This window comes from Metabacillus sediminilitoris, from assembly GCF_009720625.1.
Lineage (GTDB): Bacteria > Bacillota > Bacilli > Bacillales > Bacillaceae > Metabacillus > Metabacillus sediminilitoris.
In genome coordinates this window covers 2,412,988-2,470,658 of sequence record NZ_CP046266.1, presented here as the reverse complement: position 1 = coordinate 2,470,658, position 57,671 = coordinate 2,412,988, and the positions used below count along the sequence as shown (strand labels likewise).

Annotated in this window: 58 protein-coding genes and 4 pseudogenes (1 of these 62 running past the window's edge); 17 read left to right on the top strand and 45 right to left on the bottom strand. The window is 35.2% G+C overall.

Annotated features, from left to right (window positions below):
* From GMB29_RS11750 to GMB29_RS11710, 9 genes are all read right to left on the bottom strand, one after another.
* Positions 1-822, bottom strand: the 5' portion of a protein-coding gene (locus GMB29_RS11750; RefSeq protein ID WP_136358694.1) for a helix-turn-helix transcriptional regulator. The gene continues 651 nt to the left of window position 1, outside the view; 822 of the gene's 1,473 nt are visible here — the first part of the coding sequence; the start codon lies at positions 820-822; the stop codon falls past the left edge of the window.
* A 198-nt stretch (positions 823-1,020) separates the two neighbouring features.
* On the bottom strand, positions 1,021-1,464 hold the full coding sequence (gene hutP, locus GMB29_RS11745; protein WP_136358692.1) for a histidine utilization transcription antiterminator HutP: 444 nt from the start codon (positions 1,462-1,464) through the stop codon (positions 1,021-1,023).
* Positions 1,465-1,698: 234 nt separating this feature from the next.
* A complete protein-coding gene (locus GMB29_RS11740) occupies positions 1,699-3,012 on the bottom strand; it encodes a four-carbon acid sugar kinase family protein (RefSeq protein WP_136358690.1) in 1,314 nt (437 codons plus the stop codon).
* Positions 3,013-3,211: 199 nt separating this feature from the next.
* Positions 3,212-3,871: a class II aldolase/adducin family protein gene (locus GMB29_RS11735; RefSeq protein ID WP_136358688.1), complete on the bottom strand. Its 660-nt coding sequence runs from the start codon at positions 3,869-3,871 to the stop codon at positions 3,212-3,214.
* 134 nt (positions 3,872-4,005) lie between these two features.
* Positions 4,006-5,322, bottom strand: a complete 1,317-nt coding sequence (locus GMB29_RS11730; protein ID WP_136358686.1) for a CitMHS family transporter — start codon at positions 5,320-5,322, stop codon at positions 4,006-4,008.
* Between the two features lie 574 nt (positions 5,323-5,896).
* Positions 5,897-6,661, bottom strand: coding sequence for an SDR family NAD(P)-dependent oxidoreductase (locus tag GMB29_RS11725; protein ID WP_136358684.1), 765 nt, complete (start codon positions 6,659-6,661; stop codon positions 5,897-5,899).
* A 54-nt stretch (positions 6,662-6,715) separates the two neighbouring features.
* A complete protein-coding gene (locus tag GMB29_RS11720) occupies positions 6,716-7,903 on the bottom strand; it encodes an iron-containing alcohol dehydrogenase (RefSeq protein ID WP_136358682.1) in 1,188 nt (395 codons plus the stop codon).
* 13 nt (positions 7,904-7,916) lie between these two features.
* Complete coding sequence (locus GMB29_RS11715; RefSeq protein WP_136358680.1) at positions 7,917-9,365, bottom strand: aldehyde dehydrogenase family protein; 1,449 nt, start codon at positions 9,363-9,365, stop codon at positions 7,917-7,919.
* Positions 9,362-10,042 (bottom strand): aspartate/glutamate racemase family protein, encoded by a 681-nt coding sequence (locus GMB29_RS11710; protein WP_136358678.1) that lies wholly within the window; start codon positions 10,040-10,042, stop codon positions 9,362-9,364. Before GMB29_RS11710 ends, GMB29_RS11715 begins: the two co-directional genes overlap by 4 nt.
* Before the next feature lie 196 nt (positions 10,043-10,238).
* Here GMB29_RS11710 and GMB29_RS11705 point away from each other — a divergent pair, with 196 nt between their 5' ends.
* Positions 10,239-11,126, top strand: coding sequence for a LysR family transcriptional regulator (locus GMB29_RS11705; RefSeq protein WP_136358676.1), 888 nt, complete (start codon positions 10,239-10,241; stop codon positions 11,124-11,126).
* 554 nt (positions 11,127-11,680) lie between these two features.
* Positions 11,681-12,760, top strand: a complete 1,080-nt coding sequence (locus GMB29_RS11700) for an isocitrate/isopropylmalate dehydrogenase family protein (RefSeq protein ID WP_136358674.1) — start codon at positions 11,681-11,683, stop codon at positions 12,758-12,760.
* 419 nt (positions 12,761-13,179) lie between these two features.
* Here GMB29_RS11700 and GMB29_RS11695 read toward each other — a convergent pair whose 3' ends face one another.
* The 9 genes from GMB29_RS11695 to GMB29_RS11655 all read right to left on the bottom strand — a co-directional run bounded on the left by GMB29_RS11695 (position 13,180) and on the right by GMB29_RS11655 (position 22,175).
* A complete protein-coding gene (locus GMB29_RS11695; RefSeq protein ID WP_136358672.1) occupies positions 13,180-14,412 on the bottom strand; it encodes a Bcr/CflA family efflux MFS transporter in 1,233 nt (410 codons plus the stop codon).
* A 617-nt stretch (positions 14,413-15,029) separates the two neighbouring features.
* Entirely contained in the window at positions 15,030-15,968 is a 939-nt protein-coding gene (gene glaH / locus GMB29_RS11690) for a glutarate dioxygenase GlaH (protein WP_136358670.1), read from the bottom strand.
* A 319-nt stretch (positions 15,969-16,287) separates the two neighbouring features.
* Positions 16,288-16,629, bottom strand: coding sequence for a DUF3870 domain-containing protein (locus GMB29_RS11685; RefSeq protein ID WP_136358668.1), 342 nt, complete (start codon positions 16,627-16,629; stop codon positions 16,288-16,290).
* A gap of 25 nt (positions 16,630-16,654) precedes the next feature.
* The gene (lhgO, locus tag GMB29_RS11680; protein ID WP_136358666.1) at positions 16,655-17,869 is read right to left on the bottom strand and encodes an L-2-hydroxyglutarate oxidase; all 1,215 of its coding nucleotides are present in this window, start codon (positions 17,867-17,869) and stop codon (positions 16,655-16,657) included.
* Positions 17,870-17,897: 28 nt separating this feature from the next.
* Positions 17,898-18,548, bottom strand: coding sequence for a GntR family transcriptional regulator (locus tag GMB29_RS11675; RefSeq protein ID WP_136358664.1), 651 nt, complete (start codon positions 18,546-18,548; stop codon positions 17,898-17,900).
* A 268-nt stretch (positions 18,549-18,816) separates the two neighbouring features.
* The gene (locus tag GMB29_RS11670; RefSeq protein WP_136358662.1) at positions 18,817-19,080 is read right to left on the bottom strand and encodes a biotin/lipoyl attachment domain-containing protein; all 264 of its coding nucleotides are present in this window, start codon (positions 19,078-19,080) and stop codon (positions 18,817-18,819) included.
* 445 nt (positions 19,081-19,525) lie between these two features.
* On the bottom strand, positions 19,526-19,828 hold the full coding sequence (locus GMB29_RS11665) for an HPr family phosphocarrier protein (protein ID WP_136358660.1): 303 nt from the start codon (positions 19,826-19,828) through the stop codon (positions 19,526-19,528).
* Between the two features lie 511 nt (positions 19,829-20,339).
* Entirely contained in the window at positions 20,340-20,654 is a 315-nt protein-coding gene (gene ppnP / locus GMB29_RS11660) for a pyrimidine/purine nucleoside phosphorylase (protein ID WP_136358658.1), read from the bottom strand.
* A 261-nt stretch (positions 20,655-20,915) separates the two neighbouring features.
* Positions 20,916-22,175, bottom strand: coding sequence for an MFS transporter (locus tag GMB29_RS11655; RefSeq protein ID WP_406600327.1), 1,260 nt, complete (start codon positions 22,173-22,175; stop codon positions 20,916-20,918).
* A gap of 796 nt (positions 22,176-22,971) precedes the next feature.
* Here GMB29_RS11655 and GMB29_RS11650 point away from each other — a divergent pair.
* Positions 22,972-23,262, top strand: coding sequence for a hypothetical protein (locus GMB29_RS11650; protein WP_136358656.1), 291 nt, complete (start codon positions 22,972-22,974; stop codon positions 23,260-23,262).
* Positions 23,263-24,037: 775 nt separating this feature from the next.
* On the opposite strand, the gene GMB29_RS11640 is transcribed toward GMB29_RS11650, so the two are convergent.
* On the bottom strand, positions 24,038-24,301 hold the full coding sequence (locus GMB29_RS11640) for a hypothetical protein (RefSeq protein WP_136358652.1): 264 nt from the start codon (positions 24,299-24,301) through the stop codon (positions 24,038-24,040).
* Positions 24,302-24,571: 270 nt separating this feature from the next.
* Here GMB29_RS11640 and GMB29_RS11635 point away from each other — a divergent pair.
* Positions 24,572-25,000: pseudogene (locus tag GMB29_RS11635) on the top strand (IS110 family transposase); the annotation flags it as partial.
* 25 nt (positions 25,001-25,025) lie between these two features.
* Here the strand turns inward: GMB29_RS11635 and GMB29_RS11630 are convergent.
* Both GMB29_RS11630 and GMB29_RS11625 read right to left on the bottom strand, forming a co-directional pair.
* Positions 25,026-25,397: a DUF2750 domain-containing protein gene (locus tag GMB29_RS11630; RefSeq protein ID WP_168733979.1), complete on the bottom strand. Its 372-nt coding sequence runs from the start codon at positions 25,395-25,397 to the stop codon at positions 25,026-25,028.
* A gap of 176 nt (positions 25,398-25,573) precedes the next feature.
* The gene (locus GMB29_RS11625; RefSeq protein ID WP_136358647.1) at positions 25,574-26,191 is read right to left on the bottom strand and encodes a hypothetical protein; all 618 of its coding nucleotides are present in this window, start codon (positions 26,189-26,191) and stop codon (positions 25,574-25,576) included.
* A 404-nt stretch (positions 26,192-26,595) separates the two neighbouring features.
* On the opposite strand from GMB29_RS11625, the gene GMB29_RS27005 reads away from it, so the two are divergent.
* Positions 26,596-26,763 carry a hypothetical protein gene (locus tag GMB29_RS27005; protein ID WP_168733978.1) on the top strand — a complete coding sequence of 56 codons (168 nt, stop codon included), beginning with the start codon at positions 26,596-26,598 and terminating at the stop codon, positions 26,761-26,763.
* A gap of 214 nt (positions 26,764-26,977) precedes the next feature.
* Entirely contained in the window at positions 26,978-27,244 is a 267-nt protein-coding gene (locus GMB29_RS11620) for an MFS transporter (RefSeq protein WP_136358645.1), read from the top strand.
* A 759-nt stretch (positions 27,245-28,003) separates the two neighbouring features.
* Here the strand turns inward: GMB29_RS11620 and GMB29_RS11615 are convergent.
* The gene (locus tag GMB29_RS11615) at positions 28,004-28,309 is read right to left on the bottom strand and encodes a DUF5634 family protein (protein WP_136358643.1); all 306 of its coding nucleotides are present in this window, start codon (positions 28,307-28,309) and stop codon (positions 28,004-28,006) included.
* Between the two features lie 406 nt (positions 28,310-28,715).
* Between GMB29_RS11615 and GMB29_RS11610 the strand changes: the two genes are divergently transcribed.
* Entirely contained in the window at positions 28,716-28,856 is a 141-nt protein-coding gene (locus GMB29_RS11610; RefSeq protein WP_155443887.1) for a hypothetical protein, read from the top strand.
* A 186-nt stretch (positions 28,857-29,042) separates the two neighbouring features.
* On the opposite strand, the gene GMB29_RS11605 is transcribed toward GMB29_RS11610, so the two are convergent.
* The gene (locus tag GMB29_RS11605) at positions 29,043-29,192 is read right to left on the bottom strand and encodes a hypothetical protein (RefSeq protein ID WP_155443886.1); all 150 of its coding nucleotides are present in this window, start codon (positions 29,190-29,192) and stop codon (positions 29,043-29,045) included.
* Positions 29,193-29,457: 265 nt separating this feature from the next.
* Between GMB29_RS11605 and GMB29_RS11600 the strand changes: the two genes are divergently transcribed.
* Entirely contained in the window at positions 29,458-29,697 is a 240-nt protein-coding gene (locus GMB29_RS11600; protein WP_196305244.1) for a hypothetical protein, read from the top strand.
* A 259-nt stretch (positions 29,698-29,956) separates the two neighbouring features.
* Here the strand turns inward: GMB29_RS11600 and GMB29_RS11595 are convergent, their stop codons facing one another.
* Positions 29,957-30,967 carry a ketoacyl-ACP synthase III gene (locus tag GMB29_RS11595; RefSeq protein ID WP_136358641.1) on the bottom strand — a complete coding sequence of 337 codons (1,011 nt, stop codon included), beginning with the start codon at positions 30,965-30,967 and terminating at the stop codon, positions 29,957-29,959.
* Between the two features lie 138 nt (positions 30,968-31,105).
* On the opposite strand from GMB29_RS11595, the gene fabZ reads away from it, so the two are divergent.
* Positions 31,106-31,543 carry a 3-hydroxyacyl-ACP dehydratase FabZ gene (gene fabZ, locus GMB29_RS11590; RefSeq protein WP_136358639.1) on the top strand — a complete coding sequence of 146 codons (438 nt, stop codon included), beginning with the start codon at positions 31,106-31,108 and terminating at the stop codon, positions 31,541-31,543.
* Between the two features lie 616 nt (positions 31,544-32,159).
* Here fabZ and GMB29_RS11585 read toward each other — a convergent pair.
* From GMB29_RS11585 to GMB29_RS11555, 7 genes are all read right to left on the bottom strand, one after another.
* The gene (locus GMB29_RS11585) at positions 32,160-32,429 is read right to left on the bottom strand and encodes a dihydrofolate reductase family protein (RefSeq protein ID WP_328591454.1); all 270 of its coding nucleotides are present in this window, start codon (positions 32,427-32,429) and stop codon (positions 32,160-32,162) included.
* Positions 32,430-32,448: 19 nt separating this feature from the next.
* A complete protein-coding gene (locus tag GMB29_RS11580; protein ID WP_136358635.1) occupies positions 32,449-32,751 on the bottom strand; it encodes a hypothetical protein in 303 nt (100 codons plus the stop codon).
* Between the two features lie 274 nt (positions 32,752-33,025).
* On the bottom strand, positions 33,026-33,397 hold the full coding sequence (locus GMB29_RS11575) for a DapH/DapD/GlmU-related protein (protein WP_136358633.1): 372 nt from the start codon (positions 33,395-33,397) through the stop codon (positions 33,026-33,028).
* A gap of 277 nt (positions 33,398-33,674) precedes the next feature.
* Positions 33,675-34,442 (bottom strand): ABC transporter permease, encoded by a 768-nt coding sequence (locus GMB29_RS11570; protein WP_136358631.1) that lies wholly within the window; start codon positions 34,440-34,442, stop codon positions 33,675-33,677.
* Positions 34,442-35,365 carry an ABC transporter ATP-binding protein gene (locus GMB29_RS11565; RefSeq protein WP_136358629.1) on the bottom strand — a complete coding sequence of 308 codons (924 nt, stop codon included), beginning with the start codon at positions 35,363-35,365 and terminating at the stop codon, positions 34,442-34,444. The genes GMB29_RS11570 and GMB29_RS11565 overlap by 1 nt, the downstream gene beginning before the upstream one ends.
* 15 nt (positions 35,366-35,380) lie before the next feature.
* Complete coding sequence (locus tag GMB29_RS11560) at positions 35,381-35,695, bottom strand: DUF1048 domain-containing protein (RefSeq protein WP_136358627.1); 315 nt, start codon at positions 35,693-35,695, stop codon at positions 35,381-35,383.
* The gene (locus tag GMB29_RS11555) at positions 35,688-36,017 is read right to left on the bottom strand and encodes a PadR family transcriptional regulator (protein WP_136358625.1); all 330 of its coding nucleotides are present in this window, start codon (positions 36,015-36,017) and stop codon (positions 35,688-35,690) included. The genes GMB29_RS11560 and GMB29_RS11555 overlap by 8 nt, the downstream gene beginning before the upstream one ends.
* Before the next feature lie 1,582 nt (positions 36,018-37,599).
* Between GMB29_RS11555 and GMB29_RS11550 the strand changes: the two genes are divergently transcribed.
* A complete protein-coding gene (locus GMB29_RS11550) occupies positions 37,600-38,850 on the top strand; it encodes a sensor histidine kinase (protein ID WP_136358623.1) in 1,251 nt (416 codons plus the stop codon).
* Positions 38,851-39,771: 921 nt separating this feature from the next.
* Here GMB29_RS11550 and GMB29_RS11545 read toward each other — a convergent pair.
* Entirely contained in the window at positions 39,772-40,020 is a 249-nt protein-coding gene (locus tag GMB29_RS11545) for a hypothetical protein (RefSeq protein WP_136358621.1), read from the bottom strand.
* A gap of 315 nt (positions 40,021-40,335) precedes the next feature.
* Between GMB29_RS11545 and GMB29_RS11540 the strand changes: the two genes are divergently transcribed.
* Positions 40,336-41,571 (top strand): IS110 family RNA-guided transposase, encoded by a 1,236-nt coding sequence (locus GMB29_RS11540; RefSeq protein ID WP_155443885.1) that lies wholly within the window; start codon positions 40,336-40,338, stop codon positions 41,569-41,571.
* 402 nt (positions 41,572-41,973) lie between these two features.
* Here the strand turns inward: GMB29_RS11540 and GMB29_RS11535 are convergent, their stop codons facing one another.
* Positions 41,974-42,438 (bottom strand): DUF3291 domain-containing protein, encoded by a 465-nt coding sequence (locus tag GMB29_RS11535; protein WP_136359340.1) that lies wholly within the window; start codon positions 42,436-42,438, stop codon positions 41,974-41,976.
* Positions 42,439-42,879: 441 nt separating this feature from the next.
* Here GMB29_RS11535 and GMB29_RS11530 point away from each other — a divergent pair, with 441 nt between their 5' ends.
* The gene (locus tag GMB29_RS11530; protein WP_155443882.1) at positions 42,880-44,097 is read left to right on the top strand and encodes an IS110 family RNA-guided transposase; all 1,218 of its coding nucleotides are present in this window, start codon (positions 42,880-42,882) and stop codon (positions 44,095-44,097) included.
* 139 nt (positions 44,098-44,236) lie between these two features.
* Here the strand turns inward: GMB29_RS11530 and GMB29_RS11525 are convergent, their stop codons facing one another.
* Both GMB29_RS11525 and GMB29_RS11520 read right to left on the bottom strand, forming a co-directional pair.
* Complete coding sequence (locus GMB29_RS11525) at positions 44,237-44,797, bottom strand: hypothetical protein (RefSeq protein ID WP_136359308.1); 561 nt, start codon at positions 44,795-44,797, stop codon at positions 44,237-44,239.
* 208 nt (positions 44,798-45,005) lie between these two features.
* Positions 45,006-45,434, bottom strand: coding sequence for a DUF4395 domain-containing protein (locus GMB29_RS11520; RefSeq protein WP_136359310.1), 429 nt, complete (start codon positions 45,432-45,434; stop codon positions 45,006-45,008).
* 412 nt (positions 45,435-45,846) lie between these two features.
* Here GMB29_RS11520 and GMB29_RS11515 point away from each other — a divergent pair, with 412 nt between their 5' ends.
* Complete coding sequence (locus tag GMB29_RS11515; RefSeq protein WP_136359312.1) at positions 45,847-46,080, top strand: hypothetical protein; 234 nt, start codon at positions 45,847-45,849, stop codon at positions 46,078-46,080.
* 233 nt (positions 46,081-46,313) lie between these two features.
* On the opposite strand, the gene GMB29_RS11510 is transcribed toward GMB29_RS11515, so the two are convergent.
* The 5 genes and pseudogenes from GMB29_RS11510 to GMB29_RS11490 form a co-directional block, all read right to left on the bottom strand.
* A complete protein-coding gene (locus tag GMB29_RS11510) occupies positions 46,314-47,516 on the bottom strand; it encodes an IS110 family RNA-guided transposase (protein ID WP_155443884.1) in 1,203 nt (400 codons plus the stop codon).
* Positions 47,517-47,791: 275 nt separating this feature from the next.
* A complete protein-coding gene (locus GMB29_RS11505) occupies positions 47,792-48,289 on the bottom strand; it encodes a GNAT family N-acetyltransferase (RefSeq protein ID WP_136359264.1) in 498 nt (165 codons plus the stop codon).
* Between the two features lie 88 nt (positions 48,290-48,377).
* The gene (locus tag GMB29_RS11500) at positions 48,378-49,163 is read right to left on the bottom strand and encodes a PhzF family phenazine biosynthesis protein (RefSeq protein WP_136359265.1); all 786 of its coding nucleotides are present in this window, start codon (positions 49,161-49,163) and stop codon (positions 48,378-48,380) included.
* 167 nt (positions 49,164-49,330) lie between these two features.
* Positions 49,331-49,525 (bottom strand): annotated as a pseudogene (locus tag GMB29_RS11495) (hypothetical protein); the annotation flags it as partial.
* A 134-nt stretch (positions 49,526-49,659) separates the two neighbouring features.
* Complete coding sequence (locus GMB29_RS11490; RefSeq protein ID WP_136359271.1) at positions 49,660-50,139, bottom strand: carboxymuconolactone decarboxylase family protein; 480 nt, start codon at positions 50,137-50,139, stop codon at positions 49,660-49,662.
* A gap of 633 nt (positions 50,140-50,772) precedes the next feature.
* Between GMB29_RS11490 and GMB29_RS27850 the strand changes: the two genes are divergently transcribed.
* Positions 50,773-51,168 carry a sigma factor gene (locus tag GMB29_RS27850; RefSeq protein ID WP_319941502.1) on the top strand — a complete coding sequence of 132 codons (396 nt, stop codon included), beginning with the start codon at positions 50,773-50,775 and terminating at the stop codon, positions 51,166-51,168.
* A complete protein-coding gene (locus tag GMB29_RS11485) occupies positions 51,069-51,635 on the top strand; it encodes a sigma factor-like helix-turn-helix DNA-binding protein (RefSeq protein ID WP_319941501.1) in 567 nt (188 codons plus the stop codon). Before GMB29_RS27850 ends, GMB29_RS11485 begins: the two co-directional genes overlap by 100 nt.
* A 400-nt stretch (positions 51,636-52,035) precedes the next feature.
* Here the strand turns inward: GMB29_RS11485 and GMB29_RS27845 are convergent.
* Positions 52,036-52,176, bottom strand: a pseudogene (locus GMB29_RS27845) (cyclase); the annotation flags it as partial.
* 23 nt (positions 52,177-52,199) lie between these two features.
* On the opposite strand from GMB29_RS27845, the gene GMB29_RS11475 reads away from it, so the two are divergent.
* Complete coding sequence (locus tag GMB29_RS11475; protein ID WP_155443883.1) at positions 52,200-52,463, top strand: hypothetical protein; 264 nt, start codon at positions 52,200-52,202, stop codon at positions 52,461-52,463.
* A 33-nt stretch (positions 52,464-52,496) separates the two neighbouring features.
* Here the strand turns inward: GMB29_RS11475 and GMB29_RS27000 are convergent, their stop codons facing one another.
* Both GMB29_RS27000 and GMB29_RS11470 read right to left on the bottom strand, forming a co-directional pair.
* Complete coding sequence (locus GMB29_RS27000; RefSeq protein ID WP_091007346.1) at positions 52,497-52,646, bottom strand: hypothetical protein; 150 nt, start codon at positions 52,644-52,646, stop codon at positions 52,497-52,499.
* Positions 52,647-53,603: 957 nt separating this feature from the next.
* Positions 53,604-54,889: pseudogene (locus GMB29_RS11470) on the bottom strand (IS110 family transposase).
* A 443-nt stretch (positions 54,890-55,332) separates the two neighbouring features.
* Here GMB29_RS11470 and GMB29_RS11465 point away from each other — a divergent pair.
* Entirely contained in the window at positions 55,333-56,550 is a 1,218-nt protein-coding gene (locus GMB29_RS11465) for an IS110 family RNA-guided transposase (RefSeq protein WP_155443882.1), read from the top strand.
* Between the two features lie 107 nt (positions 56,551-56,657).
* Here GMB29_RS11465 and GMB29_RS11460 read toward each other — a convergent pair whose 3' ends face one another.
* The gene (locus GMB29_RS11460) at positions 56,658-57,074 is read right to left on the bottom strand and encodes a hypothetical protein (RefSeq protein ID WP_136359120.1); all 417 of its coding nucleotides are present in this window, start codon (positions 57,072-57,074) and stop codon (positions 56,658-56,660) included.
* A 99-nt stretch (positions 57,075-57,173) separates the two neighbouring features.
* A complete protein-coding gene (locus GMB29_RS11455; protein WP_227551669.1) occupies positions 57,174-57,425 on the bottom strand; it encodes a DUF4279 domain-containing protein in 252 nt (83 codons plus the stop codon).
* Between the last annotated feature and the right edge of the window lie 246 nt (positions 57,426-57,671).

Genomic DNA, 57,671 nt, shown 5'->3' with positions numbered 1-57,671 from the left:
GGGATCCATATCCAACCAGCCTGACCATTCATTTTCTGCCAAAATAATATCATATCCTTCGAAAAAGACTTGTTCAGTTAGCTGCTTTGTATGTTGATAAACATCTTTTATCGTACCTTTTTCAGTTGATGTATTGATAACAAGGGCAAGCGGCTCCTCCATCTGATCCTTCCAGTGTGTCAGAAAAGTACGGTATTCTTCCATAAGCAGGATCGATTCTTCCGTTTCATGGATCCCGAATATGAACTCAGATACGGCAAAAAATCGATGCTTTCCCGTAAAGTGATAGCCTTGTAACGTATCATGGACAAGGGGCAGTGTGTGTCCATGCGGCGTCAAAAAGGCCGACATAATGACAGGTTTTGGATGAGTGTGTTCCGCTAAGAAAAAATCAACGTAATCAATGCCAACAACACTTTCTGGTTTTTCCATTTTACGATTTGGTGATTGCTGCTGCTCGTTTCTGATTTGAAACCGTAATTGCTGAATTTGTTTGATTAAATCTGTCGGAGAAAACGGGCGAAACAAAATATCCTCTGCATGTAAGCGAAGTCCGCGATAGGCAACTTGAAAAACCCTCTCAGATGAAATACCGAGCCAGCGGATTTTGTTCGTTTGTAACGTATCCTTTAGCGTCTCATCATCCAAAGACCATTTATCCATATCTAAAATAAGAAAATCCGGCTTATCACGTCCAAGCGCCTTGGAAAGCTCTATTAGATCATCCCATATCGTCAATTGAATGCCTGTTAAATGTGATTGAACAATCCAGCGTATTCCCTGTGCTTCAAGTGAATCCTTTGCCACCATATAAATTTTCATTGGCAATCACCTCGTATTTATTAAAAATCAACATTATGTGATTTGAACAAAATCAGTTTTACTAGTTTAGTAGTAAGATAACATGATCCATTTCCCCATCTTTAAGTAAAGGCACAAAGAAAAGGGGACTATATCCATGTCATCACTAAAAAATGATTTCACGATATCCCCCCTTTTACTTCAAATCCTTTGGATAAATTATATGTGATTTATTCCTAAACCAATCGTTTCATGTTCAGAGCCTTTAACAGGTGCACCTATTGTGCCATATAAGGAAACAGCAATCCAATCTCCCTCTTGCTCATTATCATATGGGTTTCCCCGTAAAATCGCAAAAGATAAACCAACTGTTCTTAGTACAGTACCTAATTGCACTTGACCCCTTGTTACGCCATGCAGTGCTTCAATAATCGCATGGTATAATGCATGTGATTCACGATACACGTCCGACTGGATAATCCCATTTTTCTTAGCAGCTGTTTCAATTGCTGCTACTACTTTATGCGCATCCATCGAACCAACTTTTCCTGTACATCCCTTCCAATTCGACTGCTCGAGCTTTGCGAGTTGTTCAGTTGAATCCTCAGAGAGTAAAAGAAGTGTCGCATGTCGACCTATACGACGATCTTTATGTAATGCCATATAAACAACTCTTTCTTTTTTTAAATTATATTGACATATTAAATAACTAGATTCATTGTAAGCGCTTCACAAAAAGGTGTCAACATAAGTTTATAAATTTAACAAAATAACAAAATGGAAAACTAGTTCGTTTACCTTTAAATATAGTTTGCTGCTTAAGAAATTCACTCAAAATTTCCCCTATGGATATTTAATTCTTTTTCCATTTGCAGCAACTCGTTCTATCATGGTAACTTATATTTTCTCCACAAATGTTCCTTTTTTAATGGAAAGCTCCTTCAAATGGGCAATAGCACGAACTAGAAAATCGGGTTTACCAAAACTTCCGGATTTTAAGACGATTAACATGTGACGTCCCACAGCCAATCCAGATGGTAAACCAGTCTCAATCTCGCTAAGTACATAGTTCCCTTTTATTCCTAATTTTCGGCTGACAGTTCCGGAAGTATCTCCACCCGCTACTATCAATCTCTTTAAACCAGTGGCATTTGCAATCTGTCCTGTAACATCAGCCAACATTGCCGATACCATTTTACTTATTGTTAAAGGATCGATCTTTCGTTTCAAACCCATTTCCTTTGTTTCCAAAACGACTTCTTCTCGATTATTTGCCATAATTAATATGTCTTTACCTTGTCTTAAAAGTAGCTGAGCTTCCTCAAAAACACGTCTTACTTCTTTCTCACAATCTGCAGGACTAAAAACGTTGCGAGAATCTAGTACAACACAAGGAACCCCACTAGAGATAAGAGTGTTGGTCTGTGCTTTCGTCTGAGGGGTTAAACTACCAGAGACTACTAAAACGCCAAGGTCATCCGTTATATCTAGATTCGTTAAGGAATGATTTATCGGCTGAACTTGCATGAACTTAGGCAGCTCCTCAGCAATGGCAGAGCTTCCAGCAAGAACTTTATAATCATGAACGGCTTCTGCAACAATTGTTAAATCTGCCTGTGATTCGCTATCAATAATACAGTAGTTGAAATCCTTCCGTTTCTCCTCAATGGCTTTTCGTAAAACTGTTGCTCCTTGTCTGACTGTCTCAAGATCTACAAACGTTACTTTTCGATTCGTTTGACCTTGCAATATATTGACCAGATTCGACTGATTCATTGGGTGTACTGGATCGTGATAAAATTCTGAGTTTTCCAAAAGTTTTCCATACACTGTATGGATCGCATTTTTTGTTTGTCTTCCGTTTTTAGGAAATGCAAGACTGATAACAGCAAATTCCTCACCAAGAGCATCTAGCATGGCATCAAATTCTTTTCCTATATTTCCACGAAAGACGGAACATGTCTTGTTAAAGTATAAAGAACAATCCATCTTCTGCAATGCTTTTGTAGCTTTATATACTTTTTCATAACTAAGGTCCGGGGAATCTAAACGACTGTCCGTATCAATAATCATGACATTCGAATCCACTTCAAAGTTGTTAACTTCATCATAAGATGCAATTTTTACAGAATATTGATTTTTTCGAAACATTACCCCTATATCATTTGCACCAGTCGTATCATCTGCAACAACACCTATTGTTTTTATCACATCTATTCCTCTTTTCTATCAAAAAGATATTTTATGCTCTAGTATAGACAATAAAATTAGGGTACTTGTATGCACTGGATTCAGTCATTCTTGCTCCCACTAAATGCTGGTCGTTAATGCTAATACATCACAATGATTTTATTGCCCCTGTTATGCTCAGGCTATATACACCACGCCTAGAAGCATCATCCAATGTTTCTCAATTAGTAGTCTTGCCGACTAATCTTTTTCTCGGCTTGTAATGGGAATCTTCCAGAAAACCTTGGACAGTTTTTTCCGGAATTCTCCTCAACTGAACTCCTGACTCTTTTGCTTTTAAAATCATCCGGCAGGTCATTTCTAATGTTTCTAGTCTCATCCGCGCTTCAGAAATACTATCATCAAATACGACAACCCCATGATTTCGCATCATAATAATATTTGCTTCTGGAGCTTTTTCACTTACTTCATCTGCTAGCTCTTGTGACCCCGGATGATAATAATCCACATAAGCGATGTTTTCGAGATAATACATCGTTTCTATAAACAATTCAGAAAGAATTGGTTCGTTGCTGCATGCAAACAAGGTTGTATAAAATGGCGAAGAATGCAAAATGGCATTTACATCTTTACGTTCACGGTAAATTCCAAGATGCATCGGTGTTTCTTTTGAAGCTTTTCTTGCACCTATTTTTTCACCTGTATCAATTCGGCACTCTACAAAGTCCTCCATGCATAAATCTTCCATAAATGTTCCAGATGCTGTAATGACCATTCGATTTTCATCAACACGAGCACTAATATTCCCTGATGTTCCCCAGGCTAAGTGATTGGACATCAGGTAATGACCGGTCGTAATTAGTTGTTGTTTTTCATCCATCATAATTTCTCCGCTTCTATTCTATTAAGGACCTTTCTTTTCAGAAGGACCTTAGTATTTTGTCTTTTCCTTATAAGTAACACATTCTTTTATTCTCATTCACTCCTAAATGAGAGGAGCTAAAATCTATTAAATTACCATGCGATTGAAATAGCCCCTGTAATCAAGGCAAACACGATGAACATAAGTGATAGAATTGTAACCGGAATAAGAGCATAGCGTTGAAATTGCCCTAAATCCCTTCTAACAAGCTCTAATAAGACCCATAATGGGGCTGAAGTAGGTCCCATAGAGTGCAATGGCTGCCCAATTACTGCCGCTCTCGCTATTTCTATTGAATCAATCCCATATTGTGAAGCTGATTGTGCTAGAACAGGCAAAGCACCAAAAAAGAAAGCGTCATTTGACATTAGGAAACTTAACGGTAAGCTGATCAAAGCAACGATAAGTGTAAAGAAAGGTCCAAATGAATCAGGAACAATTGTCAGAAGATCCGATGCCATTGAATCGACCATTTTTGTCTCAGATAAAATACCTGTAAAAATCCCTGCACCTAACACCAGCATAACGACAGGTACAGCATGACTGGCATGTTCTTTAATAACGGGCTTTTGTTTAGCAAGATTAGGATGATTGACTGAAAGAGCAATAACAAAACCTATGATAAATAAAACAGGTAGTGGTGCTAATCCTAGTACAAGGGCTACCATAAGTGTAAGCGTTAACAGAAAATTGAACCAAACGAACTTAAAATTCTTACCTTGTTCTTCCTCAACAGCTGCTGCTAGTTCATGATTCGTTTCAAATTCTTTATTAAATTTCTCGATTTGGATAATACCGATTCTTTTTCTCTCCATCCTTCCCATTATATATGCAGTCAGAATAATCCAGGCTGATCCGCATAAAATGGCAGGAATGAGTGGTGAAAAGTATTCTGTAGCATCAAGTCCTAATACACTAATCCCTCTTGTCGCTGCTCCACCCCACGGTGTCATACCTGAAATCGTTCCTAAAGACATTACTGCTATTGTAGCTAGTATTAATGGATTGATACCTATTCTTTTATAAATTGGTAACATGGCAGAACAAATAATCATGTAACTAGTGGTTCCATCTCCATCCAAGGCCACTAGTAAAGCTAGAATGGCTGTTCCTATGATAATTTTTACAGGATCACCTTTAGCCACTTGTAAAATCTTCCTGGAAACTGGGTCAAATAAACCTGCATTCATCATAATTCCAAAATATAATACAGCGAACAAAAGAAGCACAGCAGTAGGTGCTACAAGCTTGATTCCTTCTAACATCATGGGGCCTAAATCCTTGCCAAATCCGCCTATTATCGCAAATATAGTGGGAGATACAACAATAGCAACAAACGCCGACATACGATTGGTCATAACCAAAAACATGAAAAGTATAATAGTTGCAAATCCTAATATAGATAACATATTTGACCTCACTTTTAATGTATTTGTTTTCGAATCACATTTAACTAGTAGTCTTTTTTTAAGGCTGTTTACGTAAACTTTGTTACTTTTAACTAGGATTACGTGTGGTTGATTTCTGCTCCAGGCTGCTCGCTTTCCGCGGGGCGTGCGGTGAGCCTCGTACCTTCCGCTCTAAAAACCTATCAATGTTTACCTACACAAAAACTATTTATTATACTAAAATCTATTAGAGAAAAGTCTTTTTTAATAAAATAAAACCAACCTCAAAGATTCTTTTTAGATGATCGATTTCTACCTGTTCTCAATTGGAATCATTTAATTACGATTACTTTCAGTGTGAACCCAATGTAAGCGCGACCATAAATTACCTACAACAAATCTATTGAACAATCCCCTATCACTTAAAATGATTGACTATATTCTTACATGATTAAGCGTCTAATTTATATACATAGCTTCCAGATTAAAATACTCTCTATTCTATTAAGGTGGGAACACACCTCCTTAAAAAATGTTTTTAAGGAGGTGATTCCAACATATCCTCAAGGATATCTCAAGTAAGGTTTTTTCAATTTTATATAGCTGTCCATCCACCATCTACACGAATCGTTTCCCCTGTAATAAAATTAGCCATATCCGAAGCCAAAAATAGTACCGCACCCGTTACATCATCCGGTTTAGCCAATGTTCCCAACGGAATACGACTTAATACATCCTGATAAAAGCCTTGATCATCAAACATTTTTTTCGTAAAATCCGTTTCAATAAAAGTTGGCGCAACCGCATTTACCTTTATTTGGTGTTCAGCCCATTCGATTGCCAGTGCCTTTGTCATCTGTACTGCCCCGCCTTTACTTGAACAATAGGCAGCACGTTTGATATAGCCTACAAAAGCCATCTGCGAAACAATATTAATGATCTTACCTGCCGTACGTTGTTCAGTCATATACTTCCCCGCCCGTTGTGAGCAGAAAAAGGTGCCTTTTAAATTCGTATCCAACACACGATCCCAATCTTCTTCGGTTACTTCTAATACAGGTTTAGGAATGTTAATGCCAGCATTATTGATCAGTACATCAATCTGACCCAGACGATCATTTGCAGAATCAATCATGTTGTAAATTTCGTGAACGTTTTGTATATCAGCTGTTAGGTAAAAACAGTTTGGATTAAACTCCTTTAGTTCCTCTGTTGTTATACGGAGATCTTCTTTGTTCCTACCCGTAATGACAACATCGGATCCCAATTTAGCAAAAGCAAGAGCAATATCTTTGCCAATTCCTTTGCTTCCTCCAACAACAATCACTTTCTTCCCTTCTAGTTCAGAAAAATAAGTCATTTCTTTTCCTCCCGCATACCTATTAAAAAGATGGAGTTCAGATAAAGAGTAAGATTAAATGGTGACAAAAGATGGTGTCTCCACTGAACCGTACGCTTCTTCATAAATTTTTTGAATTTCTTTTACTGTCAACCACCTTGGATTATTATTAAGCAAACGATCTACTTTGCTTGCTTCTTCAGCAAGTCCAGGGATATCTGCTGGAGTAACACCTACATCCTTCAGACTTGCAGGAATGCCTACATCTTTTGATAATTTCGCTAACGCATGAACAGCACGATCTGCAGCTTCCCGTAGTGATAACCCTTCCACATTTTCTCCCATCGCGCCAGCTACTTCTGCAAATTTCTCTAAATCAGCGACTGCATTATATTTCATGACAAATGATAATAAGAGAGAATTAGCGACTCCATGTGGAACTTTAAATTTCCCACCTAGAGGGTAAGCAAGTGCATGCACCGCTCCAACTCCTGCATTTCCAAGAGAAATACCTGCAAGTAAGCTTCCCATTGCCATGTCTTCACGTGCTTTTACATCCTTTCCGTTATAAACAGCTTTACGAAGAGAACGGGAAATGAGCTTTATGGCTTGCAAGGCAATTCCATCTGTTAGTTCGTCTGCGCGAATGGCGGTGTAGGATTCAACAGCATGAACAAGTGCGTCCATCCCTGTTGCTGCAGTAACTGCAGGAGGAACCGTCAAGGTCAGCTCGGCATCCACAATCGCTACCTTAGGAAGCAAATAAGGACTGACAATTCCCTTTTTCACCATATCACGCGTATCTGTAAAAATAGCATTATACGTAACTTCCGAACCTGTACCAGAAGTTGTAGGAACTAGAATCGTAGGCACCCCTGGGTTACCAATTTTTTCGATTCCGACCATATCACGAACATTCCCCTTATTCGTCAGCATGACAGAGAGTACTTTCGTGATATCTAGCGCACTTCCTCCGCCAACTCCAACAAGTAAGTCATATCCTTTGCCTTCCATTTGAGTAACCATTTGTTCTAAGTTTTCAAAAGGAGGTTCCGGTACGACATCATCAATAATATCTGCTCCGAGGCCTACAGCCTTCAATGGCTCAGTCACTTTGGACAGTAATCCGGTTTGACGAATAATCTTATCTGTTACGATAATCACTTTCGTTGCGTTCAATTTTTTGGCTTGTTCTCCAATTTGTGCAATAGAACCTGTTCCGGTAATTAGCGTTTCCGCTGTACGAAAAAATGTAGTACCCATGTTAAATTCCTCCTTATCCTAATTTGATCCCCACAAATTTGATCTCGGTCATATCTTCAATGGCATATTTTACGCCTTCTTTTCCTATACCACTTAATTTCACGCCTCCGTATGGATAGTTATCTTGGCGATAAGTTGACGTCTCATTAATCCAAACGCCACCAGTTTCAAGACCGTCAGCAACTCTCATTGCGCGGTTTATATCTGATGTAAACACACCAGCTTGCAGTCCAAACACTGAATCATTCGCCATTGCAATCACTTCTTCTTCTGTATCAAACGGAATAACCGAAACGATCGGTGCAAAGGTTTCTTCACATACTACTTTCATGTCCGGAGTAACATCGACAAGGACTGTTGGCTCAAGCAATGTCCCTTCTCGATTACCACCTGTTGCAACCTTTGCTCCTGCTTTTACGGCTTCCTGAATCCACTCTTGGGCACGAATTACTTCCTTTTCACTAATCATTGGTCCAATATCCGTTGTTTCTTCCATTGGATTACCGAGGACTAATTTTTCTACAAGAGATACATATTGATTTAAAAATGTTTGATACACTTCACGCTGCACATAAATACGCTGAGCTGAAATACAAATTTGGCCTGAGAAAGCAAAGGCTCCACGGACGAGCCCAGTAGATGCTGCATTCAAATCGCCATCGTTGAAAATAATGTTTGGAGAGTTTGATCCAAGTTCCAATGTTACTTTTTTCAATCCGGCTTGCTGACAAAGTTTCATCCCTACAGATGGACTTCCTGTAAATGTAACCTTACTAATGCGAGGGTCAGTTACTAGAACATCACCTATTTCTGAACCGTTTCCAATCACTAAATTTAGAGCACCCTTAGGCAGTCCAGCTTCTTCGAAAAGTTTGACAAGCATATAAGAGGAAAGAGGCGTTTTTCCCGCTGGTTTTAATACAACAGTATTTCCTGCTGCAAAGGCAGGAGCTAGTTTATGCAATGCAAGATTTAACGGAAAATTGAAAGGTGTGATGGCTGATATAACACCAATTGGATGGCGGCGAACCATCCCAATTCGATTTTCACCACCAATCGCAGCATCCATCGGCACGAGCTCACCTTCAATTTTTTTCGCTTCATCTGCAGCGAAGCGAAGAACTTGGACTGCACGTCCTACTTCACCTCTTCCATCACGGATTGGTTTACCTGCCTCTAAGCCAAGGATTCTTGCAAATTCTTCTGTTCTTTCTTCTAATAATTCAGCCGTTTTACGAAGAATATCCGCTCGTCGATATGCCGGCATTTTCTTCATTGTTTCATGAAAAACTTGATATGCTGTTTCAATCGCTTTTTTAGTATCCTCTTGTGAAGCTAAATGTACTTTTCCAACGACTTCTCCATTAAATGGGCTAATGACTTCCAACGTCTTTTCTTCTGCTTGGGTAACTTCTTTGCCATTTATAATGGAAGTAGCTTTCATTAATTCAACATTTATCATATAACGATCCTCCTTTTTGTTATTTCAGCGATAATTGATTTAACGCTAATTTCAGGACTTGTTAAGATTGGTACTGTAGTAAAATCGAGCGTTTCCAATGCTCTTACCATACTAAATTGTGCAAACAGAATGACATCACAATCACGATTTAACTCCTGTACCTTTTGGTGTATTAACTCGTCATGTTTTGAACGATTCCCATTTTGCAAAGCATGAAATGCTTTTGGAATAATCACTGTTTGAATGATGACATCCTTCTGTTTATTTGAAGAAATGGTTTCCAGCAATGTTTTTGTTGTTGGCCCTGCTGCTTCTACTGTAGCAATGACTCCAATTCGATTCCCCATATCTATTGCTTTTTCCAACATACTTAAATCCGCACTTAATACGGGTATTTCAAATAAGTGGCTTATTTCAGCAACGACTGGAGTAAAAGATGAACAAGTTAATAGAACTCCTTCTACACCACCCATCACTGCTTTTTCTACCAAATTCAATAAACGTCGGGCCATATTTCTTGTCACAATTCCAGTTTCATTCAATTCATAAATAAGACTTTCATCCATAAAGTTCACCAGTGTAACTTGTGGTGCATGAACTTGAAAAGCGTCTAAAATTGGCTGAACTGAGTTCATCGTCGCATGGATAAGTCCGATTCTATACTCTTCACCTGACAATGTACTACCTCCTGATCAATGTTGAATTCGCTTTCAAACAGTGCATTCATAAAGCCATTGGACTTATTTAAATGACATTCGAAAATTTAGGTGTTAATAAGTGTGAATTAAATGTATTATAATTTTAGAAATTAATAAAATATTGAATTTCTATAATATTCAATAGATTTTTTCGATATCAAGGAGGGATCTTCCCATGGATAAAAAAGACTGGCTTATTTTACAAACGGTTTATGCTGAAAAAAATATTACAAAAGCTGCTGAGCTTCTATATATTTCCCAACCTACTCTAACGTACCGCTTACAACAAATTGAAAAAGAATTTGACATTAAACTGTTTTATAGAGGAAGAAGAGGGGTTGATTTTACCGAACAGGGGGAATTATTGGTCAAATATGCCAAAGATATGCTTAAGCAACAGCAAGAAATGGAGGAATTGCTGTGGAATTCAGGAAACGAGGTCCGTGGAACATTACGATTAAGTGTTTCAAGAACATTTGCTTTTTACAGACTGCCACAAATTCTAAAAGCTTTTAATGAAAAGTTTCCTAAAGTTGAATTTCATGTTAATACCGGTGTAAACATAGACGTCGTTCAATCCATTTATAAACAGGAGGCACATATTGGTATCGTGAGAGGTGACCACAGTTGGCCAAGTAAAAAAATAACGATTACAGAAGAAAACATTACAATTCTTTCATCCGAAGAAATAGATTTAACAGATCTTCCCTCAAAACGAAGAATTAGTTATAAAACTGATCCCACCCTGGAAATGGTCATTGACAACTGGTGGAAGGAACATTTTTCTACTCCCCCAATCAGTAATATGAATGTTGATAATGTAGAAATAGCAAAAAGAATGGTTCTTAACGGACTTGGTTATTGTATTGCACCAAGTATTGTTTTAGAGAAAAACGATAAGTTACACAAAATCTTTTTAAGTGATACAACTGGCTCTCCAATCATTTGGAAAACTCGTATTTTATATCGTGAGGAACTTATGGAGTTAGCGATGGTAAGAGAATTCGTTCATTTTCTTCAGGAATACCACTGCCATTACTTTGAAAATGAATCTCTCAATTGAAAACTTAGGTAAGTACTTTATTTATTAGTCATTTGATTTAAAAAGCTTTTATGCACTTCTGATATTTTTGGTTAGCGAGAGTGAGGGATATTTGCTTACGCAATATATACTAGAAGCACCCTGATTTCCACATATTCTTTCTCGCCAATAACATTCCAAATATCATGTTTCTCTTGTCTGAAATGATCGTTGAAATGTTTATTTTTTTAACCGTAATATTTCATGCTTTAAGGTTCATTATTCATTAAGATCACTAAACACGCATGGACCTTCCTGCCTATTAAAATAGTAAGCCTGAATAATACTAGTCACATTATGTTTAGAGTCGTATTTCATTTTGCTCAAGTGACTTTAATTTAAAGCTACGAAGATTTTACATTTTTAAGCAATAGAAGACATTTCGTTCATAAGAAATAGAAAAATTTAATCGCTTTGTATCAAAAAAATATATTTTATTAATTTCTAGTTTTATATTACATTAATCATATAAAGTTCAGATCTTCTAAGAACTCTTGGATTTATTCTCAATTATACAAAGAGAGGAATGTTAAAAAATGACTGTTTATCGTCTTGGTGTACTAGCTGGTGATGGGATTGGCCCGGAAATTGTAAGCGCTACAGTTAATGTATTTAAAGCAGCTGCACATAAAGTGGGAGTTAACATTGAATGGATTGACCTACCTATGGGATGGGAAGGTATCAATAAACACAACGATCCCCTTCCAGAGGTCACCACAAATGCATTAGAAAACACTCATGGTTGGATACTTGGTCCTCATGATTCTGCTGCATACCCACCGGAGCATAAGGTGAAACTTAACCCAAGTGGTGCACTTCGCCATACACTTGATTTATTTGCAAACATTCGTCCAGCTAAGACAATGCCAGGTATTAAGAGCGTTTTTGGGGAAGCTGATTTGGTTATCTTCCGTGAAAATACGGAAGGATTTTACGCAGACCGAAACATGTTTGCCGGTCATGGAGAGTGGCAAATTACAGAGGATGTGGTTGTCACATCAGGTGTGTTTACAAGAAAAGCGGCCGAACGAATTGCTCATGCTGCCTTTAAAATGGCGATGAAGCGCCGTAAAAAGGTAACAATCGTCCATAAGGCAAATGTTCTCCGTTTAAGTACAGGACTGTTTTTAAAGGTGTGTCGTGAAGTAGCCGAACAATATCCTGAAGTTATGGTAGATGATTATCATATCGACGCAATGGCTGCTCACTTAGTCCGTCGTGCAAAAGACTTCGACGTCATCGTAACGGAAAATATGTATGGGGATATTCTTTCTGATTTAGCCGGTGAACTAGTAGGAAGCCTAGGATTGGCACCATCTATCAATTCAAACGAAAAACTGGCTATGGCTCAGGCAGCACATGGTTCTGCACCGGATATTGCAGGTTTAAATATAGGAAATCCAACTGGTATTATGTTGTCAACAGTCATGTTAATGGAATGGCTTGCCGAAAAACATAGTGATAACAAGCTTGAAGAAATCGCTAAATTGGTGGAACAAAGTCTTTACCAATCACTTAAGGACGATGTGAAGACAAAAGACTTAGGTGGTCATGCTTCTACTTCTGAATTCGCAGAGGCTATATCTGAGAGAATCAATCAAGCGGTTCTAAGTTAATATCATAGAACAATTCCCGGATTTATCAAAGGTACAACTTTTGAAAAATCCGGTTTTTTATTTAGGCCATATTTTTCTAAGACTTCCTAAGTAAATGTTTACTTCATTAAAAAACCTCGCTTATTGTCTAAGTCTAAACATCCATGAGAATTCAGCGTAAATGGTTGATATGAGAGAGTTTATTCGTTAACAACCTGGAAACAACCAATAAACAAAATGATTGAAGGGACAGTTAAAACATTATTAGATAAAATGAACGAAAAAAAATGATGTTCCAAGTACGATACAGCTTTCTGGAACTTTAATTGAAAGAAATTCTATTGGCACTGTAAAGTAGTTGATAGAAAAAAGAAGCTGTATTTTTAACAGCTTCTTTTAGACTGTAGACAATCACTCCTACAGTATTGAGTTTGAAAGACTTAGCCTTCCACATTGTTCAACACACTTGCTACTTTATGAATTTTCTTCTTTGTCAATGTAAAGAAAGCAATCGAACCAATGAAGGAAGTACTAAATAAAATAGCTCCCATCGGTACTGCTGTCGACTCATCAATACCAACGAGCGGAGAAACCATGGATCCAAGTAATAACGGGAGCAAACCTAAAACAGCACTTGCACTGCCGGCACGATGTCCTTGTTTTTCCATCGCCAGTGTAAAGGAGCTTGTCAGGATCATTCCCATTGTTGTCATGTAAATAAATATCGGGATGACAAGCGTTGCCAGCGGTCCTTCAATGATCGTCATGATCAGCAGGACAAATGTTGCAGATACGGCAATGATGACGGCATTACGAAGCAAGCGTTTTTCTCCAACGATTCCGCCAAAGCGCCCGATGATAAAACTCCCTGAAATAATCGCAAGACCATTAATCCCAAACAAAATACTAAATACTTGTGGTGACACATCATAAATCCCCTGGTAAACGAAAGGAGTTCCTGATACATAAGCAAAGCTTCCACCGTGAACAAAACCAACGGTCAATGCGTAACCCATAAAGGAACGGTCCTTCATTAGGCTTCCCATTGTACGAACCGATTGTCCGACAGAGCTTGGCATTCGCTTTTCAGGCGGCAATGTTTCCTTTAGACGGAAAGCCACCATTAACACTATAAAAATTCCTAACAAGCTTAAAAAGTAAAAAATCGTATTCCAGTTTGAAGACGGCATGAGCAGGATAGCCCCCCCCGCCATTGGGGCAATCATTGGAGCTGTCGCATTAATGACCATTAAAAGGGCAAAGAATTTTGAAAGCTCTCTTCCGCTAAACACATCACGAACAACTGCCCTTGAAAGAACAATCCCCGCCGACGCTGTGAAGCCTTGTAGGAATCGTGCTGCAACCAATGTCTCAATATTAGGAGCAAGTGCACAAAGAAGAGATGATACCGCAAATAATGAGATTGATACCAGCAATGGTTTCCTTCTCCCTTTCGCATCACTAATCGGCCCAACAACCACCTGACCAACCGCAAGTCCGATCAAGCACGCTGTTAAACTAAGTTGCACAAGTGATGCACGAGTCCCTAAATCATTAGCGATGTCGGGAAAACTAGGTAAATACATATCAATATTAAACGGCCCTAACATTCCGAGTAAACTCAGAAGAAATGCCAAGGCTAATCGCTCTTTTCCTGTTGGATTTTGAAGCATAAAACATAACCACCTTTACTACTAAACTCTTTTTTCCTTCAGACGTAAAAACCTGATTTATCTATCCTACACTTTTAGTCGAAATAAAGAAAGCAATACTTCTTGGCAAAGTATTGCTTCATTTTGTCATTCAATTTAAATTTCTACCAAAATTAAAGGTTGTTGAAAGTGTAGAACTCTTCAAACTCTATGGAGAACCGTCAATAACGTTCACAACCCTTAATACGATTCTATGTTTCTTGGTAATATATACAACATAGAATCAATTAAATAAACTTAAGAACACAAACTCTTTATCAGATAATACTATAGTATATTGATGCTTAAATGTAGATTTCTTTTAATGAATGATACAATCCCAAAAAGATAATAGGTTCCAACAATGAAAAATACAGCTTTATAATAAAAAACCAGTTATACTTCGACCTAAAATTAAGCCGAACGTACAACTGGTTTATGATTTTCATTCCAATCACTTGAAGTACGGTAAACTTGACAGTTTTATATATTCATTTTCCACTTACGAAATGATGTTAATGTTTCTAACCGAAATCATGAAAATAAGTTTGTCTTTTTTCAATCAAACTTATTGTAATAATGTTAGCTTCTCGAATTCATTATTGATTAAATCGTCCCCGTTGGCGAAGCAATTCACGATTCAAGTTAGGATTAACTTCGAATGCAGCGCGGCCATGAAGCCAGAAAATATTATTTACGACTACTAGATCCCCAACTGGGAGTTCAAGTTCGATGACACTATCATCATTTTCCATTGATTGCGAGAGGTCACGAAGATATGTTGCCTCCTCAATTGTTTCAGGATAAACGAATTGATCAATAAAACAAACACCAGGCTTATTATTATAATTAAAGAATGTTAAACGTTGGACTTCTTGATCAACATTTTTACTTGATGGTGCTTTATATGTGAATTTATGGCTTGCTAATGGGTGGTTCGCATACTTATCTAGTTCTTTCCAGTCATCTAGGTGTAATAAACGTGACTCACCACCACGCGCATTTACTTCAACCATTTTCATCATTAATAACCAGTCTGTTGGTTCATCGACAAATGTGCCATCTGTATGAAGTGTAAATAAACGGTAGGCTTGACGTAGATATGAGTCACTATTATCCGTATGGTTAACAGTAAATCGTGCATAATATTTTCCTGACATCGAATCAAAATTTGATGAACCTAATAAATAAGAAATCGCAGTTGAGAAGATGACATATTCATCCGTATCTTGTGTGACACCTTCTAAACCAATTGTAAATCCACCGGACTCACGATCATGAACGATGCTACGAAGAATTTCACCAAACTCTTCGCCAACTTGTTCTAATAGTAAAGATGAAGCAATCAAACGTGCGTATGGCGTATATTCTAAATGCTGGACAGAATAATCTGCTTGTTTCACTGCTTCTAAAAATCCTTCTATTGCCTTTTTAGCTAGGACAATATGATACATACGATTTGTTTGCGGGTGAACTTTCACCTCATACTTCTCAGTTTTAACTTCAAACTTTCCTCTTTGCTTTTCTACAATACCCATAACTAAATTCCTCCCATTTTGTATAAGATAGGTAAATCAAGCAAACAGGAAATATAAAAAGCCAGCTGCACACGTTCCCTACTAAAATAGGGATTCACATGTACAACTGGCTTAAATTCACTTCACTGCTCTATGTAAATAGAGTCACAGCGAATTAGCAGTTATTGTTATTTTACGTTTCCTGTTTCCAAGTATTTATAATGATCCACGAATTTTGAAAGGTTATTTTCCAAAAGGTGGAAATATTAGAAACATTTGATTAATTTAAGTATAGCGCTTACATACTCGTCCGTCAACAAATTTTTTTAAACTTTTATCATTATTTTATCTTATGTTTTTCTTCTGTCTTAATTTGATGGAAATGGATATCAAGATCTTTTAATGCCGCAATAAGAGCATTTGCAGCTTTCCCGCGGTAATAGGTCTCAATCTCTTTGATTGTATCGTCTACTCCGTCTCTTAAACTAGTACCTCTTAATAAACGTCCAATAAAATCGCGGCCGTGTTCTGTTGCTAACGTACAAGAAGCCTCAAGCACAACCCCATACTTTACGTCAACTTCAGCAGTTATTGTTAATGTATCAAAGACACTTTTCGCCGCCATCCCTTGTGGTAGACGGGCATGACCTGCAATAAAAATTGTTTTTCCATTAAACATCATTGTACATCCTCTCAAATGAAATTTACTAAACTAGCAATTTTTCTTTTAAATGAGACTGTTCTGGTATTCTATTAACAACTTCTTTTCCAATTTCAATGGAGGCTGTTGCAGCTGGGGAAGGTGCGTTACATACGTGAATTGTCCGTTTCCCCATAATAATTTGAAAATCATCAACCATATTTCCATCACGTCTTAATGCTTGTGCACGAACTCCTGCAGGTGCCGGAATTAAATCATCTTCCTTGATTTCAGGAATTAACTCCTGAAGGCTTTTCGTAAATTGCTTTTTGCTAAAAGAACGGACATACTCATCTAACCCTTCTTTTGCAAATTTTCCTGCCATCCTCCATAATCCAGGAAAACTTAATGATTCCATTAAGTCTTTTGCACTGAAATCGGTCTTTTTATATCCTTCTCGTTTAAAGCTTAGCACAGCATTTGGACCTGCATCAACTTCTCCACTAATCATTCGGGTAAAATGGACCCCTAAAAACGGGAACTTCGGATTTGGCACGGGGTAAATTAAATGTTTAACGAGATAGCGTTTTTCTGGTATTAATTTAAAATACTCGCCCCTAAATGGCAGGATTTTCATATCTGTCTTATAGCCTGCTGCCGCTGCTACGCGGTCACTATGAAGACCTGCACAATTAATGACCGTACTCGCTTCGATCGACCCGCGATTAGTCTCAAGAGTAACTTGATTTGATTTTTCATGTATTTTTTCTACTTTTGTGTTAAACCGTATCTCCCCGCCATGCTGCCTAATAATCTCAGCAAATTTTTCACTAACTTGTCTGTAATTCACGATACCAGCTTGCGGAACACGAATAGCTCCAAGACCATTAACATGTGGCTCGATTTCTTTTAATTCATCGACACTGATTTTTTGAATAGCCAGTTCATTTTGAAGTCCTCGGTGATATAAGTTATCAAGAAGTGGTAATTCTTCCTTTTTTGTCGCAACAATGACTTTTCCGCAAATATCGTGATCAATCCCATATGTTTTGCAGAATTCGGTCATTGATTTACTTCCTTGTCTTGCAAAACGTGCTTTAAAGCTGCCTGGTTTATAATAAATACCAGAGTGAATGACTCCGCTGTTATGACCTGTTTGATGTTCTGCCACAACAGACTCCTTTTCGATAATCACTACTTTTGCATTCGGAAAACGATTATATAGTGCCATCCCTGTTGATAAACCGACAATTCCTCCACCCACAACTGCAAAATCAAACATGTACAGCTCCCCTTTGTTATTGTTGATTTTAGCTATTTAACATTTCCATATACTGAATTAAATTATTTTTTGTTCGCATAATATGAAATTGCACTGCTGCTTTCAGTTCAGCAGGATCTCCCCGTAATGCTGCTTCATAGATCATTCTATGCTCTTTCTGTGTTTCAGAATAATGGTCAATAAGTAAATTTGGAGCAATTGGTGAAATACCTAGCGTTTCTACCATTTTTTGAACTCTTGGCCATGGACACCCTTTACGCAGTGTTTCATGGAATGATGCATTTAACTGAATATAATGATCATTCATTTCATCTGATAGCCTAAGCTCTTCCATTTGAATCAATATCATTTTTAATTGATTTTTATCCTCATCTGTTAAAAATGGAAGTGATTTTTCAACTGCAAGCCCTTCCAATATTGAGCGCGTGTGATAAATTTCCTCGATATGATCTCTGGTAATCGGTGTAACGATTGCACCTTTATGTGGGACCATTTCAACCAAACCTTCAATCTGGAGTTGAGTAAGCGCCTCACGAATCGGCATTCGACTAACATCCAATCGTTCAGCCCATTCTTCCTGAATAAGACGATCCCCTTTTTTTAACGTCCCATCCAAAATCGCCTTCCTAAGGCTTTTGGTTACATTTTTAACGATTGTTGACTTTTCCTTATTATCCAATACGCCACTCCTTTCCTTAGGATTGGATCCATTATTTAATAATATAACAACTTAACACCATAAAGTCTACATGAAAATAGAAACATTGTATCCAATCATAAAAATAATTGGATACAATGTTTATCGAAAAGGTTTTCTTTACTAATAAAAAACAAAAAGGACAATCACTTCAATTGTGCGAAGTAATTGTCCTTTTAGCATATATAATAAAACTGTCCATTAGAATTATCCGTCATCAGATCACCATTGTCATTTTGTCATTTACTTGTTATTTGTCCGGAATGATGTGTGCCATCACAAATCCAGGCGTAATTTGATCATTTTTACTAACATTTAGTTTGCTAAGAATACCACTAATCCCAACCGTTATTTGTTGAAATGTCCCATTGAGATTCTTAATGATAAACAAAGGCTCCCATTCATCTACTCTTTGATTAGTTCCGATTAGCACTTCTTCAATTGTTCCATACAGCGGGCTCGTTACAATTTCTTGGCTCATCCACTCCTGTGTAATAAGTTCTAGCTTTGTCATATACAAACATCTCCTTTTCTATTTTCCTATTTTTTTATGATTCTTCTACCCTTCCACTCCTTTTTCGTTGATTTTTCGAAAACAAAAACCAGCTATATCATCAAAAGAAAAATGATACAACTGGCTCTATCCCATTTGTAGCTTCCTAATGAAAGACCTATGGGATGTAAAGTTACAAGTGATTAAAAAAGTGCCATGAATACATCATACACCTATATCCTTAATATGTCAATTGAAAATTCTGAATAATCTTTATAATCAAATATCTATCCCTGTAAAAATATGGAGCATGACTTCTTATAGACATGCTCCCTACACATTCATTTTTTTAAAATTGTTATGACTAAATTAACTTTCTTTTACTGCAACATATGATTTATCAACATCATTCTACACAACTGACGTCCAGCGTAATTGAGATTCCTTCAGTTCCATATTTACGTTTTCAATACCATCCTGATCCCCAAAGGGGAAGATTAGACCTAGTAGTCATTTGCTTTTCTATAATAGTAGTTATTTGTTGGATTGTATATTCAGCATCTTTTCCCTGTACACTGATCATAAACATTCCAGTCTTTGAAGGCATTAACAGGCTCAAAACCCCTAAGATGCTCTTAGCATTGATTATTTTATTATCTTTTTCAATATATACCTCACCTTCAAATGAACTACTTAACTGTACTAATTCGATTAATTTTTGTCCTTTAAATCCACCTTTTGGAATGCTAAATACTTTTCTTTTCTCCATGTTTCATTCCTCCTTCAATAGGTTATAAACTCCACAAAATCCATACCAATATTAGAAAAAAGGAACACGACACGTCTTATTACATGATGATTCTTTTATCAGGATCAAATCCTGAAATTGAAAATCATTACATCATTTTTATAAATGTAATATTTAATAAAAATTGGAATGATTTGTATGTCTACAAATGTATCACACTGTTTCGACCGTTGTATATGTTTATGGAAGGGAAAATGACACAGTTTTTTGGTTTGATCATATAAGGGTCCTACAGAAACCTTACCGACAAATTGTGGAAAGTGAACATTTAAAATAGATCTACAAATATCTAGAAAAAATAAAAAAACCTTCCTTCGAAGAAGAAAGGTGGCTTTCCTGACAGTCCTTTTAAAACAGGGCTATGGGTTCACGTTTTAATGTAGTCCGACATAATAAATAATTTTTGTTCGTTCATCATCTTTTTTATCAAACGTATATAAAAATTTCATGTCATCATTTGTGTCTATTGTGTTTATTCCGTAATATATGAACAACAATAATCAACTACTGAGTAAATTTTCAATTGAAACTTTTCTTTGGCAGGAACATAGAAAACACCGGATCCATTAATGACTTTCCAATCTTCCCCCTGTAATTTATATTCTAAATGACCATCTAAAATATCCATTTCTTCTTTTAAATCACTTGAGAATTCATATTCACCAGGTAACATAATGCCTAAAGTCTTTTTCGTTCCGTCTTCAAATAAAACCGTCCGACTCGTTACTTTTCCATCAAAATATGTATTAGCTTTCTTGATAATCGAAACATGATTAAATTGTTCCATAACTCTCATCCTACCTCTCTTTTTATATACTAATAATGTAACATATAAATTTCCCATAATTAAATAAAATTGAAATATTTCGACATTAGAAGCCTTACATCCTTCAAAATTCCACAAAGAGAAATTGATGAATGTTAGGTACAACTCGATTACATAGTACTTATAAAAAAAACAGTCCCTATATTGTCTGATAGGGACTGTACTTTCACAATTAAGTTTCTATTAGCTATTCTTTACAATTAAAAAGTAAATGTGGCAAATTTAAGCGCCTTTAATACTATCATCTTCTGAATTAGGTTTTCCTGCCTCAATTAACACCTTGCTCCCCAACAAGAAAAACCCTTGAATAAACATGAGAATTCCTGTTCCAATTAGTAGCCATTCAATTGGAACAAAATCAGAGATCGGGCCAAATACAAGCATACCGAGCGGCATCATTGAGGTTGAAATCATCCCTAATACACCAAAGACCCTGCCAAGGTAATCCGGCTCAACCTTCTCTTGCAGTAAAACCGTTGAAGGTGTATTAAACATCGGGATGGCAATTCCGATAATCCCCATAAAAATCAAATAAAGCCAAAAAATTGGTATAATCCCAAGGGCAAACGTACAAGCTCCAAAAATAAGGGTTGCCAATGTCATCGTATGAATCTTGTTTTTGTAGCCGCCCCAAGATGAAATCAAAATACCTCCAATGATCATCCCAATTGAAAAAGTGACTTCAATCGCTGTTAACCGCCAAACATCATCACCAAAGCTTCGTGTCACCTGCAGCGGTGTTAAAAAGGCCGCTGGTGCTGATAAGATAAAGAAGCCTGAGAAAAATAAAAAGAATTTCTTAAGAAAAACATGATTCTGAACATAGGCAAAGCCTTTTTGCATATCGCTGAAATAGCTTGTCGTTTGCTCTTGCGAAGCTTTTTCATGCACAGCAATTTTTAAGAAAAACAACAAGATACTAACAGCGATTGCTGCCGTGATCACATCAATAAAGAAAATCGTTTCAAGTGAAGCTGTTGTAAGTAATGCCGCACTAATAATCGGAGCAATCAGCATAATCATCGCTTGAATACTCCCGTTTGCACCATTCACTTTTGTCAGTTGTTCCTCAGGCACAATCTGCGGAAGAATCGCGCCAACAGCAGGTGTTTGAATACCAGTACCAACTGCACGCACAGCTGACATCACAAAAAGAAGCCAAAGATCATCATAGCCGATTAAAAACAAAATCGCTAAAATGAGCGTTGAGACGGCAATCAACGAATCTGCCAGCATAATGAGCATTTTTCGATTGTACCTGTCAGCCCATACCCCAGCAATCGGTGAAAGAATAAACGTGGGTAAAAAGCCACATAGGATTGAGATCGTCATCATCATCCCAGACTGAGTATTTAAGGTAATATACCAAAGAATGGCATACTGAACCAAAGCTGACCCAAAAAGGGAAATCGTCTGACTTCCTAAAAAGAGAATAATATTTTTCTTCCAATGCTGCATTGGATTTTCAATTGTTTGTTGCATGTTATACACGTCCTTATTTCGTTTTTTCGTTTCTAAATCTAAATCATGAGATTAAAAACATTCAGTTTAGAACACATAAAAAAACACAGACAAAATCTGACTGTGTATAAGAGTAAACGGATAAGGACAAATCGCAAGCTGATTATTATTGGCCTTTTAGGAAGAATAGCATTTACTTGATCCATCAACAATAAATCTTCACCAGAATAAGTAATTAAACAAATTCATCGTGAAGAAAAATAGATCAAAAAAATGGACATCCTTTACATTCTATTTTTACAGGCAACAAAAAAAGGAAGCAGACAGACTCGTCCCCTCACTTTTACAAATCCGTAAAATAAAGGTTTCCTTAAAACAGGCAGACCAATCCCATTTACTCTGCACACAAGCAGAGACTTCGAACGTATTCAATTATCTGTTCAAAGCTGGGAATCGAAGTCTCATTGATGCTGTCAAAAGGAAAACCTCCATTTCTTTAAAGTTAGGTTTATTTTACCAGAGAAAAGTAAATTATTCAAGAATAACAACATATATTTCCAAACTATTACATTTCACCTATTAAACTCTTCATTTCCGATTACACATTATCCAATAAAAAGAATTGTGTATACATGAAAAAAACATAAAAACGTGTGAGAAAAATCAATCCATCAAGTTGCTAGTGCCCTAACGCGTACCTTTCTATCCATTTTCAAAATAGCTTATTAACCCCCAAAATATATGCTATACTTCCTACCCTTCAAATAAATTTCTCCATATTAGGAAAGATAATAGGAAAGGAAAGGAGGGATATCGTTTGTCTTATTTATACAACCTTTACAGTATTGATGAAGGGCATTTTGGTATAAGCCATTCTTACCATATTCAATGTGATCTGCCACTACATAAGTTTCGTTCTATTGTGATGGAGTATCGCCGTAATGATGAATTAGGTGATGATATAGAAGGATTCGTCAAATATATGCAAGAAACTTTTCCTAATTCCTTTAAGCTGTTTCATTTTGACGATACCGTACAATTTGATGCAGACCAGGAGAACAGCATGATTCTTGCTAATCTGCTAAATGAAGTAGATCGAACGGTATAGTGAAGGGGTTAAGAGGTACAATCAGATGTAGAGGTTAATCCAATGTGTTTCAAAAACCAGTTCTTAATACTTTTTCGGTTAGATTATTGTGATTTATATTACAAATGTTAAAAAGTATCAAATAATGACGAATATCTCCAGATAAGGATGCCTTGCAATCGGAACATGATTTAGAACTGGGGACAGGATCGAATGATAAACCGACAAAGCAGTCTGAACAAGTGAAACAGACAGAGGAAAATGATAGGTGCATTTTAACTAACTTACTTCTTTAGAAAATTAATTGATAATGGCATAGGAGCGATAATATGTTACATAACAATAAAGACCCTGACAAAATCAGTGGTTCGTCATATAGAGATCCTCATCTAGATAGTTTAAGAAATGTAAATTCAACTGTTTTTAGTAGTGCAAATTTAAGGCGTGTCGCTTTAATGCACATAGCACGTTTACGCTAATAAAGAAGGCAGCCATTTAATGGCTGTCTTCTAGAATTTAAGTTATGCACCCATCAGTTCAATTTGATTTTCATCGATTTCCCTAATATTATATTTACAAAATTGGCTTCGACCCAAGTAATCCTTTGACAGATGTACTTCCAACGTGTTCAACAGATAAAATTAGATCTAATAGAGTTTTTTTCATACCTCTTGTATTGATAAAAAGGCTTTTCCCATTTCTTTTCGTATTTGAATAATTCTTACTTAAATGTATGAATCCTTCTACAACAAACCTGCACCCGTTAGTGAAAAGTAGCGGATTTATAAATTTATTTTCATTTTACTTTAGTAAAAAAGAAACCTGTCCCACTTTCTTGTGGAACAAACCCCTGTTGAGCTGAACTATTTTCCACCATATTTTGCTCTTCTACTGATATAACTCTGTATTGATCTCCATTATTATTGGCTGTTGGTTCATCTTTTACTTTTGATTGTTCAGTTTGTGCAAATACCTTTGGACTTTGCAAGTCTTTCGCTAAACCGATTGATAATGCTAAAGCGCATACAAAACCAATGGTTAAAACTAATTTCCTCTTCATATAAAAACCTCCTAATAGTTTCGGGCTTGTACTAATAACATATTTTACCATAACTAAAACTATGTTACTTTAAAATTTATTTCTTCAACTAAACTGCACCCGTTAGTGCAACAAGAAAAGCTGCCAAAATGACAGCTTCAATCTTAAACTCTTGCACCCGTTAGCATTCCTGTAGAGAGTTAATTATTGACTTTGATAAAAAAAGAGCCCCTCAGTAAGATTGAATATAGACACCACTCTATTCTCAAATCTTAAGGAGGAAACTCTACTATGAAGTATAAAATGCAAGACAAACAAAATCAACTTATCGAAAGAATCTCAGATCGTCATCTCGTTGTCGGAGTTGATATTGCACAACAAGTCCATGTAGCTCGAGCTATAAATTATCGTGGAATTGTGGTTGGTAATCCTCTCTCTTTCGAAAATAATGAAATGGGCTTTACTAGGTTACTAGAATGGATCAACGGATTAAAAGCTTTAAAAAATTTTTATAAAGCTATAGTTGGTATGGAGCCTACCGGACACTTTAATTTATCAAAATGGCTATATGAACAAAACATTGATATTGTAACAGTTAATCCTCACCATGTAAAAAAGAATAAGGAAAACCGAGATAACACCCAATCCAAAAGTGATAAAAAAGACGCTCTCGTCATCGCTGATATGGTTAAGAATGGATACTATGCCTTTATTCGTCCCTTTTATGTGAGGAGCATCTTACTTGCTATAAATTGCGAATCATTTCCTTTATTTCATCACGTTTTTGAATGGTTGTATCGTTTTCATTTGGGAAAATTGCTGTAGCACCTCCGTCATTTTCAATATCAACTAGTAAATCGTCTAAAAAATTCGACATTGGTATGTTGAAAGCTTCGTATGACTCATCTATATTGGCAGCCTCCATTTCAGCAAAGCTTCGACTTGGCCAAACAGGTAGTAAAAAGGGATAGTCTCCATCTTCATCTTCTAATAGTAATAAGTCGCCATTTTCGTCGCGTAGTAACCATACCTGTTCATCCGTTGCAACCATTCCATAAAAATATGCAAGTCGCTTTTCAGCAGGACGGTTTAAAATAAATCGTTTAATTAATTTCATATAAGTCATTCCTTTACGATAATTATTAAAAAATATACCAAGTAAAATAGAAAGTTATTATATTTTTAAGGAGAATTATACCATTTCTTCTTCAAATACACTGCCCCTTTAGTTCAATAAGGATAATGGGATGTCTTCTTAAAGCATCGCACCCATTAGTTCAAGAACAAATAAGTTTATTCATATTCACATTTTGTCGGTTTTACAAAAGCTGGTAAGGTTTCACAAATAGTTTCATAAGTAGAGAAATTTGTGTTATTTGAAAGTACAACAATGCTATGTCCGTCATAGCCTATCCAGAATACGCTCATCGCCTTATCGATTTTTACTACCACTGCTTCGCCAATCTTTCCTTCCCAATTACCTTGCCATTGACGTTCTTCTACCCGAAAAAAATCTTTATTTGTTGACCAAGTAACTAAGTCATTACCACTGCCAATAGAAATAAAAATTGGAAAAATCTCACGATATTGATTTACATTTTGAATTTCAGTAACGGATACGGACAAATTTGGATTATTAGATAAATATTTATAATCGATATTCCATTTCTGACATAACTCCTGATATTCTTCTTTCCAGTATGAAGGAATTTCGGCACAAAAATATATAGGAAACGCTTTAATACTTTCCATCCAAAAAGGTACAAAATTTACATCACATTCGGGCAGATAAAATCCGTCTATTGAAAATACATATAAAGGTTTTCCCTCGATGGCAAACGGAAAATGACCACCAGCATCAGGTTGAGAACTATAATAATATTTAGGAAAATATCCAATTTCAACTTCCATCTTGGTTTACCTCCGTCTATTCATATTATTCCTAATTATACACTGAAGGTTGTATTGAAATGTTTATTTAACCGTTTCCTTCTTAAACAGAACTGCACCGTTACTTTAAGTACATTTATTCAATCTTTAACGCAATTTCAACATAAATATCCAATAGGAAATCACCTCTAAGCTTTATAAAGAGGTGATTGTTAGCAACACTTTATTATAAACTATCGATCTTTTTTAAAATGATCAATCTTTTTTATAAATTATCAAACTTTTTTCAGGCTACACTAATGACTTTTTTGATATGTAAATTCTAAGATTTGTGAGCATCAAGAATTTTTAAAAATAATCATTGGTATTTTCCTGATACTTGAGCATATTAAAAACAATTATATTTAAAGGAGATGACATACATAATGACACATCAAGGAATGCAAAACAAAGATCAAACAAGAGAACAAATTGAGAAACAGGATAAAAAAAATGATGTTGAATTAGGGGGTGAGTTCCAAATTGGAAACTCAGGTCCACAAAGCCAAAAAAAGAGTGGACTTCAAATGAATAAACAACCTGGATCTTTATAAGATCGTCTTCCGAAGGGTTCCGAATGAGGTATAGCTTTATAATAAAGTTTGATCAAAAATATCATATGGACCCTGCATTTTACGGCAAATCAAAAGAATCCATTTTGAAAAAGTTTGATCAAAATTGGATTCTTTACTTTATCATTTTGAATGTAATTTTAATAAAAAAGTTTAATCATTATTTTGCTATTTGTCAGGGGAAACAATTAGTTTAATGTTATTTGTATACGGTGGAGCAAGTTTAATTGCTAATATTTTAGCAGGAAGGTCTCTTGTTAAAAATGAAAATAGATTTGTTGTGTCATTCCCGATTTCGTTAGGAATTGTTTATTTCATTTTATTCTTAATGGGACAGTTCACTATACAAATGGCTTTCATTATTTTCTTTTGGGGAATATTAGCGGGAATGGCAAATAATATCAGTCAATATTGGATTACATCTGTCCAGAAGCACCAGATTTCGCCAATGGACTGTTTTTAACTTCTGGTCAATTAGGAGTAACAATCGGTATAACCGTTAGTGGGATAGTTATAACAAGTCTGAGAATAAACTATGTGATATTTGTAGGGATACTAGCGTCTTTATTTAGCTTAGTCTTTATTTTAATTAGAATTAATTACACACATAATTCTAAAAAGCAACAGATAACTTAGGATCCGTTTATTCTCGCATATTAAAACTTGAATTAAATACCGTTCAGTTTGAACAATTATATTTATCTAAAAAGGCTAGTTATTATTTCTAGCCTTTTTTATGTATCTTTGTGAAAAATTGTACTTAAACTAACGCTCGTTACTTTAAGTACAAACCTTGACAATCTCTATTTATTTAAACATAAACATCCAATTTAACTACCTAGTGTTATTCAATTATCTGGCTCTTTAATGGAATAACTTTATTATCACTTAACAGATTCTTAATCCACAAGAAAAACCGAAATCTCTTCTTTATAGAGATAGGAAATTCCGGTTCATCTTTTTTATAAACAGTTAAACTTTTTTCAAAACGGTACGACTTTTTTATAAACAGTCCAACTTTATTTCAAAGCCATATATTATCTTTAAATAAGTTGGATACGGATGGTTAAACAAATTTGTTTCAAAAGAGGTGCAACAAATAGGATGGCAAGGCCAGCGAACGACGAGCAGCAAACATTGGGATTGTACAACTTACACGTTTAAAAATTTGTAGGTGAAGCGGTTTTCTTATGCCCTTCACCAAAGTAATTCTAAGTAAGCGTTAGTATATTTCGCGGAATACATGATCTAGATCTTCAAATTCTTTAAGATCTTTTTCCAGTGGATTGTCTGATTCTACCGTCCACTTACTATCAATTGGGGCTAACCCGCCATCATTATTTTTTTGAAAAGGCAGATGAATATGATGGGTTTTGCCTTCTTTTCGCGTTGTATATCCAAGATAGTAGCGATCGTCTTGTCCTTCTTCTTCAAAAATACCGATATCTTCAATTCCATACTTATTTAAATATGGTTGAAAGGATTGCTGTAATTCATTCATAATTTGTTCGCGAGATAGATAATCCACTAAAATTCTCCCTTCCAAATGGTTCTTTCCTTAATATGTCATACTTTCGTTCATTTAAACCCTGTTTTCTTCATAGAATAAAAGCGTTTTGCACTAAGCGTAAAATGACAAAGGACGAGGTTAAAAATATAGTTGTTTAATTTTTGATGTAAGATACTTCTCTATACTAAAAAATATAACAATAAAGTCGTTTTAAAATCTAAGTTTTATTCAAAAAATTGGCCCTTTAACGGAAAAACTCTATGTCACTTAACAGTTCCTTAATCTACCTTTCAATTCAAATGTTCTGTCCTTTTCACTAAATAAAACGTAATCGACAGAAGAAAATTAAGTTTAACCCACCATGGAAAAATTACCTGTCATTGGAGATAAATTTTTACCAATCCTATTAATGGAGGTGGTAATCATGACAAATCAAAATCCTATTGAGTATACTGGGAAGGTTCTAGATCAACGAAATGACCTTACTGGACCTGACGATTCAGGCAAGGCATTATATATAAAACGCCCCAAGCATGTATCGATCCAGGAGCCTAAACAAAAATAGATCAGACTCTGACCCCCAAGCGGTGATGCATTTTCCAAATGGGGGTCAGCTTACATAGACATAAGAACGTTTAGTCTTTTACATTTATTTCCTCTTGAACTAAACTGCTTTTTTAGTTGAATAACAAAAAAGCCAGCAATATCAGCTAGCTCCGCTAGTATTACAATCCACTTGTTGAAGAAACGCCTAATCTTCCATAAAAATTCGTGCGTAGTATTCCGTCTCTTCATCTAATTTATTGTCTTTTCTCAATTCCTCTATCGTTTCTTTACGGTCATCTTCAATCACTTGGAAACTTCCTGAAACATTTGGTGTTTTCCCTTTGTTTTTATCCATACTTTCACTCCTGCATTTCATCTTATTTATATGACGGTATTCATTTCCCTTTTCATTTTGTGTTTAATTTATCACTTATATTCGAATGACACTAATTGTTTCTTCTTAAGCTAACCTGCACAGTTAGTTCAACAAGACAGGCCATAAAAACGCTCCTTAAAACAAGAGAGATTGACATAAAACCCGTTATCATAAATAGTCTTTTAGCATAAATGATGATTTTTATGTACAAAACATAAGAGAATAAAATCATGGGAGGATTAAGATGAACCACGAACTGGATTATGATCGTGACTATGACAACGAAGACGAATTATCTAAGAAGTCACTAAAACAAATCTTACAAATGTCTTTAGAAAGAGAAAATGAAATGATGAAAACATACTTGATCACGGCTGAACGCATTCATGACAATGAAGATCTACAAAACCGATTGCGAAATTTTGCTGAAGGCAATGCTAAACGTTCTCGACAATTAATGGATGAATTAAAAGATAATGTATAGTATATTCACTTTAATTAATACAATGAGGTATTATCTATCGGTACTGAAAAAGGATCTTCGGCTTGGAAGATCCTTTTAGCTGCTTATTCAATTAAAGTTACCCGATAGTTTAAGTACAATTCTTCACAATTCTTGTAGCCATATTTGGAGGTTAAGAAAATTTGGGGTTCACAATCTTTCTAGAGGACAAAATTTTCGTCCTAAAATATTCTTCTTCATAGAAAATTGAACAGTATTAAGTTCCTTTATTCTTTAAACATTACAACGGTGTAGGAGTATTAATTTGTTCATCAAAATTTAATTCTAAAAGTTGTCCAGCGTGAACCAAACCAGATCCAAAACCGTACATAAGAACTCGATCTCCATTTTTGACTTTTCCCTCACGGATTCCAAGGTCAAGAGCTAAAGGAATTGTTGCAGCAGAGGTATTTCCAAAGTTGACTAAGCTATAAAGGGTTTTTTCCATCGGGTATTCTAATTTTTCGCAAATTGGCTCTATCAACCTTAAGTTAGCACTATGAGGTATAAAACAATCAACTTGATCTAAACTCGTTTGCGTTTTTTCTAAAATCTGTCTTATACGATCAGGAACATTTCTTACAACCCATCGAAAAACTTCTCTACCATTTTGTACAAGATATTGAGTATCGATTAACTCAATCCCATTGACCTTTTTTGATAGTCCAGGACGATATACATGTTGTGCTCCTCTCCCATCACTTCCTAGGTGAAATCCAATGAAATTTTTTGAGTGTTCCTCCCTTTCAACTAATACCGCACCAGCACCATCACCAAATAAAATACATGTACTTCTATCGGTATAATCCGTAATTTTTGAAAGTGTGTCTGCTCCAATAACTAGTACCTTTTTGTGGAGTCCAGAAGAAATTAGACAGTGTGCTGTATGCAATGCATATACAAATCCTGCACACGCTGCACTTAAATCTATGGCACCTGTTTGGGATATATTTAATTGGTCCTGTATTATACTTGAGACAGATGGGAATGGAAAATCTGGTGTGCTAGTTGCCACAATAATCATATCTACATCATCGACTTTTTTATTATATCTATGCATTAAATCTTTAACAGCAGATACACATAAATCACTGGTAAATTCATCGGGACGAGATATTCTACGTTCATGAATTCCTGTTCTTTGAATAATCCACTCATTATTTGTTTCGACCATTTGCTCAAGCTCAACATTTGTTAATTTTTTTTCAGGTACATAGGTACCTATTGCTGTAATTCTTGCTTTTGACCTCATTTGTTTGTCCCCTTTACTATTTTAATATCTGGTTTTATAATTTAATATTAGTACTAGGTGCTAATTAATGTCAATCATTTAAATTGAAAATAATGGTAATTAAATTCCTACTTGTGAAAGTATAAAGGAGCGAGATTCATGTTTAATACACAACAAATTAAAGAAATAATTCCACATCGTTACCCCTTTTTATTAATTGATCGTATTCTTGAAATAGAGGAAGGAAAACGCGCGGTCGGAATCAAAAATGTTACTGCTAATGAGGAATTCTTTAATGGTCACTTTCCTGATTATCCAATAATGCCGGGCGTTCTAATTGTAGAAGCGTTAGCACAAGTAAGTGCAGTTATTATGTTAATGAAAGATGAAAACCGAGGAAAGATTGGGTTGTTTGCTGGTATTGACCGTTGCCGTTTTAAGAAACAAGTCCACCCTGGAGATCAGTTACGTTTTGAAGTAGAAATAACAAGAGTTCGTGGTTTAATCGCAAAAGCCAATGCTGTTGCAACAGTAGATGGAGAAATCGCTTGTGAAGCAGAAGTTACATTCGCTCTTTACGACAATAAAAAAGCCTAAAGATTTGTAATAATTTGCACCCCTTATCGTAGATGTCGAAAGCCTTCTCTTTGGGCAACACGGCTTTTAGGGGTGATTTTTATTTTAAAAAAGGACAAAAGTTTTAATCCTTTTTCTCTTCTACATACAATAACTTACTTAATATGATTTATGCCCTATGTTGAACACTTTTATAGCCTATGCTTTGCCTTAATTATCGTAACTCCTTCAGTTTCACTATTTTTAAACGATTTACTTTTCCAAATACCACTATTATTCACCAGATTTACAAGCAAACTGTAGCATTTGAACAAAGATTGATTAAAAAGTTCTCTTCTATCCTTAATTTAACAGCAAATTAAAAACGTCACACTTCACAAACTCATTAATTCTGTTTAAAATAAAACTGCGCCTTTTAGATTAAGACGTTTTGGAGTACCTAAATAAGAAAAAGTATATATAAAAACAAATATAAAAGCAGTGGATTTCACAATTGAAATCGCACTGCTTTTAGCATATATCTGATGATTAATCATGTTTTGTTACATACTTCAACCATAGCCCACCATCATCCAGTTTTTCGACTTCTTTTAAGAAGAAATTTACTGGTTTCGGTTTGTTTAGGTAAGAACTCGTTTCAAATAGTGTCACAGAGTTTAGATGCCCCATCAGCTATTGGGACTAAAACCAGGCTCAATTCATCAATTAATCCTTCATTCAAAAAGGAGCCATTTAAAAAGCCTCCACCTTCTAGCATTAGTTTATCAATTGAAAATAGATTTTTTAGCTTTTCCACCACGACAGTAAAATTTAATCGTTCTTTACCTCCGAAAATATAAGAAATACCTAGATTTTGCAAATACATTAGGTAAGCATCAGAAACTTGCTCTGTAAGGACTTCTACTATGTGGTCCTCCGACCTATACTCATTCCACGGTGCAACCTGAATTTTCTGTCCATCCTAGTTTTCCAGAAGGGTCTACTGCTACGGCATAACTTTTAGCATCTTTATTTGCAACGTAATCAGTCCTAGGGATATGTGGAATGTCTTCGTGTTTTAAATCTAATTTATTTCCGAAAGTAAAGTGTTCCTCCATCATAATCCTTCCACACATCCAAACTTTACACCCGTAACGTCCATGAATTTTTTCGTATTGGTCTGCAAAATCAGCTGCTCGTTCCACTTTCAAATAATCACCAATGATTTTCCCATCCAATGAAGTTGCCATGTGGCAAATAATATATGGGTCTTTCCAAAGTTACAACCCCTTTAAACAATAAAATACTGTCCCAAAAGTGTGTAAATGTGGCAGTTAAAGATAAAATTAACCTACTTGAACGGTTGGTCGAATAATCATTTCATTGATAGCAACATCTGAAGTTTCTCAATGGCAAAAGCTATTACACGAGTATTACTGTTCGCATCGATTTCCACTTTGTAAAATTTATCCAAACCTGCTGTCATCAATGGATATGAAGTTCATGTAAAAATCACTTTAAATTTTAATTATTAATTTCTTTTACGAGTTTTGCTGGCACTCCTGCAACAACGGTATTTTTCGGGACATCCTTAGTGACAACTGCTCCTGCCGCAACAACTGAGTTGTCACCAATCGTTACACCAGGTAGTATTGTTGCGTTTGATCCAATCCATACATTCTTGCCAATTATAACTGGAGAGGGGTATGTTATGTTTCTTGTTTCTATAGATAACCCATGATTAAGTGTAGCAATCGTGACATTCATACCGATCATTGAACCGTCTCCAATACTAATACCACCTCTGTCTTGGAATGAACACCCTATGTTAAAAAACACGTTTTTTCCAATAGTGATATTTTTACCAAAGTCTGTATAAAATGGCGGAAAACACATAAAAGAAGAATCAACTTTAGTACCTGTCAGTTCACTAAATATCTCTACAATTTCTTCTCTTGAATGATAGGAAGCAAGAGATACCGAGCTTATTGCACAATCCCGCCTGATTGCTGAATAAATTTTTGCATTTCATACAGGATTTTTGATTAAGCTTTTTTAAAAAGGTTCAACTTTTTTAAACCGGTATAACTTTCTTGAAAACAGTACATCTATTTTATAACCGGTACGACTTTAATTCATATTCACAAAAATTTAAATAAATATTAGTAATTACTTATACTTTCTTATAAACTTTCATTCCAAAAATATATGAAATCATTATGATTAATACCATCCACCCAATTGAAACCCATAAATCATTTCCAGCAGCATGTGAATTAAATAAATTTCTAATTACTTGAATAATTGGCGTCATTGGTTGATTTTCTGCGAAGAGACGAACTACCTTTGGCATTCCATCGACAGGAACAAATGCGGAACTGACAAAAAGCATCATCAGCAAGATGTAAGAGAAGGAACTGGCTCCTTCAATACTTCCGGCAGCCAACGCAAAAGGTACTGAAAGCCATGTTAATGTAAGAGAAAAAAGAATAATCAAAAACCCTACAAGAAGCCATTCAGAAAATGTCGCATTACTTCTAAATCCAGCTAGAAATCCTACTATTAAAACTGCAATAATAGAAACTAACATAAAGATAACAGAAGCTAAAACGTGACCACCTATTACGGATGATTTTGATATAGGCATTGACTTAAATCTGTCAAACATCCCTGATGTTTTATCTAGGTTAATTCGTAATGAAGTATAAGCTGATCCGCTGGCAATCGTCATTAATAAGATTCCAGGAAGCACATAATTAATATAATCCTCTTGAGACACTCCTTGAATTTGGATGGCTCCTCCAAATATATAAACCATTCCTAATAACATCATAACTGGCATAGCAATAACAGTAATAAGCGTGTCGATACTTCGCATATTATGTTTAATAATTCTATTGGCAAGTGCTACTGTATCTCCAAAACTTTGTATGATTTGCATTATTTTCTTCCTTTCGTAAGCGTAATAAATACATCATCAAGGGTTGGGGTTATCATTTTGAAGGTCTTGAGTTCAATATTTTCAGTTATGAGAGCATTTAATACGTTTAAAGATGTTGTTATCTCATCTGTTAAATCAATGGAAATCTCACAATCTTCTTTTTTTACAGGAGAATATGATTCTAATAGTTTTAAAGCTTTATCGGCATCTTGATTTCGATAAAATACAAGTAGTAATTTATCTGATCCAGCAATACGTTTCATTTCATCTGGGGTCCCGCTTGCAACAATTTTCCCTTCACGTAAAAAACCTATTTGATCGGCTAAATAATCTGCTTCCTCTAAATATTGGGTCGTTAAGAAAATTGTTTTCCCTTGCGACTTCATTTCTTTAATCGTATCCCAAAGATCCTGCCTGCTTTTAGGATCCAATCCTGTGGTAGGTTCATCTAGAAAAATGAATTCTGGATTCCCAACTAAACTCATTGCTAAGTCAAGACGGCGTCGCATTCCTCCTGAATAAGTTGAAGCAGCTTTATCTTTGGCTTCTGTCAGATCAAACTTATCTAAAAGGCTTTCTGCTACTTTTTTAGGGTTGTGTTCATGGCGCAGTTTTGCAATCAAATGAAGGTTTTCATATCCAGTAAGTACACCGTCAACTGTGGTATTCTGTGAACTAAAACTAAATAGCCTTTGTACCGCCATGGGATTGTCAGCAACATTAATATCATGAATGGTCACCATGCCGCCATCACTATTAAGTAACCCCGTAACAATTTTTAAAAGGGTACTTTTCCCAGCACCATTCGCCCCTAATAAGGCATAAATGGAACCTTGCTTCACAGTGATATTGACATCATTTAAAACCTCGTTCCCTTTAAAACCCTTTTTTACATTTTTGATTTCAAGGACAGTCGAATTCATGGCTCGCTCGCTCCTTTATTTAATAGAATCTCTTAATTTCTTTCTTAATTTGTCAATCCATGTTTCTTCTGGAAACTCGGCTAGGAATGAGTCTGCAAATTCTGCTATATCATTTCCTACTACATCTCGTACGCTTAATCCATCACTGGCACTATTCTCGAACATCTCTAAAATATTCTTTAAAAGCTCAAACATGCCTGATCCCTTAGCAAAGTTCCACATATAATTTTCAATTGCTTTCATAGCTTTTTTGTATTCTTCAGGTAATTCATTCACTCTTTTTTGATATGCACGAAATTCCCGTTTTTCTTGAATCATCTTTTTAAACATTTCTTTGCTCCTTTATTTCATTCATTTTTTCTTCTAAAAATGACCAGCGTTGCCAAAAATCATTTAATTCTTGTTCTCCTTTAGCATTTAGTGTGTAGAATTTTCTCGCGGGCCCAAGCTCAGATTTTTTCTTCTCAATCTCCACGAGCCCTTTTTTCTCTATTCGAACAAGAATGGTATAGACAGTTCCTTCCACAATATCATCAAAGCCTAACTCATTTAGATATCTAGTTATTTCATACCCATAGGTTTCACCTATTTGAATCTTTTGAAGTACTACTCCTTCAAGAACTCCCTTAAGCATTTCAGTTAAGTCCTTCATATATCCTCCTTACAATCTACTTAGCATTACTTAGTACTACTATATAGTATTACAAAGTAGTGGATGTGTCAAATATTTTTTATGTTTTAAAATTATAATTTAACGAACTAAATTTTAGATAAATATAAGGGCAATTAGAACCAAATAAAAAAGCCTGTCTAAATGATTATTTGGTGTTGTGATTAAAATTTATCATGACCTAAATCGTAAAAATTCATAAAAAATAAGGGGTGACGCATATTAGTCATATATAGTTATTTACCACCCCTTAAAACACTACTCTTCAATGTGTGGCACTTAAGAAAATATCATATCGCTTATCAAAGCGACTATTCTTTCCTTTTAATGAACTAAAATCAATAAAAAAGCTCTTACGGGTTTTATGAGTAATGAATATTTTATAATGCATTAAAATTTTGAGAGTTTGGCTAGCGGATATTTAGTTAAGGTGGGAACTGTATTGTTCCCATTTTTTATGTTCAAAACCACCAAAACGGATAATGAAAAAAAATATAATAGTTGGTTGTACCGCTCCTTTCCCCTTCGGGTTCTAAAAGTATTGGGGGAATAAACTTATTAGAAACTCCAACTCCTTCTAACGGTAGTATGATCCAAATATGCCTTTGAGCTATTTTAATTTTAGTTATCAATACCTAAATCGTAAAAATCCATAAAATATAAAGGGTGATACATATTAGTCAGTACAATATGTATCACCCTTTTCTTTCCTGTTCCACGATCGCGCTCTTTTCTTGAATAAGCTACTACTTAATGTTTTAGAACTCATAATCTGCTCCAGTAGCAAACTCAATCTTCATTAATAATCTTCTCTAGTTTATAAATATTTTCTTTGTTTATTCTTTTCCTATTGAGGCATAGTACCATAACCAGGCTCCAAAACTGAATAGCACTCCAATAATAATAATAAAACCTGCTGTTTCCATAAAAATCCTCCTTATTTTATTATCCTTTAACATATAATTCCATTTTTGATTATACTTTCCTTCTTGAACATAAACTTTTATATGAAACAACAAAAGCGATGCTGTAATTAAGCATCGCTCATATCGTGTGTAATCTTCTTTAAATTCTAAAGCCTGTGTCTTAAGGTAAGTATGAAAATGACGACCACTACTATTCTTGTAAGTCTGGTACAATCCTGCGCTTATAAAGCATTTATTTAAGTCGCCCCCTTTGCCTTCTGACAGTTGATAAACTCACTCAGTACCTTATATCCGCCCCCGTACTTTCTAACTTTTTTGTTATAAACCTATACGATCTTAAATAACGCCCATATCCTGAAACTGAGTTCCTATAGGTAAAATAAAAAGCCTTTTTTGTCATTAGGAAAATTTCCAACTTTTAATAAAATTTGCGCTTATTGATCATCATTTGCTTATTTGTAGATTTATCCATTTTAACTGTAAGATTTTGAATATATGCCCTAGTTAATTATGCATGTATATACCCAATTCGCTACCCGACAATATTTTTTACACAAAAGAACTTTCTCTATTAATTAAATTGATTTTTTTCTGTATACTTTAAATTACAGAATGTCATAATCTTAGGGGCTGCAGCAATGGATTTTGTTTATTTAAACCAACATATTTTAGATAATCTATTTTACATTTTGATTAGTATTTTAATATTTTTTATTTTATATGATCATGTAGAAACGCTAAAATCTTACAAAAGGATTCTTCTTACCACATCTATGAGTTTGCCTATTCTCTTATGCATGAAGTTTCCTATTTATATTGATGAATATTGTGTCCATGATTTAAGGCAAATCCCCCTTTTATTAGGAATACTTTATGGAGGATGGCCTGTTGGAACGGCTTTGTTCATTATTCTATTAGTGGCTCGGTTTGCTATTTATGGGTTCAACTTTATGACGTTAATTGTTTATAGCGTGATATTTATTGTAACAGCACTTTTTTCAACAAAGTTCAAGACATTAAATCGAAAGCACAAACTATTTAGTGCAGCACTGCTATCTTTATTTTTGGGAATACTTTCAACCAATATCGCTGTTTTCATCTCAGACTTCTTTAGAGTAACTGAAGCTTACATTTTCTATTTTATAATTATTCCTCCTTTCATCATGTTTTCTGCTGTATATATCACTGAGATTTTAAGAGATGCCATTAGTATAAAGTCAAAAGTTATTAAGTTAGAAAAGATGGAAGTCGTTAGTCAGCTTGCTGCAAGTATTTCACACGAAGTTAGAAATCCTTTAACAGTTGTAAAAGGGTTTATTGAATTGTTAAAGGACCCTAAACTACCTGGTGATGTAAGAGAGCGGTATTTTCAATTTGTTACTACGGAACTTAAGAGTGCTGAGACTATTATTAGTAATTATTTGGCTTTTGCAAAACCTGCAACGGAAAAAATAGAAGATATATTAATAGATCATGAAATAAGAAGTGTAATTGATATGATAAAGCCATTAGCCAGTATGAACTCAGTTGAGATATCAGAAGCGATCGTACCAGCAACTACACGTGGGAACACCCAGTATTTTAAACAATGTTTATTAAACCTAATTAAAAATGGAATAGAGGCTATACCTAATGGTGGTGAACTTAGAATCGTTACGCTTGTTAACAAGGACGTGATAACGCTCAAAATAAGCGATAACGGGGTTGGAATGACCAAAGAACAAATAAACCGTTTTGGCGAGCCGTATTACAGCAGTAAAGAAAAAGGAACAGGACTAGGTTCAATGGTTGTTGTTCGGACTATACAATCGATGAACGGCACACTTAATATTAAGAGTAGTATAAATGAAGGAACAACTATAACCGTTACACTACCTGCTATACATTAAACATTAAAAAGGTACAGCCAACATTCTAACAAAAAACCACGTTAAGATAATAAAGGAAAAGCTTATTCATACAGGGACGGTGTTCACGCACCTTTTGTAATGTCCTTATAATCCCCGGCCATAAAAAAAGGAATGTTCTTTGACATTCCTTTCAACATCTGTTATTTATATTTTATTTCTTTAGCTCTTACAGATGCTAAAATTCTTCTTAACTAAACTGGTTTCGTTTTTAGTTGTAGTAATGTTCTTCATGAATAAATTAGCTCAGAAATAGGTTGTTTTATTTCTAAAAATTAATAAAATAAACATACCACTATGGATCATGTGAAGGACTTCGCATAAATATATCAATTTTTTCCAACAAATAACATCTTTCCATAAAAGAATTTTTTTTTCAGAGTACAAATGATGCCTTCTTTTCAAACTTTTAAGATAAAGATTCCACAAGAAATTATATTATGTATAGGACGCACTGTTTAACAATCGCGCCCGATTTTAGATTAATAATCATCTGAAAAGTTCGATAAATATCTTTAATACTTCATTAAGCTAAAGATCTTGATATAATGATTACGTGTAAGTTCCACTATAAGAATGTTTAATAAATAGTTAGAAATGACGGAGTACAGGGAAAATATGAAAAAAAACATAAAACTTAGTATTTTGAATTCTCAAATTGTATTTTTATTCTTTTACTGTATGGATTGAATTAACAAAATATCTACATCCGATTGTCATAGGAGTTGTTTGGTTTTCTATTTCTTTCCTTGTTTTATTTGGTATTTTATGGGTGGAAAAAGGAAAATTTCGATTACCAGAACATTTCATCCATATTTTTACACTTCTTCATTCTATTGGAATGCTTATTTTATGAATTTTTCAGACCAAAAGGCCAAAGCTACGCCCGTTAGTTGAAGAACATTAAAATTGACTACCGTCACAACCGCACTCATATTCCTTGAATTTATATTCTTTGTACAGTCTAATTTCTTTAAAATCACTTGTATCCGATTCATAAAACTTTACCAAGGGAGCAACATCCACCTTAGCCACTTCCCTTATTTGTTTATCCAAATCCTTAGAAGAGTCTATATTATATTCGTTCATATCTAAATAAATATTATTGTGTTCACAAACCTCATACGTCACTGCGATATAATACTTTTTCATAATTCTACTCCCTATTTTTTTTGTTATCCTAAAATGCCCAATTCTTGTTGAACTAACCTGCCCCGTTCGTATTATAAGGTCAGCCAGATATTTCTGGTTGATCATTTTTTATATGATTTTATTATTACAGTAGCCAGGGTAGAACGTAACTGCCCGTGGGGCTTGACCCCGTCAAGTAAACCGTTCGCCCCCTACTTGTAGAAACATGATTGAGGCTGGTTGGGACTTAGATCTCGTATAACAAGCGAAGCTGTGATACTGCATGGAGGAATTAGGAGTTACTGGCAAATTTACTAGTTTAGGAGGAGATTTAGAATGAATCCAGTCGTGGGTCTGGATGTTTCAAAAGGTGAGAGTCAAGTTCAAGCATTTTTAGATAAAGGCAATCCATATCGTAAGAGCTTTAAAGTTTCTCATACTGTTGAGGGTCTTAATTCACTTGTAGTGTTTCTTGAGGATGTGAAAAGAGAGTCTGGAAAGAAGCCTTCAGTCATTTTAGAAGCTACTGGGCATTACCAAACTCCTCTCGTTCATTATTTAGAAGAACGAGGATATTTATTGATTATCCTTAATCCATTGATTTCATATAAGGCAAGAAGTTCTAGTTTAAGGAAAGTTAAAACAGGCGCAGTTGATGCTTATTTACTTTGTGAGTTGTTCTATAAAGAAGAGTTAGAGCCATATAAAAAGCGTGGAGTCCAGTTACTAAACCTTCGTAATCTTACAAGGCAACATGAAAATATAACTGGAGTCATGATTCAAACAAAACTTCAATTTCAGGCTGTGCTTGAACAAGTATTTCCTGAATATAAAGGGGTATTTGGAGATTTATATTCTGTGGTGTCACTCTTAACTCTTTCAGAGTTTCCCTCTTCTGAAGATATTTTGAGAGCTAGTGAAGAAACAATTAGAGACAAGATATTTGAATTATGTAAGAGTAGATCAATCAAATGGGCTAATGAAAAAGCGATTCAACTAAAAGCTGCGGCGGCTCGTACCCCTTTTGAAAAGACAGTTTATCAGAGTCATATTTTAAGTCTGGGTATGTATATAAATATTCTTCTTCAATACAAAGAGCCTCTATCAAAGTTAGAGTCAGAGATAGATGCCCTCGCAAAAGAAATTGAAGAATATAATATCATCAAATCTATCCCTGGTATCGGTGAAAAAATCGCGGCAACGATTATTTCTGAAATTGGTGAGATAGATCGATTTAATAATCCTAAGAAACTTGTAGCTTTCGCTGGGATCGATCCTAGTGTATTTGAATCTGGTAAGTTTACAGCCACAAAGAATCGGATAACAAAACGAGGATCTAGTAGGCTTCGTCATGCCTTATATATGGCGGTTCGTTGTGCCATTCGTGATTGTCGTAAGAAGAAAACGACGGATGAAATCATCCCTCGAAACAAAAAAATGAGAGAGTTTTACGACAAGAAACGTGAAGAAGGAAAGCCCTTCAAAGTAGCTGTAATAGCTTGTGTAAATAAGCTATTACATTGGATATTTGCCCTTTTAAAGAATAGAACTACTTTCCAAGATATAGCTTAGAACCTAAATCTAACTAAATAACACAAAACCTTCCAAAATTAGACTAACGGAAGGTTATTTGACATGCTTATTTTTAGTATAGCATGTGATTTTTTATATTTTTATTGAAAAATATTGACATACTATTAGCTGGTTTACTTTAAGTATAAATATTTTCACAATCTCTTCTAAAGTTTAACCTAGATATCTAGGTGTTGTTCAACAATCTAGCCCTAAACTAAAAAAAGCGCTAATCCTTGTTCCAGGTTAGCACCCTATAGTAATCGTACAATCGAATAAAAAATATTACCAATAGCAAGTGTATCTATTCTTATATACTCACCTATTTAATTCAACAAATAGGTCAAGAAAGAAGAAAAGTGAGTTGTTCAGCATCCTAAACATTAACAAGAAATCATCTTGCTACTTAAGCATACACGTCTCCCCTTTTTCATCAAAAGCGTGCTTTAAGTCAAACGCAAAAGGAGTGGGGCCATTTTGAATAAAATAGTTGTATCTCTTGAAAGCCTCCTCCCATGAAACATCCTCCACATTCTCTGTCCACCACACTACATATGAAAGGTGTTTCTCTTGATCAGGCTCCATCCATCTGTTCCTATTTCGCAACGCTTGGCTATGCTTACCTGAATAGGTAAAACGATATAAGGATTGAAGGCTTTTCCATACCGTTAATGTCAGAACAGGGTAACCTTTCCCTTTAACTTCTTCAGGGAAAGACACTCCATCTGATGAAAACTCCTCTACAAGATATCCTGAAACATATGCCTGACGCATTACTTTATATCCCATTTCATAAAACTCACGAGATTTAGGGTGGTCATAGGGGTGATTTAGCCTACCAACAGTATAAATTGAAACTAAAGCCATAAACAGCCCTCCATTTATAGTATATACCTAGGTATATTCAAATTAGATGGGATCTTATAACTTCTAGTTACCAAGTACAAAAGCGTTAACGTGAAAAGAACGATTATTCATGCTAATCTGCTTCTTCGTTGAACAAAGAAAAAAGGCTGCCACAGCAACCTGTCCTTCAACTCTTGTACCCGTTAGCCATCCATGAAGCGCAAAATCGGCGCTTCACCACAAAGAATGAAAATGTATTGAATCCGTCCATACTGCTTCTAAGGCTGGGAGAGGAAGGTCGATAAACTATGGTGCCTTAGAGCCCATCCGTTAGTCTGACTCCAACGACCACGGTGCACCACAAACTGTCGCTCCCTTACGGGAAGCACTCATGGTAGATTAATCCTTATTCTGATTGTTGCACCAGCCTCCAATTTACAAGCCTAGAAAGGAAGAATTTCAATGGATGTAATCATTGAAAGAGCATGTGGTATGGATGTTCATAAGGACAATATCACTGCATGTATTATGACACCTGATGGAAAGGAGATTCAAACGTTTCCTACCAAAACAGTTTTTCTGCTTAAGTTAATCGACTGGATTAAGGAACATGACTGTACTCATGTCGCAATGGAAAGCACGAGTGTTTATTGGAAACCTATCGTTAACCTACTAGAATCTGAAGGGATTGAGTTTCTAGTAGTAAACGCCCAACACATGAAGGCACTCCCCGGTCGTAAGACCGACGTTAAAGATGCCGAATGGATTGCCCAACTTCTTCGCCATGGTTTACTCAAAGCGAGTTTCATTCCAAACCGTATTCAAAGAGAGCTGAGGGAACTTGTCCGTTATCGCCGCAGTATTATCGAAGAACGTGCAAGACAACATAATCGAATTCAAAAAGTTTTAGAAGGAGCCAATATCAAACTAGGCTCTGTCGTTTCAGATATTATGGGGGTTTCCTCGAAGGATATGCTTCGAGCTATCGCTGACGGCGAGGATGATCCTGAGAAACTAGCAAACTTCGCTCGTCGTACAATGAAAAAGAAAAAAGCAGAACTTGAATTAGCACTTCAGGGCTATGTTAACCCACATCAACGCTTAATGCTCAAAACGATTTTAACTCACATTGATTTTCTAACTGAGCAAATTGAAATGTTAGATCAAGAGATAGCCCAACGAGTAAACTCGTATGAAGAAGATATTGAAAGACTAGATTCGATTCCTGGAATCGCCAGAAGAATGGCTGAACAAATCCTAGCTGAAATCGGTACTGATGTTAAAAATCAATTTCCAACTGCGGCACATCTTTGTTCATGGGCAGCTCTCGTACCTGGACATAATGAAAGTGCTGGGAAAAGAAAATCAACTAAATCTAAAAAAGGAAATAAGTATTTAAGATCAGCATTAACTGAAGCAGCTCAATCGGTCAGAGGGTCAAAAAACTATCTTGGTGCATTGTATCGACGAACAGCAGGACGAAAAGGCAACAAAAGAGCAGCTATAGTAGTTGCCCATGCGATATTACGGATCGCATATTACCTGTTAACTAGAAAAGAAATGTATGTAGACTTAGGCGAAGACTACTTTGATAAACAAAGACAGGTATCAATTGTACGCCATTCGGTTCGAAGACTAGAAAACTTAGGCTATACGGTTACAATAACAGAAGCTTCCTAATCCATTAAACAAGTAAATAAACACCAATGATCAGACGCTCTCCCCTTTTAAAAAGATGAATGAGCTGCGTCTATGTAAGTATTGCCATTTTTCGGATCTAACAGAAGTTAATTTTCATGGTAGTTGAAGAACCCTAAAATCAAATATCACAATTCTCCAGATCAATTTCATACTCTTTAGGAATATAATTTAACATTTTTGATGTGCTATTGATTCTATTATCATTAGTAATTAACGTGTATCCAACTTCTTGTATATCAATTAATGTTAATACCTTGTCCCAATCAAGTTTAGGGAACTCTGTTGGATGACTCCAATGCACATTTGGCCACAAATCATCAAAAAGTATGCTCTCTCCTTGTACCATAAACGAACCGAGACCACTACAAGCAGACCACTCACAATATTCCGTTATTAGTTTTAATTGAGCATCAGACTCTACTTTGAGAGTCATCCATTCACTTTTTTTAATCAGATAATCAATGTGCAGTTCTTTCATCTTTCCTATATCTTCATCATCTATTAACACCGTTGGTAAAACAAAAAATAAAGGAAACACAAAAGTAACTTTTATAAAATTATATGTAAATCCTTCAAAATCTCTTAACATTACTCCAATACTTAAAACTGTAAAATCTCTCTTTTTAAACTTAATTGAGTTAATTATGCTTTTATGACTGTTTTGAATAAAGACCGACATTATATTCACTTCCTATAATTAACGTTAGCAAACTAATTCTTTGGTTGTTTTAACAGAATATTACCTAGCTATAAATAATTATTTATTGAACTATACTGCCCAGTTAGTTGAATATGCAAAAAATTAACAATTGCACCTTTTGTGTTTCTAATTATTAAAAAAGACAGAAAATGAACAATATTTCCTGTCTCAACCATCACATTTTTTATTATTTATTTAGAGATCTTCTGTATTGGTATTGTTTCCAATGAAATCTTATATAGCAACCAACACAAAAACCTAAAATTGCAATAAATGCAGCTGCAGCAACCATAATGGTGAAGACATAACCTAAAATGGTCCAATTCATTAGAAAACTTATTAATCCCCCTGCGAGACAAATGACCGCAATTGTCTGATTGAATTGCTGCTGCTCCCATTCCTCAGGAATATATTGTGATGGGTGCTTTCTTAAGAAGAGCTTAGCTAAACGCATTACAGGATTAAATCCAAAAAATAAACCCATTAAACCTGCTAAGAAAGGAATAGCAAGGATCCATTCTTGCTTAGTTATCCAGGTAAACAATACTGACACCACAATAAACCACTGATTTGTTCGCACAAGCGGACGAGGAACTGAACGTACTTGACTTCCCATCAAATCAAACCTTCCTTGTCGTTTTTATATAATTTATTTTGATTTTACTCCTTTTTTTCTATTTTATTAAGAAAAAAGGATATAATAATTTGGTTTCTTCATTTTTAAACCTCCAACAAGGTAAAATTTATCTTTATACTTCTTTCACTATTCTGACCATTACTTTAAGTACATTACTTCACAATCTTATTTATTTAAATAAAAATCCAAGTTTTATTCAATTAATGGCCCGATTGTTGAATAAGAGCTAGACGATTCTTCTACAAAAATGCCATTAATTTAAGTACAATCTTTCACAACCTCTTTAATTAAATATTAAATTTCTGTTTTTCTGAAATTGCAATTCCTATTGTTAAACCAGAACGTATTTTCGTATAATATAGACATAGCATTAAAATAGCGAGGAAAAATGATGCAAGTTTTAGTACAAGTCCACTATTTTTATTTCGATTCAAAGATACTAAAAAGAGGATATTTTAAAGTTAATCCTAAGAAATATAAAGAGGATCCCGATAATTCTGTAGCTGAAGTAGCTGGAAAATGGATAGAGCAAATGCTAATGGAGTTACCTGGAATGGAAATCTACAAGGTGTTGTATGATGATGTTGATATAACGAATTTAATTAATGTAGAATCTGCTATATAATATTGGGTCTTTTTTTTATTTTTATGGCTCTGTTAAATGAATATCTTGATATTTTGGTAAAAAGAAAAAGGACTCAATTAGTCCTTTTTTTTCTTAAACTAAACCAGCTAATAGGATGTCAACATTTTTCAATAAAAATCCTATAAACAAAATGATATACTAAAAATATTCATGCCAAATAACCTTCCTCATTTATATTGGAAGGTTTTTCATGTTTTGCCTAATTGTTTTTGTTAAGCTAAATCCAGGAAAGCTTCTTTACGTTTTAGTAAGGCATAAATCCAATGAATAAGCTTATTTACACATGCAATCATTGCGACTTTAAAAGGTTTTCCTTCTTCTCGCTTTCGATCATAGAACTCTTTTAGCTTCTTATTACGAGAGGATCTGATCCCACAGAGAACAGCCATATATAAGGCATGTCGCAGTCTGCTTGAGCCTCTCTTGGTGATTCGATTAATCGTCGCTGTAAATTTCCCCGATGAATGTACACTTGGATCGATTCCAGAGAAGGCAACCAATTTTTTAGGGTGATTAAACCGTTCGATTTCTCCAATTTCAGAAATAATCGTTGCCGCGATTTTTTCTCCGATACCGGGAATCGACTGGATAATCTTATATTCTTCTATTTCTCCTGCCAGGGCATCTATTTGATCATCTAACTTTGCTAGATGCTCTTGGTATTGGAGAAGCAGTTGAATATACATTTCAAGGCTTATCAAATGACTTTGATAGACTATGCTCTTAAATGGGTTACGCTGAGCTGCTTCATAAAGCTTCTTTGCCCTTTCTTGTGCCCAACGTTCCGAACGACTCATACATAAACTCGCTATTTTATCGGTTACCTTGTTTTCTCCAGCCTGTACCACAGATTCTGACGTACTAAATTCCAGGAGTATGTTTAGAGAAACTTTTGAATACAAATCTCCAAATACCCCTTTATATTCAGAAAACACTTGATCTAAAATCGCATGAAACTGTAACTTAGCTTGAACATACAAACCCGTAAGGGTTTCATGTTGTCTAGTAAGATGACGAAGGTTTAAACGTTGGATACCCCTTTTTTTATAGGGTTCAAGCTCTTCTTTGTAATACAGTTCACACAAGCGAAAAGCATCTATTTCATCTGTTTTCACATTTCGCAAACTCGATTTTTTTGCCTGATAAGACAGTAAAGGATTGATCATAATGTATAAATAATTCTGTTCCTCTAAAAACTGAATGACAGGAGTGTGATAATGTCCCGTCGATTCTAATATTACACTTGGTTTTATACCAGTCTCATTTTCTACCACTTTCAAATAATGAAGTAAGGCATCTAGCCCCTCAGTCGTGTGTGATACACTAAAACTTTTTCCAAACGGCTTTCCTTTATCTAAAAATGCTTGAACCTGGCTTTCCCCTTTTGAAACATCCAGACCGATTACTGGATTCATTCTTTATCTCTTCCTCTCCATTTGTTTTGCCAGTAGCCCCTATTCCTCTTGCAGTATCATAGCTTCGCTTGTTATACGAGATCGTTGTCCCAACCAGCCTCAAACATGTTTCTTCAAGTAGGGGGCGGACAGTTTAGTTGACGAGATCATGGTCCCACGCACCCGTACGTCCTACCCTGGCTACCGATATAATAGGTCCTATATAAAAAAGGTCAACCAGTAAAAACTGGTTAACCTCCTAATACGAAAGCACCCGTTAGCTTAACAAGATATTTTTATAAAAGTTTAGACATATAGTATTCATCAACAAATTCGCCGTCAATGTAAAGCGAATGTCTTTTTGTTCCTTCAATATCAAATCCCATTTTTTTATATAACCGCAATCCAGCTTCATTACGAGTTACTACAGATAATTCTAATCGATAGACACTTTGTTCCGTTGCCCACTCCTCTAATTGTTTAAATAGTTTTGTTCCAATCCCAATCCCTCTATATTGAGTTAAGATACCAATAACAACATATACAGAATGTTTGTTTCTATTGGCATTGCCACCTATAGCAATTAGGTATCCGATTAATTCCTCATTTTCTTCAGCTACAAAAATAGTCGAATTACCCTCTTTTTTCATAGTTTCTATTCTTTTTTCTTGTTGTTCAGTTCCAATGTTTCTTTCACCTGATTCAAAAAGCATATATTGGGACTCACTTTCAACTTGCTTAATTAAATTCACTAAGCTTTCAGCATCATCAGGTTTTATCTCTCTGATTAACATTAGAATCCTCCCATTCAATATATATCCATTATTATACAATATCTTATTGAACTAACCTGCCCCGTTAGTTCAGTAAGGACTATGGATATTAAACTGTTAGCTTACCTTCAAATATGGTTACTGCCTTACCTGATAGTAAAACTTTATCACCCAAAAGCTTTACTTTTAAAATTCCTCCTCTTTCTGAAGCTTGGTAAGCTATAAAATCGGTTTTATGTAATTTATTTTTCCAATATGGACCTAAACAACAATGTGATGAACCATTGACATAATCCTCAATAATCCCTTGAGCTGGGGAAAAGAACCGTGAAACAAAGTCATATTCATTTGAATTTGATTTGCTTGTAACAATAACACCACGGACTGGTAATTGGGAAATTAAGTCTATATTTGGTATTAAGTTTTTAACGGTATCTTCTGACTCAACTTCAACTAAGTAGTCAAGTTTGTTTTTCCCAACATATGTAGGCTCAACACCTAAAGCCGATATTAGTAAATCAGGAGCAATGGTTTTCTCTTCAAGATTTGATGGAAACTCTAATTGAACCCATCCATCTATAAACTGTGCTTTGAGAAGTCCACTTTTTGTCTGAAAAGCAATAACTTTTTCATTTTCCACGTACCCGTTCTCCCATAAAAAGAATGAACTTGCAAGTGTTCCGTGTCCACAAATAGGTATTTCTGTAGAAGGAGTAAACCAGCGTAAATAGTAATCACTTTTGAACTCGTTTATAAAAGCTGTAACAGGTAAATTCATCTCCTTTGCAATACTCTGCATCCAACTACTGCCTTTTTCCTCACTTAACAAGCAAACAGCAGCCGGATTGCCTCTAAAGGCTTGATCACTAAAGGTATTTAAAATAGATAAATTCATATGGTTTCCTCCGTTAAAATCAACTATATTCTAACAAATTCTATACTGAAGACACTGATACCCCTAAATCATATACGCTTGTAAAATGACTTTATTACTTAATAAAAAAGCTTCACTCCTTATTGAAGTAAAGCACCCGTTACTTTAAGTATATATTTTCACAAACTTTAAACATTTTTATTTTTTAGTAAATATATTTTGAAAAATATTCTTCTTAAGAGAAAGCCTACCATCACACCAGGAATAACAATATATGCAGAATCGATTACGCCATTTGCCTCGATCTTGCCAAGTTTACTTCTTACTTCCGATAATACATTCTCACCAGCAAGACCTTGCATGTAAGTAAGAACGACTTCAGTTTGGGTATATTTACTGTTTTATTGATTTATGAAAATCTCTTAGTCTAGCCCTTCTCCAGAAATCGTGTTGACACCTAGAGGAGTCATTGATGCCACCACCTCATGATCCATTTCACATTTGGCTCATATAACTCTTAGCTTAAGCCAGCTTTTGTTAATCCAAACGCTTTGTCAGCTGATCCTGGTACCGTTTTGAATGCAACATTAATACGGTTCCAAGCATTAATTGCCATAACTGAGAATGTAAGATCTGATAACTCTTTTTCTGAAAACTGACTACGAACACGGTCATAAATGTCATCAGATACACCATGCTCAGGCATCTTTGTCAAAATCTCTGTCCATTCTAGTGCCGCACGCTCACGTGGACTAAATAGTGTTGATTCACGCCAAATTGTAGTGTGGTAAAGACGAAGCTCTCTCTCACCATGGATTTTAGCTTCTTTGACGTGCATATCTAAGCAAAAGCCACATCCATTCATTTGTGAAGCTCTGATGTGAACTAAATGACGGATTGATTCTTCAATTGAACTTTCCTTCTCTTGCATGCTAAGTTCCGTCAACTTTTTAAAAAATTCTGGTGATTCTTTCATGTAATTAATACGTTCAGTCATAATTGGTATACCTCTCTTTTCCTTATTAATTGTAATTAATGTATAAACATGTAACAGTAAATACACGACTAGAAGATCAAACAGTCAAGATTATTCCCGAATTAAAAGTATCTATCCGGCTGTCATCTTCACCTACATTTGCCTTCAAATATATAACGACTAAGTGACTCATTCTGTGACAAGCAGTCAATTTGAATTAGATTGGTTCGTTCCCATTAATGATTATCCCTACTGTTTACCTACTATTTACAATCCCCCTTGATTAATAATTGTTTAAATTCAGATGAAGTATTAGTTGATCTTATGGAAGCAGCTAACCTTTTGTAATACTGCTTCCATTACTTCTCCATCTACAACTATATAACGACTAAGTGATTTATTATGTGACAAGGTGTTCAATTAAAAGAGTTTTTAAAAAAATTCTCTTTCTTTTTTTTAATTATCAGGTTAACCGTTTTTCCATATTATTTTTAAGGTACACATATTTGGAATGTAGTTGGAAATTTTATATATGTTAAAAATTTATTTAAGAAAAAAATACTATACTTTGTCACAAAGTTGCTCCTCAGCTCGTTTTATATGTAGCCCATGCTACGAATTAGTGAATTGTAGAAAGAGAATGGAAGTGAAAATATGCAAGAAATGTACGAAAAATATAAAATGTTGCTGTTTAAACTGGCCTACCAACTGACAGGATTGGTTTCAGATTCGGAAGATGTTGTCCATGACGTTTTTTTAAAATTATATGACGTACCTCCGGAGAAGTTGGATGAACCTAAAGCTTATCTTTGTAAAATGGTAACGAATCGATGTCGGGATTTACAAAAAACAGCTCGCAAGAAGCGAGAACAATATTTTGGAGAATGGCTTCCAGAACCCTTTTCTAATTCTCAAGAAGATTCAATGGACTCAGTCATCCGTGCGATGAATTGTCTTATGGGATACTTGTGCTACTTGAAAAGCTTACACCAACGGAACGGGTCGTTTTTGTCCTTCGTGAAGCACTTAGCTTTGAATATTATGAGATAGCAGAACTCATAGAAAAAAGCGAAGCGAATTGCCGCAAATTATTCAGCCGTGCAAATGCAAAGATGGGGATTAATTCTGAAGAGGAAGTTCATTCTGAAGCTACTTCTCAAGATTTAGTTCATGATTTTATAATAGCACTCAAACAGGGGAACGTGAATCAGGTCATATCTACGCTTGATCAAAATGTTGTACTGGTCGCAGATGGAGGAGGCAAGGTGTTGGCTGCCGTAAAACCAATTTTAGCACGGGAGCGAGTTGTTAAGTTTCTGTTTGGTGGAGTACGTAAAGCGTCCATGGTTGATGGAAATTCACTTATTGAAATCGGTGAAATTAACGGTCAACCTGCTCTTATTCTTCGTTCAAACGAAGGTATTCACACAGTCGGTATGATTCATGTTGAAAATAATTTGATTCGCAACATATATATTGTCCGGAACCCAGACAAGCTGAAACATGTAGGAATATGAAATAAATTTTTACAAAAAACGAACAAAAATAGATAATATAAAATGAAATATATCAGGACAGAGCTAAAATAAAGGCCAATGGAGATAGTAATAGCAGGGATTGTTTACTTTCCATTATCTTACAAACACCTTAAAAGCTTAAAGGGCTAGTAAATAGCCGCTAATATTCTAAACATCGTTTAAAACGAATAGAAATTCTATGGGCATAATGTATCATTAAGCCAATAAAAAAATTCTAATGCATATTCAAATATAAACAAAAAAGTGCACAACTCCTCCTAGAAGTTAGTGCACTTTTCACGTTCGTTGTTCAACTATTCTGCTCCGTTAGCATAATAAGAAAAGCCATCTTATTTAGCAGCTTAAATTTGCAGGAACGCAAAATATACTTTAATACTTCTCAGGGTTGCTCATCTGAAGGTCTTCTTTTATGTTTTTCATTAATGATTTTCTTGTTAAGTATCCTTACTTTACCAACCATTAGCAACCTCATATCCTCTACAATAAATTTAGCTAACTCTTCGTCAGAACACGTATTCCCTGACTTTCTTTGAGTGTGGGGTGTTGAGAAAGTATCTTACTGAAAAGATCGGGACTTATCTTTTTATTCAGCTACCTAAGCCAAGTGAGTATCCAAATGTTTTAAAAATTTCTGCTGGAGATTACTGGTGTATCCAAAATAACGGCTGGTCTATTGATTCTGCTACTGAAATTTTTAGTGAGGAATGGATATCTGATGACGAGTTTTTTGTCACCGAATCTGAAATTTATGGGAATAATAAACTCTATCATCAATTGAAAAAAGAACTTCGAATAAGAAAAACATAGGGAGATTTTAGTCTTCCTATGTTTTCATTCATATTATTTATCTGTTTGTTTTTGCTTCTTTTTCAAATACTCCGCACGTATTTTTTCAAGTTGCTGCTTTTTATCAAATTTGGCAGGCGTCTGTTTTTCATGAAACTTTGTCACAGCTACCTGACCTTTGGTATCCAATTGATATTTTCCCACTTTGTTCACCTACTTTTCTTGTCTTTAAAGAGAATCTATTCAACAAATATAATATACCTTATTTTACTGAAGTAAACCTTATTACTTTATTAATGTACTGCTAACTTTGCATATATCAGTAAAAACATTAAAAACTTAGTAAAATAATTCATCGCCAAATGGTATTCATTTCATTGCTATAATCAAAATAAAATGCCTTGACACTCTGCATAAGCCTCAATAATTCTATTTCTTGTTTGTTCAGCTCTCTTCTAAAGGTCCAATTGTTCGGTAAATAAGGTTTAAAATATTAAAGCAATCTAAGTCTACTCCATCTTTTAAATGGTTCTTAATGCTAATAACCATTACGTTCTCGATGATTTCAAATTTAGGTTTCTGAGGGGAAATATTGTTTTTTTTTGCAAAGTCTTTTTACTACTTGTTTAAAAAAATCTAGATCCCCAATATTTTTCTCCAAAAAATCACCCCTTGTTATTAACTTTTCTACTTATATCTATCTTGATCCAAATATTACCTTATTCAACTAACCTCCCTCTATAAATAAAGGATAATCTTCCGATTTCTCATGTTTTCTCACGATTTCATAGTCATTCAGTTTTAATAGACTTTGATTTAATGGAATAATGCTGTATTATAGGTTAATTTTTGAGTCAAGAAGCAAAAAAGGACCATAGCTACCTAACCACTACTATCCAAAAAGTGGATATCAAGTTAAAGTATGGTCGCACTGGAGGATCTCTACAACTCTCATGGAGGTCAACCCTCCCATTTCTCACAGAGTCTATGCTCCAAAATTCCTTCGTCCAACCTTTCCATGAGGTAGATGTCAGTTATGCTGCCCGACAGGATCTATGTCCGTATTTTAGTTGTTTTACTGACTAATCCGTGCTTCAAATGTCTATTAATCATTTAATTAAACTATTACTATCAATAGAGACAATAAATTGTATGAAAAATCTAAGCAGCTTTATGTAATCCCACCATATGAGGAATATCCTTTAACATTCTTTCTTCACTAACTCAAATTGTTTTTTACCAATAGCGAATAAGACACGTATTAATTTATTACATAAAGCTATAAGGGACTGCATCTTTTTCAATGGATTGTCAGGGCGTTTTGTATAATACTCATGTAAGGCTTTAAAGGCTGAATTCTTGGCAACAAGGGGCATGACTACACGAAACAAAAGAGCTCTTAGGTTTTTCCTGCCTCTCTTTGTAATTTTCGTTTGTCCCTTATGTTTACCTGAAGTGTTCTCCTTCAAGCTTAATCCTGCAAGTTTGATAATTTGCCGAGGATGTGAGTAAAAACTAAGGTCTCCGACCTCTGCAAAAAAGCCTGCTATCGTATCTTTTCCTATACCAGTAATCGCTAACATTTGTTGTACACCTGGTATTTGTTCTAGTAATTCATCCCTCTTAGCCTCAAGTTGTTCGAATTTCTGAATAATTAATTCATATTTATCTAATAAGGTGCTTAATTCTAATCTAGCTAATTCAGAACCCTCACGGATTCCAATAGATTCGCTAGCTGCTTGTTTCAATTTTTGTATTCTACTTATACCTACTGCACGTGTCACAGCTTTTCTGAGATGAGTTAAAATCTCCTGATTTGATAGCTTTACTAACTCGTGGGGTAACAAGTTAAGTTTCAACATTTGAAGAGCTGATTGACCTTCCCAGTCCTTAAATACATTAAGGAATTCGGGGAAATATCGATCAATCCAATTGTGAATTTGCCCTTGTACAGCCTGAAGATCAACAGATAAAAGATCGCGTATTTTACGTGCGACCCGAAGGTCGGCATATACTCCTTCTGGAATGTTAAGTTCGGCGTATCTTCCATCTTTAACAAGCTGTGCGATAACTCTCGCATCCTTTACATCATTTTTTGTTGGGGAATTATCATCTAATTCCTTAGTCTTCTTAACATGCATGGGATTTACAACGACAAATTTGAGATTATTCTCTTTTAGATAATGAGCTAAATTAAGCCAATAATGTCCCGTAGGTTCCATACCAATGATTACCTTATCCAAGTCATTTTGACTTTGTAGTTCTTTTATCCATTCTAGAAAACTTTCAAAACTACATTTCGTATTTTCAAAGTGTATAGGTGCCCCAAACTCCAGGCCTCTAAAGTCTTGGGCACGGGCAACGTGCTTGAATTTCGCTATATCTACACCTATAATTAGAGTTTGAGAAGTAATTTGAGCAATCTTTTTATTTTGGTTATAATTCATTTTGAGCCTCCTGGTTTATATGTTTTTTATCCTATTTGCCGCCAAGCTTGGGATATTCATATAATACCAAGAGGTTTTTTAATGCTCAAACTCCATTTTTCTTCATTACAGGAATGCTGCCCCTTTAGTACAATAAGAAAAAAGACACCAAAAATGGCAGCTTTATCTTCAACTCTTGTACCCGTTAGCCATCCATGAAGCGCAAAATCGGCGCTTCACCACAAAGAATGAAAATGTATTGAATCCGTCCATACTGCTTCTAAGGCTGGGAGAGGAAGGTCGATAAACTATGGTGCCTTAGAGCCCATCCGTTAGTCTGACTCCAACGACCACGGTGCACCACAAACTGTCGCTCCCTTACGGGAAGCACTCATGGTAGATTAATCCTTATTCTGATTGTTGCACCAGCCTCCAATTTACAAGCCTAGAAAGGAAGAATTTCAATGGATGTAATCATTGAAAGAGCATGTGGTATGGATGTTCATAAGGACAATATCACTGCATGTATTATGACACCTGATGGAAAGGAGATTCAAACGTTTCCTACCAAAACAGTTTTTCTGCTTAAGTTAATCGACTGGATTAAGGAACATGACTGTACTCATGTCGCAATGGAAAGCACGAGTGTTTATTGGAAACCTATCGTTAACCTACTAGAATCTGAAGGGATTGAGTTTCTAGTAGTAAACGCCCAACACATGAAGGCACTCCCCGGTCGTAAGACCGACGTTAAAGATGCCGAATGGATTGCCCAACTTCTTCGCCATGGTTTACTCAAAGCGAGTTTCATTCCAAACCGTATTCAAAGAGAGCTGAGGGAACTTGTCCGTTATCGCCGCAGTATTATCGAAGAACGTGCAAGACAACATAATCGAATTCAAAAAGTTTTAGAAGGAGCCAATATCAAACTAGGCTCTGTCGTTTCAGATATTATGGGGGTTTCCTCGAAGGATATGCTTCGAGCTATCGCTGACGGCGAGGATGATCCTGAGAAACTAGCAAACTTCGCTCGTCGTACAATGAAAAAGAAAAAAGCAGAACTTGAATTAGCACTTCAGGGCTATGTTAACCCACATCAACGCTTAATGCTCAAAACGATTTTAACTCACATTGATTTTCTAACTGAGCAAATTGAAATGTTAGATCAAGAGATAGCCCAACGAGTAAACTCGTATGAAGAAGATATTGAAAGACTAGATTCGATTCCTGGAATCGCCAGAAGAATGGCTGAACAAATCCTAGCTGAAATCGGTACTGATGTTAAAAATCAATTTCCAACTGCGGCACATCTTTGTTCATGGGCAGCTCTCGTACCTGGACATAATGAAAGTGCTGGGAAAAGAAAATCAACTAAATCTAAAAAAGGAAATAAGTATTTAAGATCAGCATTAACTGAAGCAGCTCAATCGGTCAGAGGGTCAAAAAACTATCTTGGTGCATTGTATCGACGAACAGCAGGACGAAAAGGCAACAAAAGAGCAGCTATAGTAGTTGCCCATGCGATATTACGGATCGCATATTACCTGTTAACTAGAAAAGAAATGTATGTAGACTTAGGCGAAGACTACTTTGATAAACAAAGACAGGTATCAATTGTACGCCATTCGGTTCGAAGACTAGAAAACTTAGGCTATACGGTTACAATAACAGAAGCTTCCTAATCCATTAAACAAGTAAATAAACACCAATGATCAGACGCTCTCCCCTTTTAAAAAGATGAATGAGCTGCGTCTATTTAAGTATTGCCATTTTTCGGATCTAACAGAAGTTAATTTTCATGGTAGTTTAACAAGTTATTTTTAAGTATTCTTGAATTATCTAAATCTAAAGTTCCATAACCTTCTTTTTCATTATTACTAATAATGGTGGCAGTATCATTACCATTAAACCAAATTCTATATTCGTAAAGTCTTTCAGGCATATTTTCATCAAATGTATAAAATAAAGTAGCCGATATATCCTCTTTTCTCGACATTTCAGGTTTTGTATTAGGTTCCCATTTAACCTCTCCAAAAGAACTTTTTAATAAATTAATTGTTTTTTCATCTGTAATCATAAGAGTATCTTCATAATTTTCTTGTTTATTACCTTTTTGAACATCAACTCTTGTTAATTCACCACTGTCTTGTGCTGAACATCCAACCATAAACATTAAAATAAAAATTGACGTAACTATTTTTTTCATAAAACTTCACCTCCATAAATTAAGACGGGAGTGGATAAAAATAGTTTCACCTTATTCAGAATAACCTGCCACGTTAGTACAATAAAGTTTGGTACTTTTTTATTCGCAAAAATCATCATAAGGATTAGTGTACAAATCTACATCTAATTCAGCTTCAATACTTGAAAAAAATTTTATGATGTCTTTATCCAGATATAAAGCAGGTGTATTTCCCTTTTCTATTTTAATTACAATAAAGAATTTACACTCCAAGGAATAAGCCTCTTTTATTTCGTTAATTATTGATGACTTATTTTGTAACTTACCTATAATTTGTTTTAGTTGGTCATTTACAATTTTTTTATAATTCATTTACCAACAAATACTGGATTTTTTTATTGAATGATTTTAAGAAAGGTATTGAGTAAAAGATTTTAAATTTCCCATAAAAAATAGATTGCTTTAAAACAAGATTATAAAATATAATAATGAATGATATTGATTATCATTATTATTAAATTCATTAAAAAAGGCTGCGTTAAAGATGTTACATACTCCTTCTCAAAAATGCATTAAAGATCGTTCAAATACTTTTCTGATACTGCTTTTATTTATTTT

Bases quoted from the DNA above. Each gene is read 5' to 3' on its own strand.
- hutP (WP_136358692.1), bottom strand. From the start codon at position 1,464: ATGGCATTACATAAAGATCGTCGTATAGGTCGACATGCGACACTTCTT.
- GMB29_RS11735 (WP_136358688.1), bottom strand. From the start codon at position 3,871: ATGGATGAAAAACAACAACTAATTACGACCGGTCATTACCTGATGTCC.
- GMB29_RS11730 (WP_136358686.1), bottom strand. From the start codon at position 5,322: ATGTTATCTATATTAGGATTTGCAACTATTATACTTTTCATGTTTTTG.
- GMB29_RS11725 (WP_136358684.1), bottom strand. From the start codon at position 6,661: ATGACTTATTTTTCTGAACTAGAAGGGAAGAAAGTGATTGTTGTTGGA.
- GMB29_RS11720 (WP_136358682.1), bottom strand. From the start codon at position 7,903: ATGGGTACTACATTTTTTCGTACAGCGGAAACGCTAATTACCGGAACA.
- GMB29_RS11715 (WP_136358680.1), bottom strand. From the start codon at position 9,365: ATGATAAATGTTGAATTAATGAAAGCTACTTCCATTATAAATGGCAAA.
- GMB29_RS11705 (WP_136358676.1), top strand. From the start codon at position 10,239: ATGGATAAAAAAGACTGGCTTATTTTACAAACGGTTTATGCTGAAAAA.
- GMB29_RS11700 (WP_136358674.1), top strand. From the start codon at position 11,681: ATGACTGTTTATCGTCTTGGTGTACTAGCTGGTGATGGGATTGGCCCG.
- GMB29_RS11695 (WP_136358672.1), bottom strand. From the start codon at position 14,412: ATGCTTCAAAATCCAACAGGAAAAGAGCGATTAGCCTTGGCATTTCTT.
- glaH (WP_136358670.1), bottom strand. From the start codon at position 15,968: ATGGGTATTGTAGAAAAGCAAAGAGGAAAGTTTGAAGTTAAAACTGAG.
- GMB29_RS11685 (WP_136358668.1), bottom strand. From the start codon at position 16,629: ATGATGTTTAATGGAAAAACAATTTTTATTGCAGGTCATGCCCGTCTA.
- lhgO (WP_136358666.1), bottom strand. From the start codon at position 17,869: ATGTTTGATTTTGCAGTTGTGGGTGGAGGAATTGTCGGTTTATCAACA.
- GMB29_RS11670 (WP_136358662.1), bottom strand. From the start codon at position 19,080: ATGACAAAGCTAGAACTTATTACACAGGAGTGGATGAGCCAAGAAATT.
- GMB29_RS11665 (WP_136358660.1), bottom strand. From the start codon at position 19,828: ATGGAGAAAAGAAAAGTATTTAGCATTCCAAAAGGTGGATTTAAAGGA.
- ppnP (WP_136358658.1), bottom strand. From the start codon at position 20,654: ATGGAACAATTTAATCATGTTTCGATTATCAAGAAAGCTAATACATAT.
- GMB29_RS11655 (WP_406600327.1), bottom strand. From the start codon at position 22,175: ATGCAACAAACAATTGAAAATCCAATGCAGCATTGGAAGAAAAATATT.
- GMB29_RS11640 (WP_136358652.1), bottom strand. From the start codon at position 24,301: ATGAAGAGGAAATTAGTTTTAACCATTGGTTTTGTATGCGCTTTAGCA.
- GMB29_RS11630 (WP_168733979.1), bottom strand. From the start codon at position 25,397: ATGAAATTAATTAAACGATTTATTTTAAACCGTCCTGCTGAAAAGCGA.
- GMB29_RS11625 (WP_136358647.1), bottom strand. From the start codon at position 26,191: ATGGAAGTTGAAATTGGATATTTTCCTAAATATTATTATAGTTCTCAA.
- GMB29_RS27005 (WP_168733978.1), top strand. From the start codon at position 26,596: ATGACACATCAAGGAATGCAAAACAAAGATCAAACAAGAGAACAAATT.
- GMB29_RS11620 (WP_136358645.1), top strand. From the start codon at position 26,978: ATGTTATTTGTATACGGTGGAGCAAGTTTAATTGCTAATATTTTAGCA.
- GMB29_RS11610 (WP_155443887.1), top strand. From the start codon at position 28,716: ATGACAAATCAAAATCCTATTGAGTATACTGGGAAGGTTCTAGATCAA.
- GMB29_RS11605 (WP_155443886.1), bottom strand. From the start codon at position 29,192: ATGGATAAAAACAAAGGGAAAACACCAAATGTTTCAGGAAGTTTCCAA.
- GMB29_RS11600 (WP_196305244.1), top strand. From the start codon at position 29,458: ATGAACCACGAACTGGATTATGATCGTGACTATGACAACGAAGACGAA.
- GMB29_RS11595 (WP_136358641.1), bottom strand. From the start codon at position 30,967: ATGAGGTCAAAAGCAAGAATTACAGCAATAGGTACCTATGTACCTGAA.
- fabZ (WP_136358639.1), top strand. From the start codon at position 31,106: ATGTTTAATACACAACAAATTAAAGAAATAATTCCACATCGTTACCCC.
- GMB29_RS11580 (WP_136358635.1), bottom strand. From the start codon at position 32,751: ATGGCAACTTCATTGGATGGGAAAATCATTGGTGATTATTTGAAAGTG.
- GMB29_RS11575 (WP_136358633.1), bottom strand. From the start codon at position 33,397: ATGTGTTTTCCGCCATTTTATACAGACTTTGGTAAAAATATCACTATT.
- GMB29_RS11570 (WP_136358631.1), bottom strand. From the start codon at position 34,442: ATGCAAATCATACAAAGTTTTGGAGATACAGTAGCACTTGCCAATAGA.
- GMB29_RS11565 (WP_136358629.1), bottom strand. From the start codon at position 35,365: ATGAATTCGACTGTCCTTGAAATCAAAAATGTAAAAAAGGGTTTTAAA.
- GMB29_RS11560 (WP_136358627.1), bottom strand. From the start codon at position 35,695: ATGTTTAAAAAGATGATTCAAGAAAAACGGGAATTTCGTGCATATCAA.
- GMB29_RS11555 (WP_136358625.1), bottom strand. From the start codon at position 36,017: ATGAAGGACTTAACTGAAATGCTTAAGGGAGTTCTTGAAGGAGTAGTA.
- GMB29_RS11550 (WP_136358623.1), top strand. From the start codon at position 37,600: ATGGATTTTGTTTATTTAAACCAACATATTTTAGATAATCTATTTTAC.
- GMB29_RS11545 (WP_136358621.1), bottom strand. From the start codon at position 40,020: ATGAAAAAGTATTATATCGCAGTGACGTATGAGGTTTGTGAACACAAT.
- GMB29_RS11540 (WP_155443885.1), top strand. From the start codon at position 40,336: ATGAATCCAGTCGTGGGTCTGGATGTTTCAAAAGGTGAGAGTCAAGTT.
- GMB29_RS11535 (WP_136359340.1), bottom strand. From the start codon at position 42,438: ATGGCTTTAGTTTCAATTTATACTGTTGGTAGGCTAAATCACCCCTAT.
- GMB29_RS11530 (WP_155443882.1), top strand. From the start codon at position 42,880: ATGGATGTAATCATTGAAAGAGCATGTGGTATGGATGTTCATAAGGAC.
- GMB29_RS11525 (WP_136359308.1), bottom strand. From the start codon at position 44,797: ATGTCGGTCTTTATTCAAAACAGTCATAAAAGCATAATTAACTCAATT.
- GMB29_RS11520 (WP_136359310.1), bottom strand. From the start codon at position 45,434: ATGGGAAGTCAAGTACGTTCAGTTCCTCGTCCGCTTGTGCGAACAAAT.
- GMB29_RS11515 (WP_136359312.1), top strand. From the start codon at position 45,847: ATGCAAGTTTTAGTACAAGTCCACTATTTTTATTTCGATTCAAAGATA.
- GMB29_RS11510 (WP_155443884.1), bottom strand. From the start codon at position 47,516: ATGAATCCAGTAATCGGTCTGGATGTTTCAAAAGGGGAAAGCCAGGTT.
- GMB29_RS11505 (WP_136359264.1), bottom strand. From the start codon at position 48,289: ATGTTAATCAGAGAGATAAAACCTGATGATGCTGAAAGCTTAGTGAAT.
- GMB29_RS11500 (WP_136359265.1), bottom strand. From the start codon at position 49,163: ATGAATTTATCTATTTTAAATACCTTTAGTGATCAAGCCTTTAGAGGC.
- GMB29_RS11490 (WP_136359271.1), bottom strand. From the start codon at position 50,139: ATGACTGAACGTATTAATTACATGAAAGAATCACCAGAATTTTTTAAA.
- GMB29_RS27850 (WP_319941502.1), top strand. From the start codon at position 50,773: ATGCAAGAAATGTACGAAAAATATAAAATGTTGCTGTTTAAACTGGCC.
- GMB29_RS11465 (WP_155443882.1), top strand. From the start codon at position 55,333: ATGGATGTAATCATTGAAAGAGCATGTGGTATGGATGTTCATAAGGAC.
- GMB29_RS11460 (WP_136359120.1), bottom strand. From the start codon at position 57,074: ATGAAAAAAATAGTTACGTCAATTTTTATTTTAATGTTTATGGTTGGA.
- GMB29_RS11455 (WP_227551669.1), bottom strand. From the start codon at position 57,425: ATGAATTATAAAAAAATTGTAAATGACCAACTAAAACAAATTATAGGT.